The organism is Nitrobacter sp. CN101 (assembly GCF_055390255.1).
In genome coordinates, this window is the sequence record NZ_AP038833.1 from 1,683,311 (window position 1) to 1,740,010 (window position 56,700).

53 protein-coding genes and 2 pseudogenes are annotated in these 56,700 nt (G+C 58.2%); 19 read left to right on the forward strand and 36 right to left on the reverse strand.

Going from position 1 to position 56,700, the window contains the following annotated elements:
- Positions 1-257: 257 nt before the first annotated feature.
- A complete protein-coding gene (locus tag ACZ5IL_RS08300) occupies positions 258-581 on the reverse strand; it encodes a hypothetical protein (RefSeq protein WP_464596269.1) in 324 nt (107 codons plus the stop codon).
- 522 nt (positions 582-1,103) lie between these two features.
- On the opposite strand from ACZ5IL_RS08300, the gene ACZ5IL_RS08305 reads away from it, so the two are divergent.
- The 3 genes from ACZ5IL_RS08305 (at position 1,104) to ACZ5IL_RS08315 (ending at position 3,346) form a co-directional block, all read left to right on the forward strand.
- A complete protein-coding gene (locus ACZ5IL_RS08305) occupies positions 1,104-1,235 on the forward strand; it encodes a hypothetical protein (RefSeq protein WP_283809267.1) in 132 nt (43 codons plus the stop codon).
- 133 nt (positions 1,236-1,368) lie between these two features.
- On the forward strand, positions 1,369-2,418 hold the full coding sequence (lpxD, locus tag ACZ5IL_RS08310) for a UDP-3-O-(3-hydroxymyristoyl)glucosamine N-acyltransferase (RefSeq protein ID WP_464596270.1): 1,050 nt from the start codon (positions 1,369-1,371) through the stop codon (positions 2,416-2,418).
- Positions 2,419-3,118: 700 nt separating this feature from the next.
- A complete protein-coding gene (locus ACZ5IL_RS08315) occupies positions 3,119-3,346 on the forward strand; it encodes a hypothetical protein (RefSeq protein ID WP_309775859.1) in 228 nt (75 codons plus the stop codon).
- 78 nt (positions 3,347-3,424) lie between these two features.
- On the opposite strand, the gene ACZ5IL_RS08320 is transcribed toward ACZ5IL_RS08315, so the two are convergent.
- From ACZ5IL_RS08320 to ACZ5IL_RS08335, 4 genes are all read right to left on the reverse strand, one after another.
- The gene (locus ACZ5IL_RS08320; protein WP_464596271.1) at positions 3,425-3,598 is read right to left on the reverse strand and encodes a DUF2934 domain-containing protein; all 174 of its coding nucleotides are present in this window, start codon (positions 3,596-3,598) and stop codon (positions 3,425-3,427) included.
- 227 nt (positions 3,599-3,825) lie between these two features.
- Positions 3,826-3,990 (reverse strand): hypothetical protein, encoded by a 165-nt coding sequence (locus ACZ5IL_RS08325; RefSeq protein ID WP_464596273.1) that lies wholly within the window; start codon positions 3,988-3,990, stop codon positions 3,826-3,828.
- 434 nt (positions 3,991-4,424) lie between these two features.
- Positions 4,425-4,676 carry a hypothetical protein gene (locus tag ACZ5IL_RS08330; protein WP_464596275.1) on the reverse strand — a complete coding sequence of 84 codons (252 nt, stop codon included), beginning with the start codon at positions 4,674-4,676 and terminating at the stop codon, positions 4,425-4,427.
- A complete protein-coding gene (locus ACZ5IL_RS08335; protein ID WP_309776010.1) occupies positions 4,673-4,924 on the reverse strand; it encodes a hypothetical protein in 252 nt (83 codons plus the stop codon). The genes ACZ5IL_RS08330 and ACZ5IL_RS08335 overlap by 4 nt, the downstream gene beginning before the upstream one ends.
- 262 nt (positions 4,925-5,186) lie before the next feature.
- On the opposite strand from ACZ5IL_RS08335, the gene ACZ5IL_RS08340 reads away from it, so the two are divergent.
- The 3 genes from ACZ5IL_RS08340 (at position 5,187) to ACZ5IL_RS08350 (ending at position 14,887) form a co-directional block, all read left to right on the forward strand.
- Positions 5,187-5,396: a cold-shock protein gene (locus ACZ5IL_RS08340; RefSeq protein ID WP_079447074.1), complete on the forward strand. Its 210-nt coding sequence runs from the start codon at positions 5,187-5,189 to the stop codon at positions 5,394-5,396.
- Positions 5,397-5,701: 305 nt separating this feature from the next.
- Positions 5,702-6,010, forward strand: coding sequence for a hypothetical protein (locus ACZ5IL_RS08345; protein ID WP_464596277.1), 309 nt, complete (start codon positions 5,702-5,704; stop codon positions 6,008-6,010).
- A gap of 333 nt (positions 6,011-6,343) precedes the next feature.
- On the forward strand, positions 6,344-14,887 hold the full coding sequence (locus ACZ5IL_RS08350) for a GH36-type glycosyl hydrolase domain-containing protein (protein WP_464596279.1): 8,544 nt from the start codon (positions 6,344-6,346) through the stop codon (positions 14,885-14,887).
- Between the two features lie 1,118 nt (positions 14,888-16,005).
- Here ACZ5IL_RS08350 and ACZ5IL_RS08355 read toward each other — a convergent pair.
- From ACZ5IL_RS08355 to ACZ5IL_RS08365, 3 genes are all read right to left on the reverse strand, one after another.
- A protein-coding gene (locus tag ACZ5IL_RS08355; RefSeq protein ID WP_464596281.1) for an IS3 family transposase occupies positions 16,006-17,174 on the reverse strand; the annotation gives its coding sequence in 2 pieces (ribosomal slippage) (positions 16,006-16,910 and positions 16,910-17,174; 1,170 coding nt in all).
- Between the two features lie 535 nt (positions 17,175-17,709).
- The gene (locus tag ACZ5IL_RS08360; RefSeq protein WP_141385296.1) at positions 17,710-17,913 is read right to left on the reverse strand and encodes a hypothetical protein; all 204 of its coding nucleotides are present in this window, start codon (positions 17,911-17,913) and stop codon (positions 17,710-17,712) included.
- A gap of 1,452 nt (positions 17,914-19,365) precedes the next feature.
- Positions 19,366-19,521: a hypothetical protein gene (locus tag ACZ5IL_RS08365; protein WP_425905625.1), complete on the reverse strand. Its 156-nt coding sequence runs from the start codon at positions 19,519-19,521 to the stop codon at positions 19,366-19,368.
- Between the two features lie 855 nt (positions 19,522-20,376).
- Between ACZ5IL_RS08365 and ACZ5IL_RS08370 the strand changes: the two genes are divergently transcribed.
- Positions 20,377-20,565, forward strand: coding sequence for a hypothetical protein (locus ACZ5IL_RS08370; protein ID WP_464596284.1), 189 nt, complete (start codon positions 20,377-20,379; stop codon positions 20,563-20,565).
- Positions 20,566-21,287: 722 nt separating this feature from the next.
- Here ACZ5IL_RS08370 and ACZ5IL_RS08375 read toward each other — a convergent pair.
- A complete protein-coding gene (locus tag ACZ5IL_RS08375; RefSeq protein ID WP_425905624.1) occupies positions 21,288-21,497 on the reverse strand; it encodes a hypothetical protein in 210 nt (69 codons plus the stop codon).
- 336 nt (positions 21,498-21,833) lie between these two features.
- Here ACZ5IL_RS08375 and ACZ5IL_RS08380 point away from each other — a divergent pair.
- Positions 21,834-23,002, forward strand: a protein-coding gene (locus ACZ5IL_RS08380) for an IS3 family transposase (protein WP_464596281.1) whose coding sequence is annotated in 2 segments (ribosomal slippage) — positions 21,834-22,098 and positions 22,098-23,002 — 1,170 coding nt in all. Because the reading frame shifts where the segments join, the coding sequence is not laid out codon by codon here.
- On the opposite strand, the gene ACZ5IL_RS08385 is transcribed toward ACZ5IL_RS08380, so the two are convergent.
- From ACZ5IL_RS08385 to ACZ5IL_RS08395, 3 genes are all read right to left on the reverse strand, one after another.
- Positions 22,992-23,429: an integrase core domain-containing protein gene (locus ACZ5IL_RS08385; protein ID WP_464596286.1), complete on the reverse strand. Its 438-nt coding sequence runs from the start codon at positions 23,427-23,429 to the stop codon at positions 22,992-22,994. The genes ACZ5IL_RS08380 and ACZ5IL_RS08385 overlap by 11 nt on opposite strands.
- A 95-nt stretch (positions 23,430-23,524) precedes the next feature.
- The gene (locus tag ACZ5IL_RS08390; RefSeq protein WP_464596288.1) at positions 23,525-23,887 is read right to left on the reverse strand and encodes a hypothetical protein; all 363 of its coding nucleotides are present in this window, start codon (positions 23,885-23,887) and stop codon (positions 23,525-23,527) included.
- Between the two features lie 198 nt (positions 23,888-24,085).
- On the reverse strand, positions 24,086-24,268 hold the full coding sequence (locus ACZ5IL_RS08395; protein ID WP_425905619.1) for a hypothetical protein: 183 nt from the start codon (positions 24,266-24,268) through the stop codon (positions 24,086-24,088).
- A gap of 215 nt (positions 24,269-24,483) precedes the next feature.
- On the opposite strand from ACZ5IL_RS08395, the gene ACZ5IL_RS08400 reads away from it, so the two are divergent.
- On the forward strand, positions 24,484-24,681 hold the full coding sequence (locus ACZ5IL_RS08400; RefSeq protein ID WP_425905617.1) for a hypothetical protein: 198 nt from the start codon (positions 24,484-24,486) through the stop codon (positions 24,679-24,681).
- Positions 24,682-25,201: 520 nt separating this feature from the next.
- On the opposite strand, the gene ACZ5IL_RS08405 is transcribed toward ACZ5IL_RS08400, so the two are convergent.
- From ACZ5IL_RS08405 to ACZ5IL_RS08430, 6 genes are all read right to left on the reverse strand, one after another.
- Positions 25,202-25,663 carry an integrase core domain-containing protein gene (locus ACZ5IL_RS08405; protein WP_464596291.1) on the reverse strand — a complete coding sequence of 154 codons (462 nt, stop codon included), beginning with the start codon at positions 25,661-25,663 and terminating at the stop codon, positions 25,202-25,204.
- On the reverse strand, positions 25,660-25,989 hold the full coding sequence (locus ACZ5IL_RS08410; RefSeq protein WP_464596293.1) for a hypothetical protein: 330 nt from the start codon (positions 25,987-25,989) through the stop codon (positions 25,660-25,662). The genes ACZ5IL_RS08405 and ACZ5IL_RS08410 overlap by 4 nt, the downstream gene beginning before the upstream one ends.
- Positions 25,990-26,124: 135 nt before the next feature.
- Entirely contained in the window at positions 26,125-27,012 is an 888-nt protein-coding gene (locus ACZ5IL_RS08415; protein WP_464596294.1) for a metallophosphoesterase, read from the reverse strand.
- 198 nt (positions 27,013-27,210) lie between these two features.
- On the reverse strand, positions 27,211-27,339 hold the full coding sequence (locus ACZ5IL_RS08420; protein WP_425905609.1) for a hypothetical protein: 129 nt from the start codon (positions 27,337-27,339) through the stop codon (positions 27,211-27,213).
- Between the two features lie 158 nt (positions 27,340-27,497).
- A complete protein-coding gene (locus ACZ5IL_RS08425; RefSeq protein ID WP_464596296.1) occupies positions 27,498-27,638 on the reverse strand; it encodes a hypothetical protein in 141 nt (46 codons plus the stop codon).
- A complete protein-coding gene (locus ACZ5IL_RS08430) occupies positions 27,635-27,886 on the reverse strand; it encodes a hypothetical protein (protein ID WP_425905606.1) in 252 nt (83 codons plus the stop codon). The genes ACZ5IL_RS08425 and ACZ5IL_RS08430 overlap by 4 nt, the downstream gene beginning before the upstream one ends.
- A gap of 263 nt (positions 27,887-28,149) precedes the next feature.
- On the opposite strand from ACZ5IL_RS08430, the gene ACZ5IL_RS08435 reads away from it, so the two are divergent.
- The 4 genes from ACZ5IL_RS08435 (at position 28,150) to ACZ5IL_RS08450 (ending at position 32,209) form a co-directional block, all read left to right on the forward strand.
- Entirely contained in the window at positions 28,150-28,359 is a 210-nt protein-coding gene (locus ACZ5IL_RS08435) for a cold-shock protein (protein WP_079447074.1), read from the forward strand.
- Between the two features lie 548 nt (positions 28,360-28,907).
- A complete protein-coding gene (locus ACZ5IL_RS08440; RefSeq protein WP_464596297.1) occupies positions 28,908-29,225 on the forward strand; it encodes a co-chaperone GroES in 318 nt (105 codons plus the stop codon).
- A 71-nt stretch (positions 29,226-29,296) separates the two neighbouring features.
- Positions 29,297-30,940 carry a chaperonin GroEL gene (gene groL / locus ACZ5IL_RS08445; protein WP_464596299.1) on the forward strand — a complete coding sequence of 548 codons (1,644 nt, stop codon included), beginning with the start codon at positions 29,297-29,299 and terminating at the stop codon, positions 30,938-30,940.
- Between the two features lie 1,083 nt (positions 30,941-32,023).
- Positions 32,024-32,209 (forward strand): integrase core domain-containing protein, encoded by a 186-nt coding sequence (locus ACZ5IL_RS08450; RefSeq protein ID WP_464596301.1) that lies wholly within the window; start codon positions 32,024-32,026, stop codon positions 32,207-32,209.
- A gap of 119 nt (positions 32,210-32,328) precedes the next feature.
- Here ACZ5IL_RS08450 and ACZ5IL_RS08455 read toward each other — a convergent pair.
- Positions 32,329-32,436, reverse strand: a pseudogene (locus ACZ5IL_RS08455) (IS630 family transposase); the annotation flags it as partial.
- 202 nt (positions 32,437-32,638) lie between these two features.
- Positions 32,639-35,092 carry a 3-keto-alpha-glucoside-1,2-lyase-like domain-containing protein gene (locus tag ACZ5IL_RS08460; RefSeq protein WP_464596302.1) on the reverse strand — a complete coding sequence of 818 codons (2,454 nt, stop codon included), beginning with the start codon at positions 35,090-35,092 and terminating at the stop codon, positions 32,639-32,641.
- Between the two features lie 655 nt (positions 35,093-35,747).
- Between ACZ5IL_RS08460 and ACZ5IL_RS08465 the strand changes: the two genes are divergently transcribed.
- The 3 genes from ACZ5IL_RS08465 to ACZ5IL_RS08475 are packed head-to-tail and all read left to right on the forward strand — an operon-like array spanning position 35,748 to position 38,920.
- On the forward strand, positions 35,748-36,569 hold the full coding sequence (locus ACZ5IL_RS08465; RefSeq protein WP_464596304.1) for a chromate resistance protein ChrB domain-containing protein: 822 nt from the start codon (positions 35,748-35,750) through the stop codon (positions 36,567-36,569).
- On the forward strand, positions 36,566-37,957 hold the full coding sequence (gene chrA / locus ACZ5IL_RS08470; protein ID WP_464596305.1) for a chromate efflux transporter: 1,392 nt from the start codon (positions 36,566-36,568) through the stop codon (positions 37,955-37,957). Before ACZ5IL_RS08465 ends, chrA begins: the two co-directional genes overlap by 4 nt.
- 60 nt (positions 37,958-38,017) lie before the next feature.
- On the forward strand, positions 38,018-38,920 hold the full coding sequence (locus tag ACZ5IL_RS08475; protein WP_464596306.1) for a DUF1259 domain-containing protein: 903 nt from the start codon (positions 38,018-38,020) through the stop codon (positions 38,918-38,920).
- A 156-nt stretch (positions 38,921-39,076) separates the two neighbouring features.
- On the opposite strand, the gene ACZ5IL_RS08480 is transcribed toward ACZ5IL_RS08475, so the two are convergent.
- Positions 39,077-39,571 carry a DoxX family protein gene (locus tag ACZ5IL_RS08480; protein WP_464596308.1) on the reverse strand — a complete coding sequence of 165 codons (495 nt, stop codon included), beginning with the start codon at positions 39,569-39,571 and terminating at the stop codon, positions 39,077-39,079.
- A 583-nt stretch (positions 39,572-40,154) separates the two neighbouring features.
- Positions 40,155-41,000, reverse strand: coding sequence for an acyltransferase family protein (locus tag ACZ5IL_RS08485; protein WP_464596309.1), 846 nt, complete (start codon positions 40,998-41,000; stop codon positions 40,155-40,157).
- Positions 41,001-41,417: 417 nt separating this feature from the next.
- Between ACZ5IL_RS08485 and dmeF the strand changes: the two genes are divergently transcribed.
- Together dmeF and ACZ5IL_RS08495 are read left to right on the forward strand one after the other, a co-directional pair.
- Positions 41,418-42,353, forward strand: coding sequence for a CDF family Co(II)/Ni(II) efflux transporter DmeF (dmeF, locus tag ACZ5IL_RS08490; RefSeq protein ID WP_464596310.1), 936 nt, complete (start codon positions 41,418-41,420; stop codon positions 42,351-42,353).
- A gap of 578 nt (positions 42,354-42,931) precedes the next feature.
- A complete protein-coding gene (locus ACZ5IL_RS08495) occupies positions 42,932-43,465 on the forward strand; it encodes a hypothetical protein (protein ID WP_464596311.1) in 534 nt (177 codons plus the stop codon).
- Positions 43,466-43,589: 124 nt separating this feature from the next.
- Here the strand turns inward: ACZ5IL_RS08495 and ACZ5IL_RS08500 are convergent.
- The 10 genes and pseudogenes from ACZ5IL_RS08500 to ACZ5IL_RS08545 form a co-directional block, all read right to left on the reverse strand.
- Positions 43,590-44,482: pseudogene (locus ACZ5IL_RS08500) on the reverse strand (IS481 family transposase).
- Between the two features lie 1,006 nt (positions 44,483-45,488).
- Positions 45,489-47,093, reverse strand: a complete 1,605-nt coding sequence (locus ACZ5IL_RS08505) for an HWE histidine kinase domain-containing protein (protein ID WP_464596313.1) — start codon at positions 47,091-47,093, stop codon at positions 45,489-45,491.
- 113 nt (positions 47,094-47,206) lie between these two features.
- Positions 47,207-48,250, reverse strand: a complete 1,044-nt coding sequence (locus ACZ5IL_RS08510; protein WP_464596868.1) for an AraC family transcriptional regulator — start codon at positions 48,248-48,250, stop codon at positions 47,207-47,209.
- 1,181 nt (positions 48,251-49,431) lie between these two features.
- Positions 49,432-50,448: an integrase core domain-containing protein gene (locus ACZ5IL_RS08515; RefSeq protein ID WP_464596314.1), complete on the reverse strand. Its 1,017-nt coding sequence runs from the start codon at positions 50,446-50,448 to the stop codon at positions 49,432-49,434.
- Between the two features lie 22 nt (positions 50,449-50,470).
- Positions 50,471-50,782: a DUF4118 domain-containing protein gene (locus ACZ5IL_RS08520; RefSeq protein ID WP_464596316.1), complete on the reverse strand. Its 312-nt coding sequence runs from the start codon at positions 50,780-50,782 to the stop codon at positions 50,471-50,473.
- Positions 50,783-50,997: 215 nt separating this feature from the next.
- Positions 50,998-51,618, reverse strand: a complete 621-nt coding sequence (locus ACZ5IL_RS08525; RefSeq protein WP_464596317.1) for a ParB-like protein — start codon at positions 51,616-51,618, stop codon at positions 50,998-51,000.
- 657 nt (positions 51,619-52,275) lie between these two features.
- Complete coding sequence (locus ACZ5IL_RS08530; RefSeq protein WP_464596318.1) at positions 52,276-52,605, reverse strand: DUF2934 domain-containing protein; 330 nt, start codon at positions 52,603-52,605, stop codon at positions 52,276-52,278.
- Positions 52,598-52,759, reverse strand: coding sequence for a hypothetical protein (locus tag ACZ5IL_RS08535; protein WP_464596319.1), 162 nt, complete (start codon positions 52,757-52,759; stop codon positions 52,598-52,600). Before ACZ5IL_RS08535 ends, ACZ5IL_RS08530 begins: the two co-directional genes overlap by 8 nt.
- Positions 52,760-52,790: 31 nt before the next feature.
- Positions 52,791-52,985 (reverse strand): hypothetical protein, encoded by a 195-nt coding sequence (locus tag ACZ5IL_RS08540; RefSeq protein ID WP_464596320.1) that lies wholly within the window; start codon positions 52,983-52,985, stop codon positions 52,791-52,793.
- Complete coding sequence (locus ACZ5IL_RS08545) at positions 52,982-53,182, reverse strand: hypothetical protein (RefSeq protein ID WP_464596321.1); 201 nt, start codon at positions 53,180-53,182, stop codon at positions 52,982-52,984. Before ACZ5IL_RS08545 ends, ACZ5IL_RS08540 begins: the two co-directional genes overlap by 4 nt.
- An 812-nt stretch (positions 53,183-53,994) precedes the next feature.
- Here ACZ5IL_RS08545 and ACZ5IL_RS08550 point away from each other — a divergent pair.
- The gene (locus ACZ5IL_RS08550; protein ID WP_464596322.1) at positions 53,995-54,258 is read left to right on the forward strand and encodes a hypothetical protein; all 264 of its coding nucleotides are present in this window, start codon (positions 53,995-53,997) and stop codon (positions 54,256-54,258) included.
- Positions 54,259-54,333: 75 nt separating this feature from the next.
- On the opposite strand, the gene ACZ5IL_RS08555 is transcribed toward ACZ5IL_RS08550, so the two are convergent.
- The 4 genes from ACZ5IL_RS08555 to ACZ5IL_RS08570 all read right to left on the reverse strand — a co-directional run bounded on the left by ACZ5IL_RS08555 (position 54,334) and on the right by ACZ5IL_RS08570 (position 56,047).
- A complete protein-coding gene (locus tag ACZ5IL_RS08555; protein ID WP_464596323.1) occupies positions 54,334-55,179 on the reverse strand; it encodes a hypothetical protein in 846 nt (281 codons plus the stop codon).
- Between the two features lie 17 nt (positions 55,180-55,196).
- Positions 55,197-55,373, reverse strand: a complete 177-nt coding sequence (locus ACZ5IL_RS08560) for a hypothetical protein (protein WP_464596325.1) — start codon at positions 55,371-55,373, stop codon at positions 55,197-55,199.
- A gap of 5 nt (positions 55,374-55,378) precedes the next feature.
- Positions 55,379-55,588 carry a hypothetical protein gene (locus ACZ5IL_RS08565; protein WP_464596326.1) on the reverse strand — a complete coding sequence of 70 codons (210 nt, stop codon included), beginning with the start codon at positions 55,586-55,588 and terminating at the stop codon, positions 55,379-55,381.
- A gap of 276 nt (positions 55,589-55,864) precedes the next feature.
- Positions 55,865-56,047, reverse strand: coding sequence for a helix-turn-helix transcriptional regulator (locus ACZ5IL_RS08570; RefSeq protein WP_464596328.1), 183 nt, complete (start codon positions 56,045-56,047; stop codon positions 55,865-55,867).
- Between the last annotated feature and the right edge of the window lie 653 nt (positions 56,048-56,700).

The following is a 56,700-nucleotide window of genomic DNA, read 5'->3' on the forward strand; positions in this document are numbered from 1 at the left end:
CTCGGGTGATCGAAAACAATAGAAACGCAGCGCGCTGCCATCTGAGGTGGATCGGAACACCACTTGGTCATCACCATTCCAATGGCTCAACTCAGCCACCAAATCATGGACCTTTAGCAGCTTCTCGATGTCTGGTGCGTTCCTGACTGGGGGCACACCGCCGGGGCTAACTTCATTATCGCGATTCATGATCTAACAACTCCGGTAAATTCTCAGCCGTTTAGGGCCGTCCGCTTTCCGGACAAGCCATCGCGAAGCTAGACTACAGCGTCTATTCGCAAGGCTTCTTTCAGATCATCTGGATCAATATCGAACGACTCGGTCGTTAAACGTGCTCTGCGCGAATCGGTCGCTCTGAAGGACGTTGCTATCCGGCGGAACGCCAGGAACGACAAACCTTGGATTTCCTCCTCGTCGGTTACTACCTCATAGGTACCGGGTGGAAACGGCCAATCGATGCCTTCGATGCAGAAGCTATGTTTGAAAACGACGGAGTCTCTACGGGATGTGACGGCCATAACGCCTCCAATCTCGTTTGCGCTCGAAAGGTTACCTGCGCAACTCTCGATCGCGAGATCCATCCAAGTCACCAGCGCCAAATGACGGCGCCCAGAATCACGAGGCCAAAGATAAAGAATAGAGGGGGAGCAATCGGCTGAACCAAACAGTCGCGAATGCTGCCTGAATTGAAAAGCCAACCTCCGCTCTCGAACCTTTCGCGAAAGGTGGGTTTGACTTCTATTCCGGACCCTCTCTAGGAAGTAGGGAGTGAACGTCTGATCGCAATGGGGCCGGACGATGATAGGAAATATAGTTCTTGCCACATGCGCGATGTCCGTGGACTATCCCGACGCAGAGGCAACCGGCATCGCCTTAAGCACACCAGAGCGACGCCGAGGTATGCGCAGCCACAGCAGCCATAGTGGATGAGAGAAACTAATCTCTCGGGCTTCGATTGGTAGGTCTGAACGACGTCCCTTCGCCGTGCACCGGGCTAGCGGAGTTTCGGGATACCCGCGTCGATAGCGACTAGAATACTGCAACATATGCGCCGGTCCGTGCTAGTGTAATGTCAGGCCCACTTCGGGCCGGAGGAATGAACCATGGCCAAAGGTGAACAACGCGGGAATCGCGAAGCAAAGAAGCCGAAGAAAGAAAAGCAGAAGGTGATTGCGGCAGCTCCTAGCTTGAAGGGGCTTATGCAATCCGACGCTGCCAAGGCTCGCAAGAAGTAGCAAACGCCCCGAGCGACGAGCTTGAGCGCGGCGGCCCCTCGGGTCAAACGAATGGTGGTCTTGCTGACCTGAAACGATCCCATGTCATTAGGAAGCACATCGGCTGCGCCGCAGCAGAACGATGGAGATTGCCATGTCGAGCGAGACCTTCTTCGTGGCGAACCACAGCGTGGCCGCAAGTCGAATTGCTGCCCTCGCCGGTTTATCGTTTGTCAACAAGGATTTTGTCATATCGGCCGCGGGCACGCTTGCGACGGCTGGTGTTGGCGAACTCTGCTATATGGACGATGCGAAATACATTGAGGAACTAAAAGTAACTCGAGCAAGCGCGTGCCTGATATCCCCCCGATTCAGTGAGCTCGTTCCGGCAGGAACTTTTTCGTTTGTAACGCCGCATCCTTATGCGATCTATGCGCAAGTGCTCGCGCTCCTCTATCCAGATGCAACAATTCCCGCGTCGAATTTTGGGACAGACGGAATATCACCGAAAGCGAACATCCATGCGTCAGCTATTGTAGGGTATGACGTCACGATTGATCCGGGTGCATCCATTGGTCCAAACGCGCGCATCGGCGACTTCACCTGTATCGGATCGAATGCAGTAATTGGACCCAGTGTCAGGATCGGGCGGAATTGCTATATCGGAGCCAACGTCACCGTTGCGCACGCCGTTGTTGGCGACCGCGTTATTATTCATCCCGGCGCCTCCATTGGCCAAGATGGCTTTGGGTTCACGTTTCTCGGAGGAAAGTGGGTCAAGGTTCCCCAAGTCGGCGGCGTAATAATCCAAAATGATGTGGAAGTTGGAGCCAACACCACGATCGATCGCGGATCGATGCGGGCGACGGTTATCGGCGAAGGAACAAAACTCGATAACCTCATTCAAGTGGCGCACAACGTGGAGATCGGCGCGCATTGCGCGATCGCCGCCCAGGTCGGTATAGCGGGATCGACAACTATCGGTGATTTTGTCGCCATTGGCGGTCATGCGGCGATCGCCCCTCACATCACGATTGGCTCAAAAGCCCAGATCGGAGGTGCGAGCGGAGTTATGTGCGACATTCCGGCCGGCGAGCGCTGGGTGGGGATTCCAGCCCGTCAGAGCCGAGCGTTCTTTCGTCAGTATGCCGTACTAAAGCGTTTGGCAAAAAAGAAATGGAGAACTTTCGACGGCTTGGAGTGACGACGACCGTACTTCGGCGAACGTCGCATCTCAATGGCCGCCCATTGATCGCGGCAGGATCGGGTGATCGCGTCCCTGCTTGTGGCCCTCATCCGAACACCGATTAGGCCGATGAGCGGTTGCTCGGGACGCTTCAGAACAACGCCTAAGAGCTAGTCCGCGGCTCTAATCCACGCCGCGCCGTTGTTGCTTGTGTCACCGCCGCTGCTTCATGCCGGGCGAGTTGGGCTCCAGCGGGCAGCTGGTCTTGTGCCGCCGAGGCTTTTGGCCTCTGAAACACGTAGGAAGATGATCGCCCCCAATCCCAATTCTCCTCCTTATGACTTCCTACCTGACCCTTCGCGAACATGCGATAGTAGTATCTCTGCCATTCCTTAAGAGCATTCCGTATCCCCTTGATACAAGGCGCTGCTCTCTTAAGAGGGAAGAGGCTCTCGAGGAGTTGGGATGATCGGCTGGATACTGAGGCGCGTGCGCGAATATGAGTGCGTGCACGAGTGGGGTGATCCCCAGAAGATAAAACGTATGGCCGGTAACCTGGTCGGACGATGTGGAGGACACGCTGCTGCCGACCAGCATCAGGAAGGTCTACATCTGTCCGAAATGCCTGGCTAAGCGGAAAATCAAGCTGTGAATAGCGGATCTAGCTATGTAGGCGCGCGGTCGCCATATGAGTGTGACAGCTGAGAGGACCTCGAAGATGGACGAGATAGAAGTGTGCGTGAACGACATCGTCGCGCAGTACGGCCACCTGACGCTGGGCGGGGAGACGCAGGCACAGGACTTCAAGAAGACGGTGCAGAACTTCATAGAGTACGGGCCCGGCATGCCCGAACAGCGGCGCCAGGCATTGTTCAAACATATGAAGGGCTGGGATCCTCATTATAAGAGCTTCCTGACTAGGCGGGACAGAACGATGAGCGGGTGAATAGCGGAGCTCGCGCGATCTTCAAGCCATGAGAGAATTACGAGTACCCGCGTCACGATGCTCCAGGTAAAAGTGGGGCTAGTGGTCATCTTTAGGATTATCTAGCATGCGCATCGGATCGAATCCTTCTTGTTCGCGCAGCTCCTCTTCGGCCCGAGCATAGAACTCTTCGGCACGCCCTTCAGGACTGCCGGCCTCTTCCCATAGTTGATTGGCGCGGACTATGATCTGGGCGTTGTGCGGGGCGTCCATGGCGCTTCCTGGCTTTCTGCGACGGGCGGCGCACTGTCCCGCAGGGGCTCTTGCGAGGCAAAAGGTGCAGGACCGTGCGGTGGTTCTAGGAGATAGGACCGTCAGCTTGATATGTAGGTTCGTTCCGTTTTTGTTAGTGCCTTAGACCAGCAAAGCCCAGCATGTCTCGCAGAAGTGATGTCGCGGTGCTCCCAAGTATCCGCAGGTGACTTAAGCTCGTCGCGAGCCTACTTTGCGTCAGGATAGTGGTTCGCTATTGCTTTAGTCAGGTTTTCTTCGAGCGCTTTGATGTCGGCCTTGTTGAGGACAATGCTGGATGGGTCCGTCAGCTCCGTTGAAAGTGCGCGAACGGCGGCAATCTGCCAACAGAGGTCCTCGCATATCTTGCACATAGCTCGCTCCACTTCAGGCGGGAGCGCGCGCTGCTCTCAGTCACCGATGCTGCCAAAGGTCGGGCGATGATGACGCTAACGATCGCCGTTATGCCCGGTTCCTTACAGCGTGATTTAAATTGGCGGCGGTTTTCGAAAAGCGCTGTGGCTGAAGGCCGGCACCAATGTGCAGGAGCGTCTCCGTTCCGGTTATTTCGGCGGCTTCAAATCGCTGCCGGCGATCCAGCTCTTCCGTGGGAGTCATCGAGCCGGGAAGGGAGTCGCACTTCGGGTAGACGAATGCTCGACGCCGCGAGCGTTACCGGTAGATATGATTGTATGCGGGATCGGTTACGGCTTTCCGTTAACCTCTCCGCGAGCCTTTGTTCCATTGTGCCCAGCGCGCCTTTGCCTCTCTCCACTCGTTGATAACGCGCCTCGTTTAACAGACACATTCACATCAAGCAGTAGCGCTTCGCGCTTCGCACTGCGTCGTTGATCTCGGCGGCCAACTGGGCCTCGCCCATTTGATGAAGGTTACCGGCCAGCGCCGAAGCTTGAGCCGAACTCATGGAGAGCGGCTCATCGTCGGCGTAGCAGAACTTGATGCGCCAAAGCCCTTCCTGATTTCGATGCGGCTCGATCAGGATTATCGGAAGATCTGGTAATCCGTTTTCAAAAAATAGCACCGACAGCGCGCCCGTCATGGCATCTCACTAAATTCGTCGGGGATCTGTCCTTCCCGATAAAAGATCGCCGGCTTCTCGTCATAGTCACCGGTTTCATCATCAGAGGTTATGGAGAAGGCAACGACGCCTGCCTTGGACAGTGCGAGCCTCTGCGCGGTTCGACGGGCGCCCTCAGCTGATCGACACACAATCGGCCTGTCTGGCTTCAACTGATCGCCTTTTGCGGCATTAAAGGCCTGCACGAGAAATTGCGTTTGCGACGACATTCCATGAGCGTGCGCCCTTTCTGGTCCAATAGCTATTCATTTGTTCTGAGTCTTTCCTCATAACGCAGGGTGCCCAAATGTGGATTGGACCGGCCCTTGTATTTTCCCTAAGTGACCATAGATGGGTGAGGTTCGAACTGTCGCTCTGGCTTGTTGACCGCGCCGAAACCGGCTCCACTCCCCAAGACATCGCTGAACTCGGATCAAGCTTGCACGGATGTCGTGCGAGCGAACGCGCTTTTGCGTATCTTGGAGATGACAAATGGCAACTGGAACAGTGAAGTGGTTCAACGCGACAAAGGGCTTCGGCTTCATTCAGCCTGACGGTGGCGGGCAGGATATCTTCGTTCATATCAGCGCGGTCGAACGCGCTGGCTTGAGCTCCCTCGACGAGGGCCAGAAGGTTTCGTTCGAAGCTAAGACCGACAGCATGCGCGGCAAGACCAGCGCTGAAAACCTTCGCGTCGATTAATTCGCCGATTTGGGGTGCCACGGATGTACTGGGACCTTTAGATCGGTTGCGTGTCCTCGTTCAGAGGTGTGCTCATGTTATCGAAGCGCGATGAAGACCGCCGGCCACAAAGCCGGCGGTGTTTTTGCTCGTGCGGCGTTTGCACCTTAGATCAGCAGCTATTGAAAGAGCTGAACACGAAACGTTCAACGGCAGCGCTGGCTTGGAATTCCGCCGCAATTGGACTTGTAAAAACGTAAAAACTCAGTCGCGACATGTCCATTGAATGCGGACGATAGGATCTCGTTGCTGCAATATGAGCCGCGATGCTGGAATCGCGAATCGGTACACAAAACGCGATCCCCACAAATCAGGTAGCCATGAAAACCTTTAAGCATAAGCCGAACGAAACTCAATTGTTGGAGGAGCTTCGGCCTCGGAATGCTCAGCGCGCGGACATTATCCCGACTGAGGGTTTTGCAATGGTCGTGGACGGAAAGCTCAAGGGTAACTTTTCCGATGAGCAAGCCGCCAAAGCGGCCGGTGAGGAACTTCTAGAAAAATTTCCGATGCTCCGCGTGGAAGTGTATAACGCGGAAACGAAGGTCCGCACCAAGGTCGATGCCGTAAGTTAATGGTCTTCATCGAGTTTATCCCGCTTCGCCGTATCGGTCTTTAGGGCAGAGAGGACCGGCTTCCAGCCTGCCACATCTCCGACTTGGGCGTTGCTTGTTCGACCTTGCGAAATGATTCTGATCAGCCGTTTTTGAATCTCGCCGAAGAAACCGCACATCGCCCGCCGCAAGCGCAAAGCCCGTTCGTGAAGTTCTGGGTTTGACTCTATTTCGTTCTCAAGAACGAATCCGGTCTACGGAAAAGCAGCGACGGCCATTGTTAATAAATCGTTCTGGAAAGGGCGACGGTCCTCCCTCGCATACGGCGCTAACCGTGCAGCCGGAAAGGCGCGAATGCTTCAGACTTTCTTCCACGGCGGGCTATGGTCCCGCCCTCGATCAGCACCGTGGAACGGCACTTCTCCAGTGCGCGAGGAACTATTTGGTGTCGAACGCCTGGAACGGCATGCGGAAAGCTTGGCCGCAGCGCAGCAGGTCACGACGCGACCGCCGCCAGTCAGATCTCTGCAGGCGCGGCTGAGTGAAAATGCCGCTGCCTTATTGGCGGCCTATCGCATCTGCGCTTCCGATCTCGAAAGCGGCCGAGGCGTGGTTCCCGCGGCGGAATGGCTGCTGGACAACTATCACCTGGTCGAAGAGCAGATCCGCGAAGTCCGAGCTGATCTGCCACCCGGCTATTACCGGCAGCTGCCCAAACTAGCTGACGGTCCGTTTGTTGGATATCCGCGCGTATTCGGCTTGGCCTGGGCTTTTGTCGCCCACACAGACAGCCACATCGACCTAGAGATATTGCGCCGGTTCATTGCAGCCTATCAGCAGGTTCAGCCGCTTACGATCGGCGAGTTGTGGGCCGTTGCGATCACCCTTCGCATCGTCCTCATCGAGAACCTGCGACGATTGGCAGACCAGATCGTCGCGGGACGCGGAGAACGCGCGGATGCAGATCGACTCGCCGACAGGCTTCTGGAATCAGGAGGTGCGCAATCCGCGCTCGACGCTGATATCGGCGCGCGTTTGAGTGCGCCCCTGTCGGAGGTGTACGCAGCGCAACTCGCCAAGCGCCTGAGGGATCAGGATCCGAGAACAACTCCCGCGCTCGGCTTGCTCGCGGAGCGGCTCCGTCTGCAGGAGTCCTCGATCGAGGATGTCGTGCAGAATGCCCAGCACAGGCTGGGCGCGTCCAACGTTTCCGTCCGCAACGTTATCACCAGCATGCGGCTGATCTCCGACATCGACTGGGCGGACCTGTTCGAGAGCCTCAGTCTCGTTGATAAGCGGCTTCGCGTTGGAAGCGCGTTTGCCGCGATGGATTTCCCAACCCGCAATCTTTACCGAAGCGCGATCGAAGAACTCGCCCGCGGCTCGCTATCGTCCGAGATCGAGGTTGCCGAGCAGGTGTTGTTGGTATCCTCCGGGGCGGCCGCGCAAGCACATGATCCCAAGGAGCGCGAGAGAGTTGGGGATCCCGGCTATCATCTGATCGCCGAGGGGCGCCGTGCGTTCGAACGGACGATCGGCTTCAAGCCGGGTGTCCGACTGCGGATCAGCCGTCTTAGCCTGCGCCCTGGCATCATCGGTTACGTTGGGGTCATCCTGTCGGTCACCGCGGCGCTGCTGGCCCTCGGTTTATGGACGCTTTCGGCTTCGGGCCTCGACGCCAACTGGGTTGTCTTGTTTGCACTGTGGGGATTCTTGCCGACGACCGAGGTGGCAACCGCACTGGTCAACCGTGCGATCACCTGGAGCTTCGGTGCGACCACCCTGCCTGGGCTAGAACTCGCTGAGGGTGTCCCGAAATCGTTTCGGACGCTGATTGCCGTTCCGACGCTGTTGACGAATGAAGTCGATCTCATGGAGCAGGTCGACCGGCTTGAAGTCCATTATCTCGCCGGCTCCGGCGGAGATCTGACCTTCGCTCTTCTTTCGGACGGCGTCGATGCTGACCGGGAGATCGTCGCCAGCGACGCACATCCGCTCGGGGTCGCGGCCGAGGCGATCGCACGTCTAAACCGTCATTATGGCCCAGGACCGGATGGCGACCGTTTCCTCCTTCTGCATCGTCGCCGCGTATTCAACGCCCGCGAGAACGTGTGGATGGGATGGGAGCGCAAGCGCGGCAAGCTGCACGAACTCAACCGGCTTCTGCGTGGGGCTCCCGACACAACCTTCGTGGCGGTGGCGGGCAAGGCACCTCGTGTTCCGGACAATGTCCGCTTCGTCATCACCCTCGATGCCGACACCAGACTGCCGCGCGATGCCGCTCGCCGCCTGGTCGGTAAGATGGCTCACCCGGTGAACCGGCCGCAGTTCAGTGAACGCGAGCGGAGGGTCATTAGCGGCTACGCGATCATCCAGCCCCGCGTCACACCCGCGCTACCGCTCGGCCGTGAGGGGTCTGTCTATCAAAGAGTGTCTTCCGGACCCGCAGGTATAGACCCGTATGCGGCGGCGATCTCCGACGTCTACCAGGACCTATTTGGCGAGGGTACCTACACCGGTAAGGGCATCTATGACGTCGATGCATTCGAGGCGGCGCTCGCCGGGCGCGTGCCTGACAATGCCCTCCTCAGCCACGATCTCTTCGAGGGTGTTTTTGCTCGCGCGGGCCTCGCGTCCGACATCGAGGTCGTCGAGGAGTTTCCGAATCGATACAACGTTGCTGCCAAGCGCCAGCATCGTTGGGTGCGTGGCGACTGGCAGCTCTTGCCCTGGATCGTTGGTCGCGGCGGGACGATGCCACTCCTTGGTCGCTTAAGGATGCTTGACAATCTAAGGCGCTCGCTGCTTGCGCCGACCACGCTGATGGCGGTCGTCTTCTGCTGGTTGCTGCCGATGCCGGCTGCCATCGTCGGGCTCCTGCTCGTCCTCGCCACCGTCGCCATCCCGGCATTCCTCCCGAGCGTCTTCTCGGTCCTGCCACGTCGCGCCGGGCTTCGCGTGCGCAACCATCTCGGCGCGCTTGCCGGAGGTCTCCGCCTCGCCGCCGCCCAGACGTCGTTCACGGTCGCCTTTTTGCCCGACCATGCGCAACGGGCGGCAGACGCCATCGCCAGAACCCTGCTGCGACTGTTCGTGACTCGCCGTCATCTCCTCGAATGGACTACGGCAGCGAAATCGACGGCGGCGGCTCGGCTGGGCATGGGCGGCTTCTATCGCGGGATGGCAGGCGGCGTGGTGCTCGGCTTGGCCCTGGCGTCGCTCACGCTGGCGGCTGTTCCGGCATCCTGGCCGCTCGTCCTGCCTTTCGTACTGCTGTGGGCATGTGCGCCGGCACTCGCCTTCCGGATCAGCCGGGCGCCGCCGATCGCGCGGCGGCTTTCGATTTCGCCGGCAGATGCGACCGACTTGCGCCTCATCGCGCGCCGCACCTGGCGCTATTTCGAGACGTTCGTGACGCCGGACGACAACATGCTGCCGCCCGACAACTTCCAGGAAGATCCGAAGCCCGCGCTCGCGCACCGCACCTCGCCCACCAACATCGGACTTTATCTCCTGTCCGCGGTCGCCGCCCGCGACTTCGGCTGGGCGGGAACGACCGAGACCGTTGAGCGCCTCGAGGCTACGCTCGGCTCGATGCGGAAACTCGCCCAGTTCAAGGGGCACTTCTTCAACTGGTACGATACGCGGGATCTGCGCCCGCTCGACCCGGCTTATGTCTCGTCGGTCGACAGTGGCAATCTCGCTGGCCATCTGATTGCGCTCGCCAATGCCTGCGAAGAATGGATGGATCCGACGTGCATGCCGGATGCGAGAGTCGGGATGAACGATGCCCTCCGACTGGCGCGCGAGGCTGCGGAAGCTCTGCCGACGAACGCGGGGGGCAGGGGGCACTCGCTCTTCGCCGCTTTTGACGATATCGAGACCCGGTTGAATGGGGCTGAGGCAATCGAACGGATAGCCGCCTCCCTGAACCGGCTTACCGAAAAGGCAGCCGCGGCCGCTCGCAGCGTTACGCCCATTTCTGAGGACTGCGACACACCGGATCTCCTGTTCTGGATCGGGGCATTGAAGAGGATTGGGCTCGAATTTTTGCGCGATCGTCCCGGACTTGCCGACCCCGCCCGCCCTCTGAACGGGCGGTTGAAGGCGCTCGCCAACACAGCGCGCGAAATGGCGCTGGCAATGGATTTCGCTTTTCTCCTCGATCCCGATCGGAAGCTGCTTTCGATCGGCTATTCGCTTGCCGACAATGGCCTTGACTCGAGCTGCTACGACCTTCTCGCGTCCGAAGCGCGGCTCGCGAGCCTGTTTGCGATCGCCAAGGGCGACGTCCCGACAAAGCACTGGTTCCGCCTCGGCCGTGCGGTAACGCCGCTTGGTGGCGGCGCGGCGCTGGTCTCCTGGTCGGGGTCAATGTTCGAATACCTGATGCCGTCGCTGGTGATGCGCGCGCCCGACGACAGTCTGCTCGGGCAGACCGGCCATCTGGTTGTGAAACGTCAGCAGGCGTATGGCCGATCCCTTGGGGTTCCCTGGGGCGTTTCAGAATCGGCCTACAACGCTCGCGACATCGAATTCACCTATCAATATTCCAACTTCGGCGTGCCCGGCCTCGGCCTCAAGCGCGGGCTCTCGGCGAACGCCGTGATCGCGCCCTACGCCACGGCGCTGGCGGCCATGGTCGATCCGGCGGGCGCGGAAGCGAACTACGTCCGGCTTGCGGCGATGGGCGCTCGGGGCCGCTACGGCTTTTATGAGTCTCTCGATTTCACCCGCTCGCGTCTGCCGGCGGGTGAGAACGTCGCGATCGTGCGCGCCTTTATGGCGCATCACCAGGGCATGACCATCGTCGCCATCGCCAACACCCTGGACGATGGCTGTATGCGCGCCAGGTTCCATCGCGAGCCTATGATAAAGGCCAGCGAGCTTCTGTTGCAGGAGCGCATACCAATGGAGGTTGCGATTGTGCATCCCCGCGCTGAGGAGGTGAAGTCACCCCCTCCGGGGACGGTCACCGAGGCCGTGACCGTACGCCGCCTTTCGGCATCGACGGGCGGCCCGCCGGTCACGCATCTGCTTTCGAACGGACGCTACGCCGTGATGCTGACCGCGACCGGAGGCGGCTACAGTCGCTGGCGAGACATCGCGGTGACGCGCTGGCGGGAGGACACGACTCGCGACAACTGGGGATCATTCCTTTTTCTCAAAGACGGCCGAAGTGGGAAAATTTGGTCGGTAGGCGCACGGTCCGACGGCAGCGATGCCGATCACGACGAAGTCTTTTTCGGCGAGGACCATGCACAGTTCGTCCACCGCGATGGCAGTCTAACGACGACAACGGACATCCTGGTTTTGAGCGAGGACGATGGCGAGGTCCGCCGCGTCAGCTTGACCAACAAGGGAGGCCGGCCGCGCGAGATCGAGATCACGTCCTACGCGGAGGTGGTGCTGGCGGCGCCGGCCGCTGACAATGCCCATCCGGCTTTTTCCAAGCTGTTCGTTCAGACCGAGCATCTTCCCGAATTCGACGCGCTCCTCGCGACTCGCCGTCCGAGGTCGAACAACGAGCCTCGGCTCTGGGTTGCCCATTTCGCTGTCGTTGAAGGCGAGGTCGCGGCCGATCCGCAATATGAGACCGATCGGGCTCGTTTTCTTGGCCGCGGCCGCGCGGTTGCCGATGCTACCGCTATCCTGGACGGCCATCCGCTTTCGAAAACGGTGGGGACGGTTCTCGATCCGATCTTCTCGCTTAGGCAGCGCGTAATGATTCAACCCGGCAAGATTGCACGGGTCGCCTTCTGGACCGTTGCCGCGTCGTCACGAGACGAACTTTTGGGGCTGATCGACAAGAACCAAGATCGCAGCGCATTCGACCGGGCGAGGACCCTGGCGTGGACTAAGGGACAGGTCCAGCTTCGGCATCTTGGCATCGCCACGGCAGAAGCCGCAGATTTCCAGCGTCTCGCGGCGCCCATCCTCTACGCCGACCCGCGCTTCCGGGTGCCTTCGGAGGCGATCCAGCGCGGAGCGGGCGCCCAGTCTGGCCTGTGGCCCTATGCTATCTCCGGCGACCTGCCGATCGTCGTGCTGCGAATTTACGATATCGAGGACATGGCTCAGATCGCCCAGTTGCTCCGCGCGCACGAGTACTGGCGCATGAAGCGTCTCGCGGTCGATCTCGTCATCGTCAACGAGCACGCCGCTTCCTATATGCAGGACCTGCAGATCGCGATCGAAACCGCAGTGCGCAGCAGCCAGTCGCGACCCCGCGTCGGCGACGTTCCCGCGCAAGGCGCGGTCTATGCGCTCCGTGCCGACCTCATGAACGCCGAGGCCCGATCGCTGCTGCATGCGGTCGCCCGTGTCGTCCTGCACGCATATCGCGGTACGCTCGCCGATCAGCTCGCCCGCCTACGACCGCCGTCGGGCGGATCTTTGCCGCTCAAACATCCAAAACCGAGGGCGGCAATTCCCGCCGCCCAGCAGTCAGCGGCGACGTTGGCGACAGCCGGTCTCGAATTCTTCAATGGTCTAGGCGGCTTTGACAAAGACGGGCGAGAATACGTGACCGTCCTCGACGGTGAGCGCCTGCCGCCCGCACCCTGGATCAACGTAATCGCCAATTCCTGCTTCGGCTTCCAGGTCTCGACGGAGGGAGCCGGCTATACTTGGGCCGGGAACAGCCGCGAAAACCAGTTGACGCAATGGTCGAACGACCCGGTGAGCGACCCTCCCGTCGAGGCGATGTATGTCCGCGATGAGGTCACGGGCGATCTCTGGAGCCCGACGGCACAACCCATCCGAGATGGCGGGCTCTATGTCGCCCGCCATGGCTTCGGCTACAGTCGCTTCGAGCACGAGGCAAACGGCATTGCGCTCGAGCTGCTGCAATTCGTGCCGCTATCCGATCCGGTCAAGATCTCCCGCCTGACACTTAGCAACCGCTCAGGACGCGCCCGGCGGCTGTCGATCACCGCTTATGCCGAGTGGGTGCTTGGCACGTCCCGCGGTGCCTCCGCGCCGTTCATCGTAACGGAGATCGATGCGGTCAGCGGCGCCATTCTCGCCCGCAATCCCTGGAGCACCGCCTTTCCCGGCCGGATCGCCTTCGCCGATCTTGGCGGGCGGCAGACGGCCTGGACGGCCGACCGCGCCGAGTTTGTCGGTCATAATGGTGCACTTGAAGCACCGGCCGCGCTGGTCCATGGCGGAACGCTGTCCGGTGCGGTTGGTGCCGGCTTCGACCCCTGCGCTGCGCTCGCAACGAGCATCGAACTCGGGGCAGGTGAGACGACCGAGATCGTTTGGCTCCTCGGACAATGCGGTTCGGTCGAGGATGCACGCGAGCTGATCGCCCGAACCCGCGAAACCGACCTCGACACCGTGCTGGCATCGGTGGCGGATCATTGGGAGACCCTGCTCGGCGCGGTCCGCGTAAAGACGCCGGACCGGACGATGGACCTCATGCTGAACGGCTGGTTGCTCTATCAGACGCTCGCGTGCCGCGTGCTGGCCCGCTCGGCTTTCTACCAGGCGAGTGGCGCCTACGGCTTTCGCGATCAGCTCCAGGACACCATGGCGCTGTCCTTTGCCGCGCCGGACGAGACGCGCCGCCATCTCCTGCGGGCGGCCGCCCGGCAGTTTATCGAAGGCGACGTCCAGCATTGGTGGTTGCCGCATTCGGGTCAGGGCGTGCGCACACGCATTTCCGACGACCGGGTCTGGCTCGCCTTCGCTGCCGCGACCTATATCACGGCATCCGGCGATACGGCCGCTCTGGACGAGGTTGTGCCGTTTCTTGAGGGAGCGCCTCTTGGTGGCGGAGAGCACGATGCCTTTTTCCAGCCGATGATCGCGAACGAGCGGGCGTCGCTGTTCGAGCATTGCGCCCGCGGGCTCGACCAGTGCCTCGACCTCACCGGCGAGCACGGCCTGCCGCTCATCGGTACGGGCGATTGGAACGACGGTATGAACCGGGTCGGTGAGGACGGCAGGGGCGAGAGCGTATGGCTCGGCTGGCTGCTGGTGCGCACTATCGCGCTCTTTGCTCCATTCGCCGACAGTCGCGGTCCGGGCCGCGCTGACCGCTGGCGGACGCATGCCGCCTCCGTCCAAGCCGCGATCGAGCGCGAGGCCTGGGACGGCGAATGGTATCGCCGGGCTACGTTCGACGACGGGACGTGGCTCGGCTCGAAGGAGAGCGAGGAATGCCGGATCGACTCCATCGCCCAGTCTTGGGCGGTGCTGTCGGAAACCTCCGATTCCGAGCACGCCGCCCGGGCAATGGCGGCACTCGACCGGCATCTCATCCGCCATGACGACGGCCTCGTCCTGCTATTCACGCCACCCTTCGACACGACGCCGCGCGATCCGGGCTACATCAAGGGTTACCCGCCGGGGCTGCGCGAAAATGGCGGGCAATATAGTCACGCTGCCATGTGGGCGATTATGGCGTTCGCGAAGCTAGGGGAGGGCGCATGCGCAGTTGATCTGTTTTCGTTAGCTAACCCCATCAACCACGCGAGGACCCTCGACGAGGTCGAGCGCTACAAGGTCGAGCCTTATGTGGTCGCCGCCGACGTCTACTCCGTGCCTCCCCATACGGGTCGCGGGGGGTGGACTTGGTACACGGGCTCGGCGGCGTGGATGTACCGCGCAGGCGTCGAGAGCATTCTTGGCATTCGCCGCGAGGGTGCGTTTCTCGTCATTGCTCCCTGTATTCCCTCCGCCTGGCCTGGTTTCGAAGCCGCGGTAAAAGTAGCTTCTACGCACTATGATATCTGCGTTCGGAACCTGCCCGGCGCGGGCCGCAATGTGGTTCAAGCTGACCTTGACGGCGAGCCTGTTGGTCGCACAGAGGGTGTTGTGCACGTTCCCTTAGATGGAAAGAAACACGTCCTCGCGATCATTTTGGGGGCGGACAGATTTGATTTGTAGGACAAAGCTGAGCTCGTCCGACCAGCCAGCTATTCGGGCCTGGCCCTGTCATCGCCGCGACATCTTGCTTCCATCGGCGCTGCTCAGGCGCCGCAGCTCGGCGCACATAACAGCAGACGCAGTGGCTCTATTCAGACGCGGCATGCTGGAGCGCGACCCCTACAAACTGAGGGAAATCAAGATTCAGCTTGCCGCAGCACTTGGCCGGAGCAAGTTTGCAGCCAACCCGCTGGATCCTAGGCCACGATCGCTAATCGGTTGCGATACCGAACCTCCCCAAGTCTCTATTGGGATTCGCGCTGAGTTGATGAAGAGAACCGTCACCAAAATTCCCGCTCTTCTTTGAGATCGCGGACAGCAATCTCGCTCGGGTGAGGCGGGTTGAGGAGCCGTAATCGCTCGCTGTCTGCCGCAGCTTATGGCGCGCAAGAGGAAAGGCACCAAGCCTAACCTGGTGCAAGCGACGGATGCGATCGATGTCACCGCTCTTTATGTTTGGACAGCTTGGGCAACTGAGGCGCAAAAACCGAAGACCGACTTCTCAGTTGAATACCGCTTGAGATAGGCCCCGGCACGTTTTCCTGGGAAGTGGCGCGCCGGGAGCCATACCGGATCGGCTCTACAGCGCCAATACGGATATCCACCCTAGGCCTATCCACAAGCATCACAAGGTAATTCGATGACTGTGCGAACCTTTCTCGCGGGCCGCCCTGACGGCGAGCACTTCAGCTAGAGCAACAGCCCGACACGCGGTCACTCGTGAGAGCAGGCGTGTCGGGCCGTACTACCGGGTCGCTCTATAGCGCCAACACGGCTTATCAAGCCTAGGCCTATCCACCAACACCACAAGATAAAATCGACGAGCATGCGAACCTTTCTAGCGGCTGCGTTGCTGTGCGTCCTGATGACCCATTTGGCCGATGCGAGGCCTAGGAATCATCTTGTTGAGATCAACAACATGATCGCTGCTCCGACGGGTTCATGCGGCCCTGCCGTGGGGGTGTGATCAACAGGGAGTCCTTGCGACGCAAGCATTCTCGCGCGTGATCCGTCAGGAGGAAATCACCCACTTGAATACCGTCAGTGGCCTGCCCCTATGAGGTGGTCCGGTTTCAGTCTTAATGCATAATCGGCTTTTCGGCCATTGCTTGCGCTGCTGGCGGAAGCGATCCGGCTGGCTTTGAAGGCCAGGCGATGGCCTCTGGCGCCGGCGGTTTATATCCGAGCGATGAGTGTGGTCGCTCGGTGTTGTAGTAGCGCCGCCATGCCTCGATGATGACCTTGGCCTCGGCGAGGCTGTAGAAGATCTCACCGTTGAGCAGTTCGTCGCGAAGCTTCGAGTTGAAGCTCTCGCAGTAGCCGTTCTCCCAAGGGCTTCCGGGCTCGATGAACGCGGTCTTGGCGCCGACAGCTGCAATCCACTCTCGCACTGCCTTGGCGATGAACTCCGGCCCGTTATCAGAACGAACGTGGCCGGGCACGCCGCGTAGGATGAACAGGTCCGACAAGACGTCGATGACGTCGGTCGAGTTGAGCTTGCGATCAATCCGGATCGCCAGACATTCTCTGGTGAACTCGTCGATGATGTTGAGCATGCGGAACTTCCTGCCATTGTGGGTCCGGCCCTCGACGAAGTCATAGGACCAAACATGGTTTGGATGCTCGGGCCGAAGCCGGACGCACGATCCGTCATTCAGCCAGAGTCTGCCTCTCTTCGGTTGTTTCTGAGGAACCTTCAGCCCCTCCCGCCGCCAGATACGCGCGACACGCTTGGCATTCACCGTCCAACCCTCGGACCGCAGCATCGCCGTGATCCTGCGATAGCCATAGCGGCCGTAGCGTGAGGCCAGACTGATGATGTCGGTCGTCAATGCCTCTTCATCCGGTCGGCTTTGCGGTTTCTTGCGCTGGGTCGAGCGATGCTGGCCCAGAACCTTGCAGGCAAAGCGCTCCGAGACGGAGAACTTCACCATGACATGGTCGACGCAGCGGCGACGGCGGGAAGGGCTCAGAAGTTTCCCGAGGCAGCCTCTTTCAGGATCAGCTTCTCGAGCGTCAGGTCCGACACTGCCTTGCGCAGCCGGTCGTTCTCTTTCTCAAGCTCTTTCAAGCGCTTTACCTGATCGCCCTTCAGGCCACCAAACTCCTTGCGCCACCGGTAATACGTGAACTGCGTCACGCCGATCGAACGAACCGCTTCGCCAACCGATCTGCCTTGTGAAAGCAAAACATCGACCTGGCGCAGCTTCGCGACGATCTCTTCCGCCTTGTGCTTCTTCTGGGGCATTCCAATGTCCTCTCTAACGGCTAATAGCCTAATTCAGGGAGGACCACTTTTCAGGGGGCAGACCACACCCTCAACCAATAGATCAAGGAAAACCGGCGAAGCGTCTTGTTGTACCGTGAGCAAAACCCGCTTGTGCCTGAAGTGAGCAAATACCGCGAAGGTGCATGCAAGGCCCGCTGTAATAGACACAAATGCAATCTGGCCTATCACTTAGGCACCTCCTTCAATGTGGTTGGCTGCTGGCTGCCATCACCCTAGCACGCCGCATACAGAGACATATCGTTAATGATAGGCTTCCCGATCGCTGCTCTCCTTTTATTGACCGATGCGGCCCGTCGAGTTCTACCGCGGTGGACACGGCGGTTAAGCCCATCTCTGCAATTGCGTCTGCGTTGGGCTACTCGGCGCATTCTCGCCGGATTTAGGTGGCGTGCCGCGCCCGGTGAAGACGGAGAGACTGAGTAGCATCACAAGCACTGCAAATAAAGAATCAGGCGTTTCGTGCTTGCCCAAACGTAGGTGTGATATTTGCTCATTATGTCGGCGCCCGAAGGCCTGGGGACGACAGCCACTGGTCGATGTGCGACGCTGTTTCAGCCTGGCGTGCTTCTCGGATTAGCCGCTCTCGCTCAACGCCGAGCTGAGTACCGCGCGCCTCTTTACGCAGACGCTGAGCTTCATCGTTGAGACGTTGATAGAGCGATTTTGGATTCGGTAGAAAGCGAGATCGAGTCTGCATGGCGTGGCTCCTTTTTTGGCAGGAGACGGAAGCGCAACGCTCTCAGTCACCGATAAATGCAGAGGCCTGGACTGCGAAGCGAGGGCGAGCGCTGATAACGATGTAAGCACCGTCATTATGCGGCTTTGTGGCGAAAAAGCCTGACTAAAAGGAAGGCTTGACGCGTTAGCCGCACGGAATGGATGCTTCGGTCGTCCACCTGGCGTTGCACTTAGTGCAGTACCATTCGTTGGTGACGATATGAGGCGAATATCGCGAGTTCATGGGTGCTGTTACGGTATTCCCACAAGCGCAGGTATCAGTCCCTTCGGGGCGCGATCTTCGGACGGGTATCTCACGGGCGGCACGATTTGCCCATCTGCGCTCCGAGCTTCTCTGAAGATGAATCGGATAGACCATGGCGTACATAGCTTGCTCCCTTTGTGGGCGGGAGCACAGGAGCGTCTCTCTGTCGCCAGTGCCGGTTGGATAGCGTTGCTGGCAATAATAACTATATGGGCAGTCCCACCGATCAAAACTAGAGCCGCACAAAAGAAAAGAAGGTATTATGGTCGAGTTTGGTGGGCAGACGCCCCGTCGCGGAAGGCTGCACCAATATTCTTAGGGGCGATGTAAATAATCCTGATTTGGAAGAGTAACCTTATGCCAGTTGGGGGTTTGGCTATTGGGGGTGTTGCCCATGGCACCCCGCCTGTGGCGGTCTCGGCATTTGCAGGCTGCCGGGGCCGTCGCTTGGTCTTGTAGAGTCCAGTCCGAAAGCCTTTCCCCGCGCCCCCTGTGATAGACTGACCTCAAGACAGGAGGAGGCAAGTCATGACAGAACGCCGCGAACTATATCGAAGCCCAAATGGCGATTCCTGGTACTTAGGTCGCGAGCCGACAGACGGGCATGCCTTTATCATTCACCAGCCTAATTCCCCATCCGGCGGACGGTTGTCGCATATTGAACTGGGAGAATTCCTACGGAGTGGGAAAGGTCCAGAACAGCAGGCATTGCTCCGTTTGATTGGGACACTCGTCGAAGTGCCGCCATACGCTTAATGCATTGCTCGGGCGGGATTTTCTATTTATGAGTTGGCAACTGTCCATCTAGCCAGTCTTGCTCCTCGGGAAGTGCGAGCCAGGCATGCGTCTGTAGCGGTTCTTCGAAGGCAGGTCCTTCGCATCGTCGGCGAGTTCACCGCAGTTGCGAGCGTTCGCTCGGTGTCTGTCATGGAAGCGGCCTCAAAAATCCGATGTTGGCTTGTTTGCCGAAGTTCGACACCGACATTTCGGTGTGGCGACGCATCCTCTCGCCGGGGTTCAATACTGTCATTTTGCACCATGGCATCGCGTCCGGATCGACGGGTATTATCACCTCGTCCACACGCATCTTACGACCATCGCGCGCGATCCATTCAGAGCCAATCTCAGGTATCATCTCTCTCTCTAAAGTCCGAACCGAATGTGGTGTCAGGTGTGGGTAAGCCGCTCTTCAATGACCAGCGCACGGGCGTCGTATTCAAGCGCAAGGGAGCTCAGGCTGGCTATGGTTTTAGGATCCACCCCGGTCTTAGCGAGTCGGCGGCATTTGGCAGCTTGGTCGCGCAGATCGGAGCTTTCTGTCATGGCCTACAAGTCAAGGCTACCAGCATCGTTCCAACTTCATTCTGGTGGTTTCAACTTGTAGTCAGGGAAGATGCTAGCCCAAGGGCGATCCAGCTAGAAGCGAGGCGAGTACTGTTGAGAAAAATGAGGACGTTCGCATGATCGTTCCGTTTTAGGTGAAGATGAATACGAAATGTATCGTCGGAAAATTTCCAACGCCGGAGGAGGTTGCTGGTTATTTGCCAGACAAGACGTATTGAAGTGCGCGGCCTATCAGCCAGGTAATCAGAGCGCCAATACTTGCGAAGACAGCCGGAAACCAAGCCATCTCGTGGTCGTTTGGATTTCCGCTTTGCCATAAGACGATAGAGATGAGTCCGCCGAATAAGACGGCAATGCCAGCTAGAATGCAGCCAGCCCAGTAGAGAACATTTCCCACCCTCTTACTCATCTAGGCACCATGTTTTTGACTCTGGCTCAGCCGAAGCCAAATGCGAAAGCTGCTTTCAACAGCACAACGACGAAGAGTGATCCGGCCACCGACATCAAGGCGACTTCGTAGAGGCTTTTGGGGTTTTTGAACATCAGTTCACATACCGCGCCCGATGAATCCAAGCAATCGCATCGCGGGAATCCGAGGCCGTCGTAGTGGGGCTGAAAGGGGAAGAGAAAGGCTTAGCTTTCGGCTTCTTCCTTGAATTCAATCTTCGCTACTATTTCGTTCATCGCGTAATGTACGAATTGCTGCCCTATGCCCGTCAATTCGTATGGTTCGATATCATCAAAAGTTGAGACGCTGGTTTTCGAGCCTTGTCCAGGGGGTGAGCGCGTTGACGGTTGTTTCCTTAGAAAATTTCCGGCGTGGTCTGTAGGGCGATGCTGACGGATTACACTTCCAAGGCTGAGATCTCGAATAAGCATTTTGAAAAGGTCCTGTCCCTGTCGCAAACCACATCCGGCTGGCGGTTGATCAAGAATCCCGCGATGCTGGTGCTCGATGTTGGATTTGTGCAGACTGATCTTTGGAATGGTGATCGACCTGCTGCGGTCGCGAGTTGCACTTGAGGCAGAAATTCTGGTCTTGAGGCAACAAATCAATGTGCTGCGGCGAACTCGTCCCAGGAGACCTCCCTTCATCTCGGTTGACCGACTGATATTGGGAGGTGTCTGCCGGAAATTTGCGAGCCGATTGACAGCGTGGCTCTTCAACTGTCCGGGCACACGCACGGAGGACTGATTCTGGGGATCGACCGGTCGGTTGCCCCGCGCTCGTCTTTCTGCGCGCAAGAGCACTCGCCTTTCTATTCGGCCTTTCTGAGGGCGGCAGCCAAACAAAAGCCCCGCCAGCTACCGAAGTAACTGACGGGGCTTTGAGATGATATTTCGGTGGATTTCTCCCTCCTCGTATCATTCAAATTGACAATGCTTGCGCCACAAAGACGTTCCAGCAGAACCAACATTTTTTTCGAATTGTTTAGGGGGTATGCGCCAATAAGCCGACCAGTTGCTCATGGCTCGAAACCACTATCGTCACCCACGGCGCCTCCAGAAACCGGAATCCCGGTGCGCATCCTGCCGTGCTGCCACACGCTTTCGGGCGACCCTTCTGGTGGTCTCCACGTTGCCGCCGATGTAGTCACGCCGCGTGGAACGACGGTCTGGTTTACGGCGCTCGAAAACTTCCCGCCGGCGTCGAACGCCGGTTACGACGACAATGCCGATTACTCGTCCGAAGCCTTCAACGCTCTCGCGGGCGACAACCTCGCAACCTGGGCGAAACTCGCCGGCTATTCCTCGAATTCCTGCCCTTCGCGGAGGTTGTGCGGAATTTGCGTCAAAACTTCGGCCATCGACTCCCGGATATCCAACCGGACGCCATTTTCGAAATGCGCGACGGAATTTCCGCCTGCTGACTGAACGAAGCGATTGACGCGGCCCAAATTGACCCACGTCCGCGCATTGCTGTCCGCTTCCGTCAGTTCAATGAAAAAGGCCACTCGTTTTTCCTCCTCGCTAGATTGGTTCCTGAATGCCACGTTTGCGCGGTCCTCAACCCGTGTCGACCGTCATCGTTCCAGATAGTGAGCGCGGACGGACCAAGCAAACCCTGAAGAAGGCTATCCGCGACGAAACCGCTACCGCGAAGCTGATCCGCACTGTGGCAGCTTCCAGAATTCCCTGTGTGTACCGAAAACTTAAACACGGGCGTAGCGGTGATGAAGTCCGCCCAGGATGGCGCGTGAACTGATCACACCGGTTCGCTGAACCTGGTCTGCCCCCTGAAAAGTGGTCCTCCCTGAATTAGGCTATTAGCCGTTAGAGAGGACATTGGAATGCCCCAGAAGAAGCACAAGGCGGAAGAGATCGTCGCGAAGCTGCGCCAGGTCGATGTTTTGCTTTCACAAGGCAGATCGGTTGGCGAAGCGGTTCGTTCGATCGGCGTGACGCAGTTCACGTATTACCGGTGGCGCAAGGAGTTTGGTGGCCTGAAGGGCGATCAGGTAAAGCGCTTGAAAGAGCTTGAGAAAGAGAACGACCGGCTGCGCAAGGCAGTGTCGGACCTGACGCTCGAGAAGCTGATCCTGAAAGAGGCTGCCTCGGGAAACTTCTGAGCCCTTCCCGCCGTCGCCGCTGCGTCGACCATGTCATGGTGAAGTTCTCCGTCTCGGAGCGCTTTGCCTGCAAGGTTCTGGGCCAGCATCGCTCGACCCAGCGCAAGAAACCGCAAAGCCGACCGGATGAAGAGGCATTGACGACCGACATCATCAGTCTGGCCTCACGCTACGGCCGCTATGGCTATCGCAGGATCACGGCGATGCTGCGGTCCGAGGGTTGGACGGTGAATGCCAAGCGTGTCGCGCGTATCTGGCGGCGGGAGGGGCTGAAGGTTCCTCAGAAACAACCGAAGAGAGGCAGACTCTGGCTGAATGACGGATCGTGCGTCCGGCTTCGGCCCGAGCATCCAAACCATGTTTGGTCCTATGACTTCGTCGAGGGCCGGACCCACAATGGCAGGAAGTTCCGCATGCTCAACATCATCGACGAGTTCACCAGAGAATGTCTGGCGATCCGGATTGATCGCAAGCTCAACTCGACCGACGTCATCGACGTCTTGTCGGACCTGTTCATCCTACGCGGCGTGCCCGGCCACGTTCGTTCTGATAACGGGCCGGAGTTCATCGCCAAGGCAGTGCGAGAGTGGATTGCAGCTGTCGGCGCCAAGACCGCGTTCATCGAGCCCGGAAGCCCTTGGGAGAACGGCTACTGCGAGAGCTTCAACTCGAAGCTTCGCGACGAACTGCTCAACGGTGAGATCTTCTACAGCCTCGCCGAGGCCAAGGTCATCATCGAGGCATGGCGGCGCTACTACAACACCGAGCGACCACACTCATCGCTCGGATATAAACCGCCGGCGCCAGAGGCCATCGCCTGGCCTTCAAAGCCAGCCGGATCGCTTCCGCCAGCAGCGCAAGCAATGGCCGAAAAGCCGATTATGCATTAAGACTGAAACCGGACCACCTCATAGGGGCAGGCCAAACCGGGCGAGAAACCGGCGCATCCTTGTTCAGGGATCGATGCGTTCGGACGCCGTTGTAATAGTCAGCATAAGATTTGAGTATCCGGCGCAAATGTGCCTCGCCACAGATGATTGCGTGATCGAGACACTCGCGACGGATCGATCCAATCAGCCGTTCGGCAAAGCCATTCTGCCAGGGTGAGGCCGGTTCAATAGGCTTGTCCCGGATGCCCATGGCACGCAGTCGGCGTGTGACGACCGCACCGTAAATGCGATCACGGTCCCGGATCATGTAACCCGGAGCACCGTCCCAAGGGAAAGCCTCGGTGATCTGCCGAGCGATCCACTCCGCCGTCGGGTTGGCTGTGACGTTGATCCAGACGAGATCTCTGCGATCAATCCGTACAATCACGAAGCCGTAAGCAGTTTGAAGCCAATGGTCGGGACCACGAACAAATCCATGGCGGCAATATCCGGAGCGTGGTTTCGCAAGAAGGTCTTCCACCCCTAACTGGGCGGTCCACGTCGTTTCACCATGTACCTGGCGACGGTTGATTGGGCGACGCTAAATCCAAGCTTGAGCAGTTCGCCGTGGATGCGCGGCGCACCCCAAAGCAAATTCTCCATGCTCATCTGCCGGATCAGCGCGCGCAGGTCCGCTTCGATTTGCGGGCGACCACCCCGCCGCCGCGATTTCCACCGCCAGTAGCAGCGAAAGCCCGCCCGATGCCAACGCACGAGGGTTTCAGGTTGGACAATCGTGATAACCGTCAGGATTGATGGAAACCAGCGATACAGCTGGACGAAGAACCAGCGATCGCTGGTTGCGGGTCGAACACGGCCACGCCGCTTGCGCCGCAATACAATCAATGTCGAAGCACCGCATTCTCAGCTTCAAGCCGCAACTTCGACTTGAATGGCGAGGCCAGGACAGCCAGAACGAAACAGAGCAGCCCGATCATTCCACCAGCTTAGGCGATTCCATCACATCATCAACTCGGATGAGGTTTTCGGCACACACACCCACCGTGAAGCGTACAGCGGGTCACCCGGCGATGCTCGGCCCTATCAGGTGCCACCGCTATACTCAGTATCTTGTTGGCCCTGAGGATGTTTCGGGTCGATCATATCTGCCCTTACGGCCTTCCTGATTTCGGCCATCCTGATTTCTTCCTCGTCGGCCTGCTGGCTCGGCTTTTGACTTTGGTTCGGTTGCTGCAGGTCCGGATTTTTCTCGTTTTGATTGGACATAGGGAGCTCCTTTTTTGTTGCCCCCACGGCTGAACATATAGTGACAGCCGGTACGCTCTTGCAGAATCGGGCCACCTTTTTTTGTCCCTCGCCAGCTTCCGATTTTTCCACCATTTGGCCTGAGTGCCACGCACCGGCTCGCCCGTGCGCGGTCGCTTTAGGAACGGTAATAGTTCGGTGAAGTTGTTGTTCCTAGACAGGCATGGAGCGCAGCCATGACATTCCCGAATGAAAACGAGCCTCCCAGGGGGACAAGGGATGAAAGGCGCATCAACACCACCCGCTGGGCGATCGCGGGCGCGGTTGTCCTGGTGCTGTTCGGCCTCCTGCTAATCTACCCCGGCCGCAAAACGCACGACAAATCCGCCGAGAATCCGCCCAGCCCCGCGACGCAATCGCAGCCGCAGAAATGAGCTTGAAAGCCACCAGCACCATTACGGGCGCTGACGACAATACGAACTGCGCGAGGCAACGCCGTCCCGGCCTCAAGGAAGTTGCCGACTGTTTTCGATCGAGCCGAAGGCGGGTGCGACACCGCTGAGCGACCCCGCGAAAAGGCCCGCCGGTTGCAGTCACAGCGGGCCTTTCGGGACCGGGATCAGCCGTACCAAGCGATCAACCGGTCCGGATGAATAATGCGGGCGGCGGGGATGTGGTTTCAAAGAAAAACCCGCCGGGGAGATCGAGTTCATGATGAAGCGACTGTGTAGCGCGGAGTGACGCGCGAAGCCCGCCGACGATGGGCGCGCCGACGGGCTGCAGAAGTTTGACGAAGGAACGTGGGGGCGTTCTCCGTCTTCTCGACAATGCACGGACGGGAAGGGAGTTCCTTGCGATTCTGGTCGGCCGGCAAAAAAAGACCTGCCAGTTTCCCGGCGGGTCAAGTCACCCCAAGTTAGACGGGCTGCTCAGCCGTTGTCTGTACCGAAAACCTCAAATCCGGCCATAGTGGTGGTGAAGTCCGCCCAGGATGGCGCGTGAACGAATGACACCGGTGTGCTGCACTGAGCGAGAGACCGGTGCATCCTTGTTCAAAGACCGATGCGTTCTGAAACGGTTGTAATAGTCAGCGTAAGATTTCAGGACCCGACGCAAATGTGCCTCGCCACAGATGATCGCGTGATCGAGACACTCGCGACGGATCGATCCAATCAGCCGTTCGGCAAAGCCATTCTGCCAGGGTGAGGCCGGTTCAATAGGCTTGTCCCGGATGCCTATGGCACGCAGTCGGCGTGTGACGACCGCACCGTAAATGCGATCACGGTCCCGGATCATGTAACCCGGAGCACCGTCCCAAGGGAAAGCCTCGGTGATCTGCCGAGCGATCCACTCCGCCGTCGGGTTGGCTGTGACGTTGATCCAGACGAGATCTCTGCGATCAATCCGTACAATCACGAAGCCGTAAGCAGTTTGAAGCCAATGGTCGGGACCACGAACAAATCCATGGCGGCAATATCCGGAGCGTGGTTTCGCAAGAAGGTCTTCCACCCCTGACTGGGCGGTCCACGTCGTTTCACCATGTACCTGGCGACGGTTGATTGGGCGACGCTAAATCCAAGCTTGAGCAGTTCGCCGTGGATGCGCGGCGCACCCCAAAGCAAATTCTCCATGCTCATCTGCCGGATCAGCGCGCGCAGGTCCGCTTCGATTTGCGGGCGACCACCCCGCCGCCGCGATTTCCACCGCCAGTAGCAGCGAAAGCCCGCCCGATGCCAACGCACGAGGGTTTCAGGTTGGACAATCGCGATAACCGTCAGGATTGATGCAACAACCCGGCGGCGGCTAGTTATCGCCGTCTGCCTCTCAGGATCCGGGTCTGTGTACGGAGCGAGAAACCGGCCGGAAAAGATAGGCGGTTAGCCGGAAGCGCCCATCGCGCGCAAGGTATGCAGAGTTATTTCCGGTGAGCAGTTTAAGCGCACGGGAAGAATGCTCGTGCCAGCGCCCACCGAGGTATATCCGACCATGCCGCCATGCCGCCACGGTCCAGCGCCCATGTATCGAGGCAATGCAGCCTCGAGCTTGATAGGAATTCCACCGGGCAGGCAGAGCTGGCCCCCGTGGGTGTGTCCGCAAAACATAAGATCGAATCCCGCGTTCATCGCTCGATCATAAACTTCGGGCGTGTGCGCCAACAAAATCGAAAAGGCGTCTGAAGGAATTTGGTTCGCGGCTTTCTCAACGTCGTCCGCTCGATAGAAATGCGGATCGTCCACACCGGCCAGGAAGATGCGTTGTCCGTCACGGAAAATCGGTTCACTTTCGTTGAAAAGCATATGGATTCCCATCGCTTCCATGGAAGGGGCCATTTGGATGCTGTCGTGGTTTCCAAGTATCCCATAGATCGGCCCTTTCAACCGAGCCTGGATCTCCTCGATGATACCTAGACTTTTTTCGAACGGACCGTACGTCCTGCCACGATAGTCTCCGGTTAAGACACAAATGTCGTATTGAAGGCCGCCGATCACGCTGACCAGATGCCGCATCGCGCCTACACTTATGTCGGCATGCAGATCGCTGATGTGGAGGATAGTGAAATTGTCAAATGCCGGGGGCAGATTGGCGAAAGCCACGCTATGGTGTTTGACAACGACGTGGTCAGCATTTCGACGCGCGCGGCCATAAAGTCCAGTCAGTTTCAACGCGATTCTGACGATCCACGGTGCTGCGTACCAGTTTTCGAGATTGAAGAAGATCAGTCCCTGGCCGAACAGCTGGGCCTCGTGCTCGGCTTCGATTTTCAATCGCCGCTCAACATGTTCTGAGCCAATTCGCTCGATCAGGTCTTGCAGAGATGTTTCGGTCGCAACGTTCGAAGCAGGATCCAAAATCTAGTCTCTCCATTTGGAGACCGCTCCCAACGAAAAGCATGAACGGCATGATAGCTGATAGCTTTTGGCGCCTGACGATTCTTTGCGATTGATACCACAATGACTACCAGTTCACGACTTCTTTTTGCCCGCACCGGAGTTTGGTTGCCATGCCGCAGCGCCCTTTTGGCTTGGTGCTGCCGCGATGATCTTGGCTTTCTCTTTTTTCGGTTTCTTCGACTCGCGATTGCTTTTTGCCACGATGATCTCCTCTCGTTGATAACACGTCTCGTTGAACAGGCGCACTCACATCGAGCAGTAGCGCTTCGCTCTTCGCACTGCGTCGTTGATCTCGTCGGTCAACTGGGCCTCGCCCATTTGATAAATGTTACCGGCCAGCGCCGAAGCTTGAGCCGAACTCATGGAGAGAGCGGCTCATCGTCGGCGTAGCAGAACTTGATGCGCCAAAGCCCTTCCTGATTTCGATGCGGCTCGATCAGGATTATCGGAAGATCTGGTAATCCGTTTTCAAAAAATAGCACCGACAGCGCGCCCATCATGGCATCTCACTAAATTCGTCGGGGATCTGTCCTTCCCAATAAAAGATCGCCGGCTTCTCGTCATAGTCGCCGGTTTCATCATCAGAGGTTATGGAGAAGGCAACGACGCCTGCCTTGGACAGTGCGAGCCTCTGCGCGGTTCGACGGGCGCCCTCAGCTGATCGACACACAATCGGCCTGTCTGGCTTCAACTGATTACCTTTTGCGGCATTAAAGGCCTGCACGAGAAATTGCGTTTGCGACGACATTCCATGAGCGTGCGCCCTTTCTGGTCCAATAGCTATTCATTAGTTCTGAGTCTTTCCTCATAACGCAGGGTGCCCAAATGTGGATTGGACCGGCCCCTTGCATTTTCCCTAAGGGACCATAGATGGGTGAGGTTCGAACTGTCGCTCTGGCTTGTTGACCGCGCCGAAACCGGCTCCACTCCCCAAGACATCGCTGAACTCGGATCAAGCTTGCACGGATGTCGTGCGAGCGAACGCGCTTTTGCGTATCTTGGAGATGACAAATGGCAACTGGAACAGTGAAGTGGTTCAACGCGACAAAGGGCTTCGGCTTCATTCAGCCTGACGGTGGCGGGCAGGATATCTTCGTTCATATCAGCGCGGTCGAACGCGCTGGCTTGAGCTCCCTCGACGAGGGTCAGAAGGTTTCGTTCGAAGCCAAGACCGACAGCATGCGCGGCAAGACCAGCGCTGAAAACCTTCGCGTCGATTAATTCGCCGACTTGAGGTACCCACGGATGTACTGGGACCTTTAGATCGGTTGCGTGTCCTCGTTCAGAGGTGTGCTCATGTTATCGAAGTGCGATGAAGACCGCCGGCCGCAAAGCCGGCGGTGTTTTGCTCGTGCGGCGTTTGCACCTTAGATCAGCAGCTATTCGTTCTGAAGGAGCTGAACACGAAACGTTCAACGGCAGCGCAGGCATGGAATTCCGCGCGGTCCATCGGCCTGCCGAACGGTAAGAGGGCAGCCCTGATATTTTCGAAGTCGGCGCGCGGGTTGGCGTTGGTTTGAAATCCGCCGTCATCAGCGATGTTGCGTGCCTCGATCGAAGACATCTCCATCGCCGATAAGGTGTAATGGCGCCCGGTTCGCAATGGCGATGTGATCTCCGTCCCCGCTGGCACATGCATGCGGTCGGCGCCGGAAGCCGGAAAACATCGCAGATCTTGCGCGCTAGCGTTCCTGGAGTTATGTCAGCAGCGGCTAGCACTCGTTCATTACGACTGCCAATCCATAATCCCAACAGCAAAGTAGGATCGCATGAACTTTCGTCCGCTTCACGACCGCATCGTGGTCAAGCGTATCGACGCCGAAGACAAAACCGCTGGCGGCATCATCATTCCGGATACGGCCAAGGAAAAGCCCTCGCAGGGCGAGGTCGTAGCCGTCGGCCCCGGCGGCCGTGACGAGGCAGGCAATCTGATCCCGATCGACCTCAATGTCGGCGACCGCGTGCTGTTCGGTAAGTGGTCCGGCACCGAGGTCAAGATCGACGGTCAGGAACTGCTGATCATGAAGGAAAGCGACATCATGGGCGTTCTCACCGATTTGCCCGCCACTAAGAAGAAGGTTGCGTAGGCACAGCCATCATTTCTCAAGAAACCGCCCAATCGCGCGGTCTTAGGGATCTGACGAAAACGGAGATCATTATGTCTGCCAAAGAAGTTAAATTCGGCGTCGATGCCCGCGACCGCATGCTGCGCGGCGTGGAAATCCTCAACAACGCGGTGAAGGTCACGCTCGGCCCCAAGGGCCGCAACGTTGTGCTCGACAAGTCGTTCGGCGCACCCCGCATCACCAAGGACGGCGTCACCGTCGCCAAGGAGATCGAGCTTGAGGACAAGTTCGAGAACATGGGCGCGCAGATGGTGCGTGAAGTCGCCTCCAAGTCTGCGGACGCGGCTGGTGACGGCACCACCACCGCAACGGTCCTCGCCGCTGCGATCGTCCGCGAAGGCGCCAAGTCGGTCGCCGCCGGCATGAATCCGATGGACCTGAAGCGAGGCATCGACCTAGCCGTCGAAGCCGTGGTCGCCGACCTCGTCCGGAACTCCAAGAAGGTCACCTCGAACGAGGAAATCGCCCAGGTCGGCACCATCTCGGCCAACGGCGATTCCGAAATCGGCAAGTTCCTCGCCAACGCCATGAAGAAGGTCGGCAATGAGGGCGTCATCACGGTTGAAGAAGCCAAGTCGCTCGAAACCGAACTCGAGGTCGTCGAGGGCATGCAGTTCGACCGCGGCTATATCTCGCCCTACTTCGTCACCAACGCCGACAAGATGCGCGTTGAAATGGAAGATGCCTACGTCCTCATCAACGAAAAGAAGTTATCTCAGTTGAACGAATTGCTTCCGTTGTTGGAAGCCGTGGTGCAGAGCGGCAAACCGCTTGTGATTATTGCCGAAGACGTCGAAGGCGAGGCGCTTGCCACGCTCGTGGTCAACCGGCTTCGTGGCGGCCTCAAGGTTGCCGCCGTCAAGGCGCCGGGCTTCGGCGATCGCCGCAAGGCCATGTTGCAGGACATCGCCATCCTGACCGGCGGTCAGGCGATCAGCGAAGACCTCGGCATCAAGCTCGAGAACGTCACGCTGCAGATGCTCGGCCGTGCCAAAAAGGTGATGATCGACAAGGAAAACACCACCATTGTCAGCGGGGCCGGCAAGAAGGCCGACATCGAGGCGCGCGTGAACCAGATCAAGGCGCAGATCGAGGAAACCACCTCGGACTACGACCGCGATAAGCTGCAGGAGCGGCTCGCCAAGCTCGCGGGCGGCGTCGCGGTGATCCGCGTCGGCGGCGCGACCGAGGTCGAGGTGAAGGAACGCAAGGACCGCGTGGATGACGCGATGCATGCGACCCGCGCGGCGGTTGAAGAAGGCATCGTGCCGGGTGGCGGCGTCGCCCTGCTCCGTGCCTCCGAGCAGCTCAAGCGCATTAAGACGCAGAACGATGACCAGAAGACCGGCGTCGAGATTGTGCGCAAGGCACTGTCCGCGCCTGCCCGTCAGATCGCGATCAACGCGGGCGAGGACGGCAGCGTCATCATCGGCAAGATCCTCGAGAAGGAGCAGTATTCCCACGGCTTCGACTCGCAGACCGGCGAATACGGCAACCTGATCTCTAAGGGCATCATCGACCCGACCAAGGTCGTGCGCACCGCGATACAGAACGCGGCCTCGGTCGCGGCGCTGCTGATCACCACCGAGGCGATGGTCGCCGAGCTGCCGAAGAAGAATGCAGGCGCTGGTGGGATGCCCCCAGGTGGCGGTGGCATGGGAGGTATGGATTTCTAAGTCTAGCTGTTCAGAGCGCAAGAGAAAGACAAAGGCCCGGCACCCCTGCCGGGCCTTCTGCATTAGAGCTTCGCTTCTCCTAGGTTACTGAGTGAAAGGATTGGCGGGGAAAACGTTCCTGGGAGGCGCGATCCAGTCAAACTTGCGCCGCTTTGGCTAACTGGCCGCGCTCATCTCGGTGGACGGCGCACATCCGCTGACGGGCACGCGTTATCATCCGCCAGCCCGATTCTTCATCGGGCGGCCGACTATCACATATCGAACTTGGAGAACTCCTGCGGACGGAGAAGGTCCCGAACAGCAGGCGTTACTCCGTCGGATATCCGGCGCGTGATTACGCAGAAAGGTCAGCCACCCTTGGCTTGGCGGTCCTCGCCGTTTGAGCATGTACTTGGCGACGCTTGATTGAGCGACCTCAAACCCAAGCTTGAGAAGTTCGCCGTGGATGCGTGGTGCGCCCCAAAGTGGATTTTCGATAATCATCTGTCGGATCAACGCGCAACTTCGACTTGAATGGCGAGGCCAGGACGGCCAAAGCGAAACAGAGCAGCCCGATCATTTCGCCAGTTTAGGTGATTTCATCACGTCATCAACTCAGATAAGTTTTCGGTACACACAGCAGGCCAGTCTACGGTATTGAATCGGGAGAGGCGAATGCGGTTCAAATCAAAAAAATCGGGGGTTATCAGATCTACGCTGTGAGCGGTATCAGTACCGTGTCGTTCGGCATCGATGCAAAGGATGCGAATACCGACGGGCTGCGTGGTTTTGCGGTCGAACGACGCGACGTGGTCAGCGCTACTTCATGTGCGGCTTCAAGGTTTTCCCTTCGGTTGTGCCGAATCCGACGGGTGAACAACCGGTGAGCACTTTCGACCAGCGATACAGAGTTCCGTTTGGGACGACTTCACCGCAAAGGAAGATCGCACGTACGAATATTTCTTTCATCCGCACGCGCATCCGACCGCAGAATGGATCGCAAATCAGATCACGCAAGCGTGCGGCTGGAAGCGGACCCCTCGCTATCTGATCCGCGACCGGGACGGGGCCTATGGCGAAGTCTTTTTTCGAAGAGTTCGATCCATGGGCATTCGTGATCGACCGCCGTCGCCGCGCTCGCCATGGCAAAGCGCATATGCTGAATGGCTGATCGGTGAGATCCGGCGGGAATGCCTTGACCATGTTGTTGTATTCGGCGAGCGGCATCTTCGTCACGTGCTGCTGTCGTACATGAACTACTATAATGAGACGCGCAGCACCTATCGTTAGACAAGGATGCGCCCTATCGCGCACGGTTCAGGGGGCAGGGCGTATTCTTCGCCTTCCAATCCTGGGCGGGCTGCATCACCAATATATTCGGATTTGATTTGCGACAGGCACAGGATCGCGCTGGCCGCGCTGACACCAAAATGCTCGGCGGCCTGTCGACAGGACAAGCCACCATCAATCGCGGCGATCACCCTTTGGCGAAGATCAACGGAAAGCGCCTTGGCCATGCATGCTGACCTCCTTCGCCAGCACGCAGCTTGAACCTGACTCGCGCCATTTTGGGAATCCCCAACGATTCATTCCGGTCGGAAAATGCTCTAGCGCCAGGAATCTCTCGCCCAAACTCACGGTAGACGGCAAGAGACCGAATGTAACGGCGCCGTTCGTCTCGACGGCGCCCAGTGAGCGGAGTGGCATTAGCTGCATGGATTACAGCGCCTTCCACTGGATGTTGCGATAAAAGACCCCGCCGGTGTGGGTCTGGAGACCGATGAAGCGAGGGTCTTGGGCGCTGGATGGAAGCCCGCGGCGAGGCGACTGTGGATCGCCGGTGAAGTGGAAGAGATTGACCATCTGTCCGTTCAGTGCGACCCTGATGTCAGCGCCGTCGACGGTGATTTCGTATTCGTTCCACTCCCCAACCGGATGAACCACAACGGGACCGTCGGTCGGGCCCTTGAAGGAGTAGACTGCGCCCGTGCTGTGGATTGGCGCGTTTGCGGGACGGGCCAACTCGTCGATCTGTATTTCAAAACCGAAGTTGACGCCGACATAGGCGGTATTGTCGTAACCTTCGAGCCTCGGGTCGGGGAATCCGATAAACACTCCCGAATTGTCGTCTGACGCCGTCATCATCCATAGCAGCCGTAATATATAGCGGGTGGGCGTCGGTCTCTTCAGCCAAAGAAGCCCGAGATCTGTTCCGGCCCTTCCCTCCAGCACACCCCGCCGGACCCGAAATGCGCCGGGGTCGTCTCGACCGGGTTGGTTGCTAATGGTGGACATTGTCCAGTCGCCCAGCGACAAGCCATCGAATAGCGTTTCGAACCCCGCATCTGCAGCGAACGGGGGCGGGGCCATGATGAGGTCGCCTGTACGTCGTGATAGCGCGATGCCGGTGAGCATCGGGTTCGGCGAGCCGATGCTTGGGAAAAGTGCGGGGCCTACCGCGTACAGGTTTTCGGTATGGTGGAAGCGTCCTTCACCATCGGAAACGCTTGTGGTCGGATCATTTCCCATCCAAAGGCCCCCGGCTTCGTGATGAGTTGTTCCGAGACCGTCGCGATTGCTCTGGAGCACCTGCATGGGCTGCGCATTCGCGAAGATGGCGGCGACCTTCTGCATAGCCGCATCCATTGCGTTCCACAGGTCCTCGTCGCGCTGCGTCGGGGTGAGCACGACTGATGCGCGGCGCACTCCGTATTCGTCAGTTCGAGAACTCAGGTCGACCCGGCTTGGGTGAGCGCCAAGGTTGGTCGGATCGGCAGGCTCCATTTCTCCAAGGCCCCGTATCGCTATGGCGATATGTGTATCGTTTGAGGTGCGGAGCTGGTCGTAGAAATCGATGTCGGGGACTTTGCGAAAGAGTTCGTCCTCTCCGCCAACGGTATTACCGCCGCCACTCGCTGAGATCTGAAGGTGAAATCGACCGATCAGATCACCGTTCGACCGCGTCGCACGCCCCTTTACAAACAGCGCCGCCGTTTGCAATTCGTTAACTGCGGAGGACAGGCCCGAGATCGCTGAGCGAGGCACTCGGATGACCAGGTTCGAGCGAAGATGCGCCGTCAGGTTCTTGCCTAAAAGCGGCAAGGTCGGAAGTCCAGTGCCGTCGAACGAGGCCAGTGCCAGCCTCGCGTTCTCAATGGTTCCAAGCGCAATGACAACAGTGCCGCCCGGCGCAAGATCAATAGGTCCTTGGCTTGTATCAATGCCGGTGACCCGCCACGTGCCGTTGGCAGTCGGCAGTGTGCGGAGGGACAACACATGTGTGTCGGGCAGGATCATGAATTCCTTGATGGCGTCGTTACCGTTCGAGGTCCCAGCCGCCGTCCTGGCTGCCTTCATCAGGAGCGGCGCCACGCTGAATTTGTTGAGAGGAAAGAAGCCCGCGTGGGGTGGCCGCGCCTGCACCGCAAGCGGCGCCTCAAGCTTCAGCATATTCAGGAGATCAGTTTGAGACAGCCCGCCCGTAGAGGTTAGACCGAGCAGCTTCGCCGGGTCGGAGCCGGGCTTCAGGAGAGGCGACGCGGGGAGCGCGCCGAGGGGAAACACGTCAGGGACGCTGGTGAGATTGTCGAAGAGCTGACGACGCAAACCATTCTGCAGCTCTCCGGAAATGAAATCGTTGGCCTCGTCGACCCCGATCTGTCTTGAGCTCTCGTCGAAATAACGGCTGTTCAGGGCAACAACAGTGACTGCAGGCCAAGTCGCCATCTCTTCATCGAGAAGGCGAGGCGACCAGCCACCCCAATATAGCGATCGGCCGCCTACCGTGTAGGCGAGCCCTTTGAAGGGAATGGTGGATTTCCAAGGAAGGCCCCAGACCTCATTGCGCGCTGGCTCCGGCTGCGGCGCGTTCTCATTCAAAAAGAAAGGACTCGCCGGGTCAGCGAAACCCTGAATGCCGGTGTTCTGGACGTGTTCAGGAATGCTGAACAGCCCGGCTTCTACGACCAGTGTGCGCAGTCCACCCCCCGCCTGTTTCTGACGAAACCAAAGATGTTCTGCAATCGCGGAGCCGAAGGTCCCACCGCCTACGATGATGAAGTCGAAAGGGCGTCCACCTGCGGTCTTCCACGCATCTACTTCGGCGAGGTTGTTGCAGAGATAGCGGCCTTGGACGTCTTTGGTGAAGGAGGTCCTCTCCGTTGCTGTAGGCATGCTCGCTTCTCCTGATGCAACACGCTTCCCAACCTATGTCGTCCGTTCCTCTGTTGCTCGGATGCAAGTCTCCCTATGATCCTTGGACAGCTCCGTACCCATTACGCTCGTCAATACGGCAAGCCGCTGCCGTCATGGAAACCTGTCGCGAGCTTTCAAGGCAAGTTCGCGCCTCATCTTTCCGAGGATTACGAATTCGAGGAAGAGATTGTGTTGTTGAGTGGCGAGCGAGCGAAAGGGCGAGACGGAGCTCTCTGGCCTGATCGGGAGTGTTCATGCCGTTGCACCCTCAATGCTAGGGCCCCCTTGTCGGTGTGTCTCACAGCGCCTTGAAAGGTTCACTGACTTAAGCAAAATCCACGATCAAGGTTAACTGGCAGCGGGCGCGTTCAGCGATGCAGATTTTCCGCCCAGTGGTTCTGCGCATACCGGATTACAGCTGGCAGGAGCTATCTGCGGTCAGCGCTCGGCGCGCTGTGACAGACCGGAAGTTGGGCGCAACCGCAATAACTCTTAATGCCGACCTTGTAGAAGGAAGGCCGCATGACCGTTGACACTATCGAGAATAGGCTTTTTATTCGGGGCACGGGGATCTGCGATCTCCCCGCGAGGCGACATGCCCAAGTATCGCGTCCTGGAACACCAAGGGCGCAACATGTCAGCATCATACACTTCGATTTCATCCGATAAATTATCACGAATGATCGGCACGGCGGGCGCGCCGATGCTGATCGATGTCCGCCTAGATGAAGATTTCTCTGGCGACCCGCGCTTGATCCCAAGCGCCGTGAGGCGCTCGCATCTTGACCTTCAGCAATGGGCACCAGGTCTGAACGGACAATCGGTGGTCGTAATCGGCAATAAAGGCCAAAAGCTTAGTGAGGGAACCGCGGCCTGGCTCCGGTGCAGCAATGTCGCCGCCGAAATCCTGGAAGGGGGTCATCTGGGTTGGAAGGAGGCAAAACTGCCAACCATCCCCGCGGACAAGATCCCTAAACGCGACGAATCAGGGCGTACAGTCTGGGTCACGCGATCGCGCCCGAAGATCGATCGCATTGCCTGTCCATGGCTGATCCGCCGCTTCGTCGATCCGTCCGCGGTCTTCCTCTTCGTAACGCCGGCCGAGGTGGAAGCTGTGGCCGAGCGCTTCGACGCTACTCCCTTCGACATTGAAAATACATTCTGGAGCCATCGAGGCGAGCTTTGCACCTTTGATGTCATGGTGGCGGAGTTCGGGCTTGCGACGCCGCCGCTGGAGCGATTGGCGACGATGGTTCGCGCTGCCGACACCGCACGGCATGATCTGTCGCCGGAGGCACCTGGCCTTCTAGCGGCCTCGCTGGGCCTGTCACGCATGTTCGACGATGACCTCGAACAATTGAATGCGGGTCTTCTTCTCTACGATGCGTTCTATCGGTGGTGCCGCGACGCGACGAAGGAAACGCATAACTGGCCGACCAACAAGGTGAAGCCATGACCGATGTTGCAGCGAATCGGAAGATCAGCGTTGAAGCAATGGGGCACGGAATTTCCTTAAACGAGGCGCTTCCCGTTTGGATACGGGTGGCCCTTCTAAGCTTCGGCGGGCCGGCCGGCCAGATTGCGGTGATGCACCGGGTTCTGGTCGAGGAGAAAAATTGGATCTCGGAGAGCCGGTTCCTGCACGCCTTGAACTACTGCATGCTGTTGCCGGGACCTGAGGCGCAGCAACTCGCCACCTATATCGGCTGGCTTTTGCACCGGACAGTCGGAGGTCTAGTGGCTGGCGGCTTGTTCATCGTGCCGGGCGTCGTGGCCATCATGGGCCTTAGCTATGTCTATGCGATCTACGGGAATGTCGGGTTCGTCGAAGCTCTGTTCTTCGGCCTGAAAGCTGCAGTGCTCGCCATAGTCATGCAGGCTGTGGTCCGCGTGGGTAAGCGCGCGCTCCGCAGTCCAGTCATGGTGGCTCTCGCGGCCATCGCGTTCGTTGCCATCTTTTTCTTCAATACGCCGTTCCCGCTGATCATCGTCGCTGCCGCTCTCATCGGCCTCCTGGGCGCACGACTAGGCCGCCCAGAATTCGCGGCTCTGGAGCACAGTGGAAAGAACACTGCCGTGATCGACAGTATGCTCGGCGACGACATTCCCGAACACGTAAGGCCCAATACGGCGCGCACGCTGCGACTTCTTGTGGCTTGGCTCGCGATCTGGCTCGTTCCGGTCTTTGCGTTGTTTGTTGCGCTGGGCCCTGACGACGTCTTCAGCCAAATCGCAATCTTCTTCAGTAAAATGGCGATGGTTACGTTCGGAGGCGCTTACGCCGTCTTGGCTTATGTCGCGCAGCAGGCGGCCGAGTATTATCACTGGGTCACACCGCGGGAAATGCTCGATGGTCTCGGCATGGCCGAGACCACCCCCGGGCCCCTCATCATGGTCGTCCAATTCGTGGGCTTCATGGCCGCATTCCGCGAGACGAGCGGACTCTCCCCGCTTGCGGCCGGAACGCTTGGCGGGCTACTCGCGACTTGGGTGACCTTTGCGCCGTGCTTCCTCTGGATTTTCGTCGGAGCGCCCTATATCGAGGCCCTGCGGGGCAACAAGGCGCTCGCTGGAGCGCTCTCGGTGATTACCGCTGCCGTGGTCGGCGTTATCTTAAATCTATCGATCTGGTTCGCACTGCACACGCTGTTTCACCAGACGTTCCCGATTCACGAATTCGGTCTTTCGTTCGACGCACCCGTTCTGAGCAGCATCGACATTCCAGCTTTTCTCCTGTCACTCGCAGCGGCTACCGCAATCTTCCACTTCAAAGTGGGGATGCTCATTGTCCTGGCAGCCTCCTGCGCCGCAGGCATATTTTTGCGTTTGGCGGGCATCATCTAAACTATGAACGCTGACGAACTGTTTTTGACGAGACCTTGAGAGACCTAAGAAGGAGCTTCTATGCGAAACGTACTCTCAGCGCTGATAGGTATCAGCGCCTGCTTCATGGCGGTGAATGGAAGCGCTTACGCGCAAGATCATGGCGTAGACTGGGGGGAGGTCGATGGAATACTCGGTCGGAAGCCGGCGGTCACTGAAGATGTGCATCGCTATGGCTTCCCTCGAACCGATTTGACGGTGGCCCTTGACGGCGTGACCATCAAGCCAGCCTTGGCGCTCGGCGGCTGGGTCGCCTTCAAGCCAGCTCACGATGGCGCTATGGCGATGGGAGACCTGGTATTGCTGGAAAGTGAAATCAATCCAGTCATGTTGAAGATGATCGCTGGCGGGCTCGAGATTACGGCCATCCATAATCATCTGCTCCGGGCGAGCCCCGCGACGTTCTACATGCATGTGGCCGGGCATGGAGACCCCGCCAAACTTGCCGCCGTGCTCCATGACGCCCTCGCCGAAAGCAAGACCCCGCTGCAAGCTACTCCGTCGTCAAATCCACCTCCTGCTGTCGACCTTGATACTGCGCAGCTAGATCAAATTATCGGCGTGAAGGGTAAAACCAATGGCGGCGTCTATCAGTTCAATGTGCCGCGACGTGATCCTGTCAGCGAAGGTGGCATGACGTTGACACCGGCCGGGCCGATGGGTGTTGCGATCGGAATCAACTTTCAACCGACGGGCGGTGGTAAGGCTGCCATCACCGGCGACTTCGTCCTGACAGGCGATGAGGTCAATCCGGTGGTAGCTGCGCTGCGCACGCACGGCATCGAAGTCACCGCACTTCACAGCCACATGCTGGACGAACAGCCAAGGCTCTTCTTTATGCACTTTTGGGCCAATGACGATGCAATCAAGCTCGCCAAAGGCCTACGCGCGGCACTCGACAAGACCGCAAGCACAAAAAACTGAGGCGACGACCCCCACGCGGCGTAATGCGAACGCAACGACCGATCAAGCGACAGCGTTGCCTGGTTGCCGATAGCCCGTTTCCGGTAACATATCAGTGCAACTCTGCATTTCCTGCCTCGCATTACCCCGTGGTGGTCTTTCCTCATTCATCATCAGCTAATGCGTTCCGCTGGCTGAATTTCGTCGCCAAGCGCGCGCATCGAGCGACCAGCGACCCGATCCGGACAGCAACATGAAGATTGCGCTCATCAGCATCGCCCAGTCGGTGCGCGTCTCATGAGTGAAGCTCAAGAAACCATAGCGATCCAGGTGGCGGAGGCTGAATATCCACCAGTTGCGGCCTAACAGGATTGGGATTTTCGTAGAGATGATCGCCATGATCATGATCATGATGACGATGATCGGCACGGCCGCCGCGCGCGAAGCATAGCCGATCAAGAACATGATCCCGGCTAGCATTTCAATCACGCCAACGAACGGCCCAAAGAATTCTGGCCAGGGAATACCGATCTTGACGAAACGGCCGGCACCGAGAATGTCGGCATGCGTCAGCTTCTGCAGGCCTTCGGGGATGAATACACCAGCGAGCGCCAAGCGGATGAAAATGGTCCAGATCGATTCGCCAGGAGAGAACCACCAGGACTGTTTCATGAAAGCGTGTTCCTATTCGTTGCTGTCCTAAGGCGCGGCGCCAAAGTTTTCCAAGCCAGTCCAATAAGGATGAGGCCAAGGCCCACAACGCAGATCGTGACCGGCAACCCCTTTTGCACGTCGCATGGGAATCCCTTCCGTAACGGCGGCAAACACGGACTAATGCGGGCCGCGTTGACAAAGCAGCCCACGAAGCGCCGCCATAATGTCGCGGCGCGCAAGAACCGTCCAGTGGCCGGTCAGGCTCTTTGGGACTCGGCCCGGTAAGTCTGCTGTGGAAACTAAGCTGCCGGTTTCGCCATTGGCTACGGTGCTACCGGTGGATCAAGCGTCGGCCGTTGACAACTAGGAAAGCCATTGGCGTGGGGCCCAGACGAAGACCATCCGAAACGGGCGGTGAGTTGGGTCAACTTGGATTTGACAAATCGGTGCATCCACGGCTCCACAAACCGCCAGATGGCCCACGCAAGAAGTGCAATGCCTGCGACGATTGTTGTGACGGCTATTGCAGCATGATCATGTGGTTCCGTCGCCGAGAAAATCACGTAACCCATCTGCATGTGCAACAAATACAGCGGATAAGTCATTCCACCGGCGGCGAGCACAACGGCGGCAGGGAGCGGGATACGCTTGATGCGCGTCGCGAGGAATACGCCGAGCAGCGCCACGACACAGATGGCTGCCACGACTCTCGGGTCGAACGTATTATCCGGATGCGCACCGAGCCGCTCCAGCTTGTGATTGCCGTTCCCATTGCAAGGACGAACAGACTCCAGAATCGCATCCCGCGACGTCCACGGTAGTGCTGGTAGATCAGCAAGCCAACGACGAAGAATCCGCTATCGTCGGCAATGAAAACCTTCTCGAAGATCGGTGCATCGATCGTCAGTTCGTTCGCAAACGTGATTGCGAGCCAGACGAGGATGAGGGCATCAATGTGGCGAGGAAACCAACCCAACATCATGAACAGCGCGACCCATCCATAAAACACCACCTCTATCACGAGCGACCAGTAGACGGTGTCGACATAGGGCTGGCCGAGGAATGGCGCGGCGATGAATAGGTTGGCGAGCCACTGTGAGCGCGTGACATGCCCGACGCCAACCGCCAGCATGACCGTAAACGTCAACGTCATGCAGAGAACAAATGTCGGATAGATGCGACTGAAGCGCGCGATGATGAAGCCGATCCATGACCGTCCCTCTGCCGAGTACGCAATGACGAATCCGCTGATGGCAAAGAAAGCCGATACGCCCAGAAATCCGTATTGTCCGACCGGCGCCAATGCAGGTAAGGCCACCTGTGAGATGCCAGTCGCTGAGACCGGCCCCCAAAAGCCATAGTGGTAAAGGATAACGGCTACCACGGCTGTAAGACGTAACAGATCGAGAACCGGTACCCGAGAATGCGTGTGGACGGTCTTGTCCATGGGACGCCCTCTTAAGTCGGCGGGATTTATCGGTCACACCCATTGAGACCACCTTAACGGAACCGCTGAAGCAAGTCGCTTTCTTGCTTTGAACCCGCTCTCGAACGCTTAAGCTTGCGAAACGGCCATTCCCGCCGCAGTGCCATCAGTCATCAAGCCACGCAGCCTGTTGTTTGACGCGACCCGACCGGACAGGTCCGGACACGAAAATATCGAGGTCCACCGAGGCGCACGAGCGCCCATATAACTCGGGGAAGTAGTTCCGTATGATCGGTCAAGCATCATTTCTTTTGCATCCTCGAACTTAAGAGGGGTCGGTTTTGTCGTCTAGTGGCATGATCTGATAGTGATGGTCTTTAAGACGCGCAGGTTCGGAAGAGCGAGAGAATGCCAGGAGTGCGCTAGGTTGGAGTCGACATGCACACACATTCAATAGACCAATGGGTTCACAGCCACGTTTTTCTCGGTGAGAAGCACGCCCAGAACGAGCGCAGAACCTGGACTGTCGTGGCGCTTACGGCGTTAATGATGGTCGGCGAGATCGTGGGTGGTACCATATTTGGATCGATGGCGCTGTTGGCAGACGGTTGGCACATGGCGACGCACGCAGCGGCGTTGGGCATTGCAGGGTTCGCCTATTTATTAGCTCGTAGGCATGTCCAAAATTCGCGATTTGCCTTTGGCACAGGAAAGTTCGGCGATCTTGCCGCCTTTTCGAGCGCAATCATGCTTGCAATGATAGCCCTGCAGATCGCTTATGAAAGCGTGGTTCGGCTCTTTAACCCGGTCACGATTTCCTACAACGAAGCGGTAGTGGTCGCGGTGCTGGGATTAACGGTCAATATCGCCAGTGCATGGCTCCTTCAAGACTCTCACCACCACCACCACCATCATGGAAGCGATCATTCGCACCATCACCACGATAACAATCTCCGTGCCGCTTACGTCCATGTACTGGCAGATGCGGCAACATCGGTGCTGGCAATCGCAGCGCTGATGCTCGCGATGTACTTTGGATGGACTTGGGCCGATCCTCTAGTTGGCATCTTGGGTAGTCTGGTTATCGGTAGCTGGGCCTATGGGCTGATCCGAGATTCCGGGGCTGTGCTTTTGGATGTCAGCGCGGACAAAAATCTCGAAACAACCATCCGCGAGCGAATTGAAACCAAGGGTGATCGTGTCACCGACCTTCATTTGTGGCAGGTAGGGCCAGGACATCGGGCCGCAATCATTTCGGTTATTTCCGACAATCCGCTGCCGCCCAAGACGTACAAGCGGCGGCTCGGAGGGTTGCGTGGCCTTAGTCACTTAACAATAGAAGTCGAGGCTTGTCCGCACCACGCACATGGGTAATGGCCGACTCGCGAATTCCGGTAAAAGCTCGTTTCTGATGTAGCTGGACCATCACGGCTAGACGCTCCAAAGGGTGCCCCGCAGAAAATCGACGGGATGTTCAACCTGATTCCAAGCCCGCTCACGCCCTGGGCCAGGTGTAGGGCCCGACGAACGCCGTCGGCAGACGCACCGTTCTTTCTCAAGCGAGTCCTCATCGAACGGTTCGCGCAAGCGGTGCGTCTGCCCATCTGTTCGAGCGATGCATATGAACGATATTTTCCGGTAAAAGGTGTGGAGGCCCGGACCAAGCCTATCCGCGCGCTGATCAGAACGCAGCTTCGTTACTGATGAGTGGTTAGGCCGTGCAGAAATCATCGACGACCCGTGTCCGGGGCTCAACGATAGTCACGGCTCAGCGACTTAATCTTGATCACGTCTTATGCGGGCGAGCAGCGAGGCGGCGTCATGGAGCCGCCCGGCTTCATAAATGAGCTGCTCGATACTGTCCCTGTCGCAAACCCCATCGGGCTGGCGGTTGATCGAGAATCGCGCGATGCTGCTGCTCGATGTTGGATTTGTGCAGACTGATCTTTGGAATGGTGATCGACCTGCTGCGGTCGCGAGTTGCGCTTGAGGCAGAAATTCTGGTCTTGAGGCAACAAATCAATGTGCTGCGGCGAACTCGTCCCAGCAGACCTCCCTTCATCGCGGTTGACCGACTGATATTGGGAGGTGTCTGCCTGCTGTTTCCCAAGATGTATGATGCACTGGCGATCGTCCGACCGGACACTGTGATCCGTTGGCATCGTGCCGGTTTCAGATTGTATTGGCGTTGGAAATCGAGGCATCGCTGCGGTCGACCGGCTGTGCCGTTAGAAATTCGCCGGTTGATCCTCCAGATAAGCCTCGCCAACCCGTTGTGGGGAGCGCCACGAATCCATGGCGAGCTTCTCAAGCTGGGCATCGAGATCGGCCAGACCAGTGTGGCCAAGTATATGGCGCGGAGGAGGGCGCCTCCGTCGCAGGGTTGGAAGACGTTTCTTCGCAACCATGCTGACGGTATCGCGGCGATGGACCTTTTCGTGGTTCCGACAATCTCGTTCCGAATGTTCGGATTTAATTTGCGGTAGGCACACCACCTAATTGGTGGGTGGGGCGATCGCGACGTTCTTCACGCTCGCCCGCTTCAAGACTGCCCGATCTGCGAAAAACCTATGGCGTGTAATGTCAGCTTATGAGACATCCGGCCTTGGATTATAGCCGTTCGCGGAGAACCTCGTAAGGTGCTTTTCCGTTGAATGCACCGTGAGGCCGGGAGAGGTTGTAGAACTGCTCCCACTCGGAGAGCCTTGCGCGAAGGTCGACATCGTCGGTGTAAGTGAGGAGCTGATAGAACTCCTGCTCATCCGTTCGGTGCGATCGCTCGACCTTGCCGTTCAGCTGCGGCGACGCGGGTTTGATGTAGGCGTGGCGAATGCCCAGGTCCTCAACATGCCAATGGAATTGAGCTTGGAATTCATGACCATTGTCGGTTCGAACCTCGCGGATTCGGAACGGGAATTTTTCGATGATGGTATTGATGAAGTCGATCGCGTTTGACTGATTGTGCCGATCGTAGATTTTCAAGGCGCGAATGCGCGTGGCATCGTCGATAGCCGTGTATTGGTAGCGCTTGACGGCTTTCCGTCTTTTCCCTCGAATTTCAAGAACTTGACGTCGACCTGGATCTGGTGACCCGGCACCTGTTGCTGATATCGCTGGGTATGGATCTTGCGAACACGCGTGCCGCCGGGCAGCCGACTGAGACCATTGCGCCTGAGAATGCGATAGACCCCGGCGTCCGAGATAGTGATGGCGTGATAGCGCGCCAGATACCAGACGATGCGGATTGGCCCCAGCCGGTAGGTCTTGCGCAAATGTAGAATTTTTTCGACGACTTCCAGAGGCGTGCGATTAGCAGGGTTCTTTGGCGCCGTCTTACGGTCCTCGAGACCTGCCGGACCGAACTGCCGATAGGCTGTTCGCCAACGGTAGAAACTGGCTCTACCGACGCCGAAATATCGGCAAGCCTTTCCGACATCGCCAATCTTGTCAGCGTGCTGGAGCACCCGCAGCTTGTGGTCCACATCTCGCCGAAACTTGTGCATTCCGATCATCCTTCCTGCCTATGAGGCTCAAGAGAAAGGATGTCTCGCAAGTCCGTACATTCCTACATGTAGCGGCGCCTTCGGGCGGCCGGTTCAGGCCCGAAGGGCGAATCACGCTGCGGACCATGTGAAAGCCGGGAGCCGGGCGTCTGAGCTTCGGCACCCGTGCATTGATAGTTGAGTTGCGGGCGATGACAGGCGCGCGACGGATCGCGCCTGTTGTCGCCCGCAATCCTTGTCATGCCGTATCACGGAGGTGACGCCGCATCGTAGCCGGGGCAGTCGATTTCTCTGTCCTTTTTGGGTTTTTGGATGGAATTAGCACCGTCATGCTCTGCCTTTGGCGTGTACGTCTTTGTTTGTAGGGCGGTTGCTAGAGCGATTTAGGTTCGATGGAAAGTCAAACCAGCTCTTTGAGCTTATCTCAAATCCCAGGAGACAACATGTTCCTCTGACTTCTCGCGGCCGCGCCGCTGTGCGTCCTGATGACACACCCGATCGATGCGAGGTCAGGATGCCGCCCGGCCTCTACCGGTGGATCATACCTTGCGACGATGTTCGCGAGATCGTTCAAATCCTCCGAGAAAGGAAAGCCGAAGAGCGTGCTCGAGCGGCTGGCGCGACGCGAAGGGAGGTCCTGGATACGAGCGAATTCATTCTCGACGATGTCGCATCACGTGATTGGCGGTTGGTCGCGAGGAGGTGAGGCGATCCAGACTACCAACGCCGCGATGTTTGGTTGGCGAGGAAGGCGCACCTACAGAATATAGCCAACAAAACTCACCGCAAAGCTCGCCACCGTAGCAAAGATGACGAGGTCGCCTGTGTTTCATTGCATCGCTCCTGCGGCCATTATGCAGTGAGTCTATACCGTGGATCTCGCTTCGTTCCTAAGCGGCATGCCATCGATGGAACTGTGCACGATGCTACGTTGTGCTCAGCGACACGCCCAAGGTGCAAGCGTTGGCTGCCATTGCGCTTGGTGTTCGTTTCGCGAGGCCTATTGTCACACCGAGAGAAGATTCCAACGGTCACGCGCAATTAGCGCTGATCCACCAAGAGATGGAAGGTTTGGTTGGGGTGCTGCTAAACAGTTGCCCGGCAGGATGATCTCAAAGTCCATGCCGCGTTCTGTATAGGTGCAAGCATAGTTTCCTTGCAACTGTTCGTCGATTATAAGATCCAAAAGCTTCGACCCAAAGCCACTCTCTACGATATCAGAACAGCCTGCTTTCACTGGGCTCCTCTCGGTCCACGTGATGCGCAGCTCGTCAATTCCGCGGCTTATATTGACGCTCAAGGAACCGTCGGGATCACCAAGAGCGCCATACTTGCTCGAATTTGTCGCCAGTTCGTGGAAAACGAGAGCCAGCGGTGTAACGATTCCACCAGGGATGAACGCGTCATCGCCATCGATGGTCTCAGCCCCCTCATAAGGTTGAAGCAGAGCGCCGAGGAGTTCCTTCAGTGAAGTGAGTCTTCCGGAGGCACCCGACGACGCGTCGCTGCGGATAAGACTGTGTGCACGATGTAAGGCCCCGATCCGGCGTCTCAGTATGTCCGCCAGCGGTTTCATCTCCGGGTTGACACGGACCGACAGGTTGACCAGCGCGTTGACGAGCGCGAACAAGTTCTTGATCCGATGATCCAGTTCATTGGCTACGATCTCACGCTCGGCCGCGAGGTGTCGTAGCTGGTCAAGTAATTGATTTCTTGTCGCAGTGGTGGTGGAGATGATGAGCGGACCCAGGGAAATAAGTGCAGCCCCCATGCTGACCGACAGCACGAGCGATTGATCAATATTTGAAACGTCGATGTAGCCCAAAGTTGTCGCTATGATCACCCATATGCAGAAGCCAAAGGTCAGCAAGGCCGTCAGGAACACGCGATAGGAAATGGCGCACCAGAGAAGAGCCGGTACAGGGAATGCGAGAGCCCCCATTCCCCCGAAAAAGAGCCCCGTGACGGCCGAGAAAACCAACACAATAATCGGCGCCTGATCGCGAAGGGTCGGCTTCGGCAGTTGTTGCCGCCGCCACCATTTACGGCCTTCCGGGTAGGATAGCATGATTGGCAAAAAAGCGAGCTGGTTTAAAAGCTCGACGGAAAACCAGTAGCGCAAAAAGCTTACAGCTCCCGGATCATGGAATACCGGATCGTGGAATAAGGGACCGATCAGAATTGCGCCAACGATGCCGGCGAAGACGGAAACGGCGCTCACCGCAAAGAGCAGGTAGAAAACCGACGTCCGACGCTGGAGAAGCTGGTCGACCCGATCCATGTTGGTGAACAAGACATAGCCGATGACCACGACACCTAAATTATAGACGGCCAGACTTAGGCCTGTCACAAGCCCGCAACCGATAATCGGGATCGCGATTGCGAATCCGGCAAGACAAGCGAGCCAGCCCAGGGGATGGGCCAATAACGGAAAGCGCACCAGCATGCCGAGCATGAACGGGTTGGCGGGCCACATCAGCGACAAGATCCTATTGTCTGCCGTGAGAACCCCGAAAACGCAGAGTACCGAGTAGGCTCCGCCAAACATCAGAAAATATAGCCAAGCGCGGCGCGGGTGGGCCGGAAGCTTGAACCAGTTGATTGTTTTCACGGTTTGAAACTCGCCTTCGCGCTACGCCACTGGCGCTATAGCGGGAAACCGTCAACCCAGTCTTTGCTATCACGGGCCAATAATTTGCGAATTTGTGCCAGAACCAGGAAATATCAGCGGGCGTCTTCCGAGTTGCGATAAGCCTTGGGAGTCATACCGCTCCAGCGAACGAAAGCATGTGTAAAAGAGCTAACATCGCTATAGCCTAACAACCACGCGACCTTCGAAATGGGAAGCTGGTGTTCCCGGAGATAGCGTTGGGAAAGAGCATGCCGCAGTGTATCAAGCACATCCGAAAATGCGACGCCCTCCGAGGACAGCGCGCGAGCTAGGGTTCGGCGGCTCATGCCAAGGCGGCGAGCGATCTCCGATGCGTTCGCCGTACCGTGCGGGAGCAATTGCACGATCTGATCTTCGACATGAAACCGAATGCTGGCGCGTCGCGACGCTCGCTTGGCGATAGCTTCATCGGCGTATTCTACGAGTAGTCTATTAAGATGGACGTCGGCTCCAACGATGGGTAATGTTCCAGCCGATTGGGGAAATGATATTTCGTCATTATCCGCCGCAAATTCAATCTCACAGCCCAGAAAGGATCGTACGTCCGGAGTTGTTTCCGACCTGCGATGTCTCAGTTTGATCTGCTTTGGAGCGAGCCTGCTGCTTGTCACCGTTCGGCAGATGCGGACCAACGTAATGAGCCAGAATTCGATGTGGTGCCGATCGGACGGGCGATCGAGATTCAAGTATTCGATCGTGATGGTGAGCGAACGCTCTGATGAAATTCGCAGTCGCACCCCTTCGTTATTAATTGCGCAATAACGTTCTGCATTTCGTAGAGCATCGGTGAGCCGCTCTGATGAAGCCATCACGTAGTACAACAGTCCGATTTCGCCCAATTCAAAATTTAGAGCCAAACGGAAGCCGAACCAGTCGTCGTGCAACTCTTGGGCGGCGCGTTCCAAAACCCTGAGTAGAGCCCTTGCGTCAATGCGACGCTTTCGGTTTTGCTCCGCATCGGCAGTTAGGCCTGCGTCCAACATGACCGAGGTCGGATCAATTCCCGCATCACGCAATCGATCGCATGCGAGCCGCGCTATTCCTCCAGTGGAAGTTGGTATCGAGGACAAGCCGTTGTTAAGATCAATCTTCCGCATCTTGCGCAAGAGAGGCTTTCCCGCTCCCCGACCACCAATATCGACCTCTCACCGCGTCGAATCTTGACCTAGATCAATCGAGGTCGTGGCTTCCGGGCTGGCCAGCGGGGGCACCACCGACTTTCGTCCGCGCTGATGGCGATGCGGGGATGCCCTGGATCTCCACACGTTTGGAAGCGTGGGGGCGTTCACGGAGCCCTAGGGCCGTTGATGGGCGCCGCAGGGCTTCCCATGCTCGTTGCTTATGGCGCTCGTCGTCGCAAAGCTGACTGAGGCTGTTCACCTATCCGTTCGATTTGTCGATGATGATCGGCGACGAATCTGAGATGCGATACAAGCGCGCCGAAGCTTTCCCAACCTGGAAATGACTCCGAATGGATCATAACGCCGACAAGTCTTCCGTTTGCTGCGATGTATGGGTCGATCTCTCGCGAGTCGCTCAAAGTCCTCTTTTTGCAGTGAACCTCGGGGAGTGATGAGAAGAATGCTCCGGTCTCGCAGCAACTATCATGGCAATATTTACTCGATGTCTTCGTGCGGTAGGGCCAGCTACGTCGTCGTCGCAACTGCAATGTTGGCTAAGGGCCCGCATAGCCGACGTTGATCCAGATCAATTGCACGAATGATCGGTCTCCGGGCGCGCCCGGCAGCCCTTGATCTAGATCAAAGTAGTCATTCGCTTGCAGGACTAATGGCAACTGGAGGTGCACGCAGCCTCGCAGCTGGCGGTGTTGTGCCGACGGCCCCGATGAAGGCCAGTGCCAGAGGAGATCCTTTATCTATCGATTTTTCGTAGAGATCGTCGAGCTTGATTCCAGGGACGTCTTGTCAATCCGTACAGTGTCCTAAGGGCCGCGGTGATTGCGTACCCGGCCAGACATGGGGATTTGGAGATCGAATCCATGCGGGAAGTGCTGGAACCGACGCAAGACCGTGATTGGACTCTTAGTCACGAAGGCTACAACGTGTTGAGCGAGAGTGCGCTGGAATCGCGCCTCGCGTTCGGTAATGGATTTCTGGGCATGCGCGCCGCCCGGTCCGTGAGCCGAGGTCCGACTTGGGTGGCTTGGCTGGGGTACAGCAGATGGGCATCCTGGCCGCGCTGCTATGTCGCGGGCCTGTTCGACGTGCCCAATACCGAGCCGCCGGTGCCCGCATTGGTACCTGTGTGTACCGAAAACCTAAACACGAACGTATTGGTGATGCAGTCCGCCCAGAATGGCGTGTGAACAAATGACACCGGTCCGGTAAACTGGCCTAGAAACCGGCGCATCCTTGTCCAACGATCGATGGGTTCTGACACGGTTGTAATAGTCGGCATAAAATTTGAGTATCCGGCGCAGATGCGCCGCGCCCAGGATAATGATGTGGTCCAAACACTCGCGCCGGATCGATCCGATCAGCCGTTCGGCAAAGCCATTTTGCCAAGGTGAAGCTGGTGCAGTGGGCTTGTCCCGGATGCCCATGGCGCGCAATCGGCGTGTGACGACCGCGCCATAGATTTGATCCCGATCGCGGATGAGGTATTTTGGGGCATCATCCCAAGGGAAGGCCTCCGTTATCTGACGCGCAATCCACTCCGCTGTCGGATTTGTTGTGACGTTGATCCAGACCATGTCTCTGCGGTCGAGCCGGACGATGACAAAGGCATAGAGCAGGTCGAAACCGATAGTCGGGACAACGAACAAGTCCATAGCGGCAATATCGGGCGCGTGATTACGCAGAAAGGTCCGCCATCCTTGGCTTGGCGGTCCTCGCCGTTTGATCATGTACTTGGCAACGCTTGATTGAGCGACCTCAATCCCGAGCTTGAGCAGCTCACCATGGATACGCGGCGCTCCCCAAAGCGGATTTTCGATGCTCATCTGCCGGATCAGCGCGCGCAGCTCCCTTTCGATCTGCGGTCGCCCTCCCACTGGGCGCGACTTCCAACGCCAGTAGCAGCGAAAGCCGGCCCTGTGCCAACGCACCAGCGTCTCGGGCTGGATGATTGTGAGAACCTGCAGGATTGCTGGAAACCAGCGATACAGCTGGATAAAGAACCAACGATCGTTGTTCGTCAGCCGTGGCCGACCGCGCATCTTGCGCCGCAAAACGATCAACTGATGTCGAAGCACCGCGTTCTCAGCTTCAAGCCGCAACTTCGACTTGAATGGCGAGGCCAGGACGGCCAGAACGAAACAGAGCAGCTCGATCATGCCACCAGATTAGGCGATTCCGTCACATCATCAACTCGGATGAGGTTTTCGGCACACACAGGGGTTCCGTGAGGAAAAAATTGTAGGCTAAGGCTCCAAGTATTGCCGAGCAGAGTGAAGGACCAAAGCCGAGACTAACGCCGGCAATAATCACCGGGATGACAAATACCAGGGATAGGTTCGGGATGGTCACCTTGCTGTCGACACCGACTGCCACAACCGTTGCCACCACCGTCATCGCAATTGAAGCAAGATAGCGTACCCACACCGATGCCAGGGGATCGTCTTCGGTCGTCAGAATGTCCGGTCGAAGCTTCAATCCAAAATCAGCCATCTCTTTGACTCCCACAGTCAAAGGAAGCTTAACAGCGCGCGACGGCGCGGTGTTCCTGAGCGATGACCTGCGCAAACAAATGTAGGTGTTCCGAGGGGCATCGGCAGAGCTGGGGCCGCCGGCATATAGAATATTACCCAGACCCGAGCGTGCGCCAGGCACTTGGTGGCTTGGCGCGCGGATTTAGTGGGTCGAAGAGTTACTTACGAGTCCGCTTACCCGGCCGGCCCGCACCAGCCCGGCAGGTAGATCGCGTCCTTACTCTTGGCCAGGCTCAACCCTTGCTCGATCGCGATCTCGAAATCGGACTCGACCGTTTTTCTCGACATCCTACGACGCAGAAAATCGGCCCAAAGAAATTCGCTGAACGGCGTCGTATCCTTGGCGAAGCCGCCCACGCGCCGCAATTCGCCAGCGAGGCTACGGAAGGGGTCGTCCTTGAGATCGGTCACCGATTTGGGAATGTCCTTAAAGTGACAGCGCTCGCCTTTGGAATCGTACGGATAAACCCAGCGCCGGTTGTCCATCACCACCCAGAAGGCATCTCGATCAACCATGGAGAGATCGGCGATGACGGTAACAAGGACGTCCTTCACACCTTCGTCGTGCAGCGCCCGTGCCAGATGATGGTGATCGACAACGTAATGGTGTTGGTTGGGGCCGAGCACCACCGGGATCATACGCTGACCAAGCGACTCGGCGCGCTTCTTGTCGGACTCCTGCGCGCGCCAGCGCCGACGCTTTTCCTCGACCTCCCGCATCCCGACCGTCATCTGCGTCGGCCGCAGCGATAAAATTGGAATCGGATGCAGGATCGGTTCGCGCGTGCCCACCATAAGAAGCTCTCCGTCTCCCTCGGCCGACTATGGCATGTTGCCATCGGATGGCAATGGCGTCGGACCGCTTACGTGGAGCCTATGACACGCCAGCCCACCGGTACATCCGAGCTTGATCGATTGGGTAGCTCTTTGCTCAGTCCGGCAATCACGCGCGGATCATTGCGCGCCCATGATGTTGATGGTCGGATTGAGGTAGGTCGGCGTTGCCGATGTGATCGGAACGCGACGGGCGCGAAAAGCTCAGACCACTGACGCGCTTGCTGCCAATGGGCGCAGGAGCGCCGCCCCGGCCGGTACTGCCCGAGCTACCACCACTAGAAAGCCCAAGAGTTTGCCGACCGGCCGCCTAATTGCGTGCGACAAACTCGACGCCGCACGTATTTCTGTCCCTCCACACCACGTGGCAATGCTTTGTCGTTCGGAAGCCATCCAATGATAGATCAAATTGGAAAGCGGCAATGTGAAACGTGACTGAATAAAGCCTGGCTCCCCTATCGTGGATATCCACCACCATGCAGGGGTGTACGCCGCAAACACCGTCAAGGTGAAACATCGCGAGCTGATTAATTTCAATGCGGTCAAGGGCTCGACGTTCAATCATCGGAACATCTCCCAAAACTTGATCTAAACCCTCCGAGGGATAAGGAGCGTAGATTAACGCCGTCGAACTGTTTTAAAAGTCAGGCCAGTTGACACTTTAAACTTGTACGGAAGCGCCGCGCAATTCCCGCTCGCCTGTCGGCGAAATTCCTCGTCCCTTCCTGAGGGAAAGCCCGCTTGCTGCCATAGCTCATACGACCGACGCTCGATCTGCTCTTGCGTTGGCTCGCTTGTGCTACCACTGAGGGCGTACGGTCCCGCAGGGGCTCTGGGGGCAGAGAGTGCGGGACCGTGCAGGGCCGAGGACAGCGACGGCCCTTGGGCATGGTCAGCGATGAGGCGGGCCAGTTTCTTGAATGCGGATACTGGCAGAGACTTACCCATCGGGAGACCTCCGCAGCGCGTGCTCGGCGAGCGCGGTCCAGTCGGCAGCGAGCTTCAGCCATGCTTCCTTGTCGATCGCGAGCCTCGCCTGGCGGGCGTGAGTCTGGCACTCGTTTGCTGTCGCGCGGTATCTCTCAACGCTCTGCTCGGACATCCATCTGGGACTGTCCGCGCCGCGCATTGTGTCACTGCATTTCGAAGGCCGTCGGATGGCTTTCGACGTTTTGCAGATTGGCATAGGCGCCGCTTCGGTGAAGGTCCCGCAATCCCCTCGCCAGCTGGCGAAGGTCGTTTCGTGCCGCTCCGACAGGAAGCTTGCGCGCGCGCCGGAGTGCGTCGATCGCATGAAGTATGATCGGGGATTTGGGTTCGTCGGTCATGTCGGCCGCCGCAGTTCGGCTGACGCGAGCCATTTCTCCAAGCGCGAACCGGCTTCAGCCTCGCTGGCGCGGCGCAACAGAAGCTCTCGATACGCGTCGGAAGGGGTTTTGGCGAAATCCTCCTTGAGACGCTGGGCCTGCTCGTTGAGGCGCTCTTGGAAGGTCTTATCGTGCTTGACGCGGATACGCAGTTTCATGACGCTATTCCTTTCCGTAGAGGAAGGTGGAGCGCAACAAAGCGTTTCGTCATACGAAAAGGATAGTGCAACATTGTGTACCGAAAATTGACAAACCGCGAATCATTTTTAAGGGTCACTGGGTTTTTCGCGGATGAGCATATTAGGTTCAGCCCCTCATACCCGGCTCGCACCGGCCTTGCCCGCACATTAGCGGCTTGGACGGGCGCCTGCTTTGGCTTGAACAGTGGATGTTTTCCAACCCAAAACGCACAACGCCGGCGGCGCTGTCTGGTTACTGGTCCTCAAAACTTCCCCAGCAATGATGAGGCGCTCGAACTCGATAAAGGTTCAAGCGAGCTTTCGTATGCCCCTCATTGCTAGGAGATCGGACCGAGCTGGGCAGCTTCAGTTCGCGCCACAGGCCGGCGGCTTTGACCGTGTGCCCAGGGCTCAAGCTTATCTGTGAAAGTGAACCGCAGCATGCTGCTCGTGCCCTTGAGATATCGCATGGCCGCTTCGCCCGTTCGTGAAATACACGAGGCTAGCCATCAGCACCACAACCGCGCGTGATAGCATTGCGAAGAGTCGGAGGGTTCGCCACCCGTCCATCTTGAGCGCGGGCTGGCGGCGGAATCCGACATCGCCCTAATAGCAGCCGACTCGGCGTGACCCAGCGCGTGCGCGCTTCTGTTCCGCCGCACGGAAAGAAACCGCACATGACCTGATGGCAGCCGTCGATCATTGAGTTGGCAGCCTTCTTGCCAAGTCGTGCTCAAGGCCCGGGTTGGGCCTTCGAGTTGCATCAAAGCGGTGCAGTCAGGAGTACTCAAATGGCACAAAGCTTCGGTTCTAAGACGGACGGCATTTCCGACGATGCCAAGGTAGCCTCGTTGATTAGCGACCTCGACGGGACGGCCCGACAACTCGATTGCGACATTCTGGCGGAAGAGAAGAGAACGCTCGTTTTCGATCCCAACGACATCAAGTACCCGCCGCTGACGCGTTCACTGCGGACGAGACGCGACAATCTCAGGGCAACGATTGCCACACTCGAACTGAAAGCGGGTGTCCCCGCGATCCGATCGGCGGCTTGATTCTCGGCGGTGTGCTAGACGAGGGCAAAGACCTCCTGCACCCCGCCGATTTTCGACGGGGTGCCTCAAGCGACCTCACTGGCGGGGCCAGTGCCACTTTCCGTTTTTGGCGAAACCGGGTGGCAACCTCACACCGTTAAGCGGGTCCTCGTAACGAGGGGGCTTGGCTCGGGTTCGGGAAACTAGCATTTCGCGCTTCTCCAACGTCGGCGTGATGATGATCTCACGACCGTAGTGATTATGAATCTCAGTAGCACCCCGGACCGGCTCGCCATCTGAACCAATGGCCGCGCGCCGCACGTCCTCGCGCGGTGCTTCATACTGATACTTCGTCTTCTCCGTGTCGGCGGGACTACCGGGGAAGCGGTAGACCCAACACGGCACCTTCGCGCGCTGTTCCGTGCCTTCGGTGCCGGGGGTGGTGCGGTGAATGTCTACGTAGCTTCGCACCGGCTCGCAGACGGCGTTGGTGCGCAGCTCTTTGTTGATAGCCTCGCGTTCAGCGTCCATCGCTTTCAGCTTGGCGATGATTTCGCCGATCGCGTTGGCGTGCTCGTCATAGGCGGCCAAAAGCTTCGCGGCTTCCTTTTCGTTCGCCTTCCGGCACTCGTTGGTGCGCTCGATCAACGCGGCGTCGGCGGTTGCTTTTGCGGCCGCTTCTTCCGCAGCGAGCACGGCGGGGAGTTCTGACAGCAGGTGAGTAATGCGCTGGTCGAGCCGATCGATTGCGCGCTTGGTGACGGCGATATCAGCTTCCGCCTTAACGTGCTCAGCGTCAGTCATCGTGGCGATGGCCGCAAGCTTCGGACTGATCTCTGCGTTGAGCCGGATGATTTCAGACTCGCTGTAATCGATTTCCGCCTTGATGGTTGCCGACGTGATGGCGGTCTTGGCGGGGAAGAATTTTTCGAGGATACCCATAGTTTGTCTTCTGTCTGTCAGGTGTTGAGCGCCGCGAGGGCGCGTTGATGATTAGTGTGGGCGATAAACTCCGCAGCCGAGAGTTCCAGCGTGTCGGGCGAGTGAAGCGCCTGGGCAGTGGTCAAGCGGCGCAGAGACGCGGCATAAGCTTGCGATGCAAGCTTTACTTCGCGGATAGTGTTCTTGCGGGTCATGGTCGTTAGTCCCGGCAGGCTTGGAAAGCGTCGCTCGCTTTGAGCCAGGCATGGAACGCTCCAGCCTCGACGTGCAGGGCAAACACGACAGGCCCATCGCCGGCCATGCAGGTGCGCGCGAGGAGTCTTGCATCCTCAAGAGATTGCCTTGCGGATGCGAGCCGGGCGGTGGTCGTCGCGACCGACTGAAACAGAATTTTCTGGTTTGCAGTCATGACCGGGATTTCCTTTGAGGTGAGCCGCTTGGCCGGCATAGGTGCTGGCGCGAGGGTGGGCTTCGGCTGAGACGGTCGCGTAACGATCGCGCCAGAAGCGTTTGCGTGTTGCTCGGCTTCGGAGGCACGCTGCTCAGCTTCAGTCGCGTATCGTTCAGCATTGGTACTACTTCGGCGCGGCGTTCGGCGGCGCGGCAGGCAGCTGCACGGTGGTTAGCTTCGGCGATGCGGCGTTTAGCTCTGCTACGCGTCGCATCTGATCGGCTTCGGTGAGGGTCATTGTGCGCCCTCCGAAAACGTCCGGGCAGCGATCCAGGCATCTAGCGATTCGGTATCGAAGTAGCGGACGCCAAGCAGAGTGATATGCGGCGGCGCAATCCCGCGTTTGACATAAGAACGCAACGTTGAATCGGCGCATCCGATGCGCTCGGCTGCGCGGTGCTGTGAGAGTTTAGCCATGAGGTTCGATCCTTTCGAGCCCGTCCCCGGATGGCAGGAACAAGGAAACTGCCATCCGGTTGGGTTCACAAACTTGCTGTTGAGGTGGCCAGCAAGTGAGTGCGAAACTATCGAACCTTTCGGATCGTGTCGGGGCCGTTCCGATATCCCCTAAGCGCTCTTGCGGCGACGCCGCTTTGCATTGTCGTTTGCGGCACGGCGTGCCGCGCGTTCAGCAAGCGCTGGTCGCGCGGTGAGAGATTGGGCGAACGCGGAAATCAAGCGGGAAAAGTTCGCGCATGCGGTGGCCTTTGGGGAGTGACTCGATTGCCGCATGTTGCGCTGATGGTGACCGGAGCACGGGACCATTTCGGTCGCTCTTGAGCGCACCGACCACCGGCACCAAGGCCCAATGTTAAAAACAACAACCTAAGTTTAGAAATTTATATCTAGCGATATGCCGGGGTTGTCCGTCATCCGCACCCCCACCCCCCGTCTGGAAGTCCTTTTACCTTTGTGCATCGCAATAATAGAATAATTATCTCTCAATCGCACGTTTAAGGGAATTATATTCAGATGCGTTCAGGTTGATGAAGGCTACGCACGACCGTCACCGCGTGGTCGCGGATCATGGCTGCGGGCATGGTCCGGTCGCTCCGCATCGCGCGTTCGGC

What these genes read in the sequence shown, in the direction of transcription:
- ACZ5IL_RS08345 (WP_464596277.1), top strand. Translation starts at nt 5,702, where the DNA reads ATGCTGGAATCGCGAATCGGTACACAAAACGCGATCCCCACAAATCAG.
- ACZ5IL_RS08370 (WP_464596284.1), top strand. Translation starts at nt 20,377, where the DNA reads ATGCTGACGGATTACACTTCCAAGGCTGAGATCTCGAATAAGCATTTT.
- ACZ5IL_RS08535 (WP_464596319.1), bottom strand. Translation starts at nt 52,759, where the DNA reads ATGTCCGAGCAGAGCGTTGAGAGATACCGCGCGACAGCAAACGAGTGC.
- ACZ5IL_RS08510 (WP_464596868.1), bottom strand. Translation starts at nt 48,250, where the DNA reads ATGCGGAAGATTGATCTTAACAACGGCTTGTCCTCGATACCAACTTCC.
- ACZ5IL_RS08435 (WP_079447074.1), top strand. Translation starts at nt 28,150, where the DNA reads ATGGCAACTGGAACAGTGAAGTGGTTCAACGCGACAAAGGGCTTCGGC.
- ACZ5IL_RS08520 (WP_464596316.1), bottom strand. Translation starts at nt 50,782, where the DNA reads ATGGCTGATTTTGGATTGAAGCTTCGACCGGACATTCTGACGACCGAA.
- ACZ5IL_RS08450 (WP_464596301.1), top strand. Translation starts at nt 32,024, where the DNA reads ATGGGCATTCGTGATCGACCGCCGTCGCCGCGCTCGCCATGGCAAAGC.
- ACZ5IL_RS08550 (WP_464596322.1), top strand. Translation starts at nt 53,995, where the DNA reads ATGGCACAAAGCTTCGGTTCTAAGACGGACGGCATTTCCGACGATGCC.
- ACZ5IL_RS08315 (WP_309775859.1), top strand. Translation starts at nt 3,119, where the DNA reads ATGGACGAGATAGAAGTGTGCGTGAACGACATCGTCGCGCAGTACGGC.
- ACZ5IL_RS08430 (WP_425905606.1), bottom strand. Translation starts at nt 27,886, where the DNA reads ATGTCGTCGCAAACGCAATTTCTCGTGCAGGCCTTTAATGCCGCAAAA.
- ACZ5IL_RS08495 (WP_464596311.1), top strand. Translation starts at nt 42,932, where the DNA reads ATGGTGATCGACCTGCTGCGGTCGCGAGTTGCGCTTGAGGCAGAAATT.
- ACZ5IL_RS08560 (WP_464596325.1), bottom strand. Translation starts at nt 55,373, where the DNA reads ATGACCCGCAAGAACACTATCCGCGAAGTAAAGCTTGCATCGCAAGCT.
- ACZ5IL_RS08570 (WP_464596328.1), bottom strand. Translation starts at nt 56,047, where the DNA reads ATGGCTAAACTCTCACAGCACCGCGCAGCCGAGCGCATCGGATGCGCC.
- ACZ5IL_RS08305 (WP_283809267.1), top strand. Translation starts at nt 1,104, where the DNA reads ATGGCCAAAGGTGAACAACGCGGGAATCGCGAAGCAAAGAAGCCGAAG.
- ACZ5IL_RS08330 (WP_464596275.1), bottom strand. Translation starts at nt 4,676, where the DNA reads ATGACGGGCGCGCTGTCGGTGCTATTTTTTGAAAACGGATTACCAGAT.
- ACZ5IL_RS08320 (WP_464596271.1), bottom strand. Translation starts at nt 3,598, where the DNA reads ATGGACGCCCCGCACAACGCCCAGATCATAGTCCGCGCCAATCAACTA.
- ACZ5IL_RS08425 (WP_464596296.1), bottom strand. Translation starts at nt 27,638, where the DNA reads ATGATGGGCGCGCTGTCGGTGCTATTTTTTGAAAACGGATTACCAGAT.
- ACZ5IL_RS08350 (WP_464596279.1), top strand. Translation starts at nt 6,344, where the DNA reads ATGCTTCAGACTTTCTTCCACGGCGGGCTATGGTCCCGCCCTCGATCA.
- ACZ5IL_RS08565 (WP_464596326.1), bottom strand. Translation starts at nt 55,588, where the DNA reads ATGACTGCAAACCAGAAAATTCTGTTTCAGTCGGTCGCGACGACCACC.
- ACZ5IL_RS08515 (WP_464596314.1), bottom strand. Translation starts at nt 50,448, where the DNA reads ATGATCGAGCTGCTCTGTTTCGTTCTGGCCGTCCTGGCCTCGCCATTC.
- chrA (WP_464596305.1), top strand. Translation starts at nt 36,566, where the DNA reads ATGACCGATGTTGCAGCGAATCGGAAGATCAGCGTTGAAGCAATGGGG.
- ACZ5IL_RS08475 (WP_464596306.1), top strand. Translation starts at nt 38,018, where the DNA reads ATGCGAAACGTACTCTCAGCGCTGATAGGTATCAGCGCCTGCTTCATG.
- ACZ5IL_RS08360 (WP_141385296.1), bottom strand. Translation starts at nt 17,913, where the DNA reads ATGCAGACTCGATCTCGCTTTCTACCGAATCCAAAATCGCTCTATCAA.
- lpxD (WP_464596270.1), top strand. Translation starts at nt 1,369, where the DNA reads ATGTCGAGCGAGACCTTCTTCGTGGCGAACCACAGCGTGGCCGCAAGT.
- dmeF (WP_464596310.1), top strand. Translation starts at nt 41,418, where the DNA reads ATGCACACACATTCAATAGACCAATGGGTTCACAGCCACGTTTTTCTC.
- ACZ5IL_RS08530 (WP_464596318.1), bottom strand. Translation starts at nt 52,605, where the DNA reads ATGGGTAAGTCTCTGCCAGTATCCGCATTCAAGAAACTGGCCCGCCTC.
- ACZ5IL_RS08545 (WP_464596321.1), bottom strand. Translation starts at nt 53,182, where the DNA reads ATGAAACTGCGTATCCGCGTCAAGCACGATAAGACCTTCCAAGAGCGC.
- ACZ5IL_RS08555 (WP_464596323.1), bottom strand. Translation starts at nt 55,179, where the DNA reads ATGGGTATCCTCGAAAAATTCTTCCCCGCCAAGACCGCCATCACGTCG.
- ACZ5IL_RS08300 (WP_464596269.1), bottom strand. Translation starts at nt 581, where the DNA reads ATGGATCTCGCGATCGAGAGTTGCGCAGGTAACCTTTCGAGCGCAAAC.
- ACZ5IL_RS08460 (WP_464596302.1), bottom strand. Translation starts at nt 35,092, where the DNA reads ATGCCTACAGCAACGGAGAGGACCTCCTTCACCAAAGACGTCCAAGGC.
- ACZ5IL_RS08440 (WP_464596297.1), top strand. Translation starts at nt 28,908, where the DNA reads ATGAACTTTCGTCCGCTTCACGACCGCATCGTGGTCAAGCGTATCGAC.
- ACZ5IL_RS08400 (WP_425905617.1), top strand. Translation starts at nt 24,484, where the DNA reads ATGACATTCCCGAATGAAAACGAGCCTCCCAGGGGGACAAGGGATGAA.
- ACZ5IL_RS08325 (WP_464596273.1), bottom strand. Translation starts at nt 3,990, where the DNA reads ATGTGCAAGATATGCGAGGACCTCTGTTGGCAGATTGCCGCCGTTCGC.
- ACZ5IL_RS08395 (WP_425905619.1), bottom strand. Translation starts at nt 24,268, where the DNA reads ATGTCCAATCAAAACGAGAAAAATCCGGACCTGCAGCAACCGAACCAA.
- ACZ5IL_RS08335 (WP_309776010.1), bottom strand. Translation starts at nt 4,924, where the DNA reads ATGTCGTCGCAAACGCAATTTCTCGTGCAGGCCTTTAATGCCGCAAAA.
- groL (WP_464596299.1), top strand. Translation starts at nt 29,297, where the DNA reads ATGTCTGCCAAAGAAGTTAAATTCGGCGTCGATGCCCGCGACCGCATG.
- ACZ5IL_RS08485 (WP_464596309.1), bottom strand. Translation starts at nt 41,000, where the DNA reads ATGGACAAGACCGTCCACACGCATTCTCGGGTACCGGTTCTCGATCTG.
- ACZ5IL_RS08540 (WP_464596320.1), bottom strand. Translation starts at nt 52,985, where the DNA reads ATGACCGACGAACCCAAATCCCCGATCATACTTCATGCGATCGACGCA.
- ACZ5IL_RS08365 (WP_425905625.1), bottom strand. Translation starts at nt 19,521, where the DNA reads ATGACAGAAAGCTCCGATCTGCGCGACCAAGCTGCCAAATGCCGCCGA.
- ACZ5IL_RS08340 (WP_079447074.1), top strand. Translation starts at nt 5,187, where the DNA reads ATGGCAACTGGAACAGTGAAGTGGTTCAACGCGACAAAGGGCTTCGGC.
- ACZ5IL_RS08525 (WP_464596317.1), bottom strand. Translation starts at nt 51,618, where the DNA reads ATGGTGGGCACGCGCGAACCGATCCTGCATCCGATTCCAATTTTATCG.
- ACZ5IL_RS08480 (WP_464596308.1), bottom strand. Translation starts at nt 39,571, where the DNA reads ATGAAACAGTCCTGGTGGTTCTCTCCTGGCGAATCGATCTGGACCATT.
- ACZ5IL_RS08465 (WP_464596304.1), top strand. Translation starts at nt 35,748, where the DNA reads ATGTCAGCATCATACACTTCGATTTCATCCGATAAATTATCACGAATG.